This window comes from Burkholderia sp. BCC1977 (assembly GCF_905339595.1).
GTDB lineage: Bacteria > Pseudomonadota > Gammaproteobacteria > Burkholderiales > Burkholderiaceae > Burkholderia.
Map to the genome: position 1 here is coordinate 115,042 of NZ_CAJPGQ010000014.1, position 48,148 is coordinate 163,189.

A 48,148-nucleotide genomic window follows, 5' to 3' on the forward strand; every position below is an offset into this window, starting at 1 on the left:
CGTGCCGGGCACCGACTGGTACGGGCTGGTCCTCCTCGACAAATCGGAAGCGACGGCCGGGATGCGCTCGCTGCTGACTGCTTCGCTGATCACGCTGGTGGTGATCGTCGGCGTCGCGTCGCTGATCGTCGGCGCGATCACCACGACCGCGTTCCGCCGCCTGTCGCAGGTGCGCCAGGCGATGGCGTCGATCGGCTCGGGCACGGGCGACCTCACGCAGCGCCTGCCGGCCGACGGCCGCGACGAGGTGGCCGACATCGCGCGCTCGTTCAACAGCTTCGTCGACAAGCTGAACGACGTGATGCGGCAGATCCGCGACGCGAGCGAATCGGTGCGCACCGCCGCGAACGAAATCGCCGCGGGCAACCAGGACCTGTCGTCGCGCACCGAATCGGCGGCGGCGAGCCTCGAGGAAACGGCCGCGTCGATGGAAGAGATCACCGCCACGGTCGGCCAGTCGGCGGCCGCCGCGGGCCAGGCCGACGAACGCGCGGCCGCGGCGTCGCGGATCGCGTCGCACGGCGGCGTGGTCGTGTCGGACGTCGTGTCGACCATGGAGAAGATCGAGGAAGCATCGGGCCGGATCGGCGACATCATCGGCGTGATCGACGGGATTGCGTTCCAGACCAACATCCTTGCGCTGAACGCGGCCGTGGAAGCGGCCCGTGCCGGCGAGCAGGGCCGTGGCTTCGCGGTCGTCGCGCAGGAAGTGCGCAGCCTCGCGCAACGCAGCGCGCAGGCCGCACGCGAGGTGAAGGTGCTGGTCGAATCGACGGTGGCGAGCGTGTCGGCCGGGTCGGGGCAGGTGCGCCAGGCCGGCGACACGATGCGCGAGATCGTGTCGAACGTCGCCAACGTGACGACGATCATCTCCGAGATCACGCACGCGGCGAACGAGCAGACGCGCGGCATCCAGGAAGTGAACCGCGCGGTCACCCAGCTCGACGAAATGGTGCAGCAGAACGCGGCGCTCGTCGAACAGTCGACCGCGGCCGCGACCGCGCTGCAGACCCAGGCGAACGCGCTCGCAACCACGGTCGGGCAGTTCAAGGTCGCCTGACCTGCAGCGGGCGACGCAGGCCGAGCCGCCGCGTGCGACACGCGCGGCGACGCTCAGGCGCGGCCGCCGTCGCGCATCAGCGCGAGCCGGTTGTAGAGCGTCTTGAGGCTGATGCCGAGCGCCTTCGCGGCTTGCGGCTTGTTGCCGTCGAAGTGCTGCAAGGTCGCCGCGATGAAGCGCTGCTGCGCGTGGTGCAGCGTCGCGCCGAGCGGCAGCGCCATCGCGTCGTCCGACGTGTGGTCGGGCAACATCGCCGACTTCGGCAGCGCGACATCGATGCCGTCGTCCGCGAGGATGTACGCCCGCTCGATCGTGTTGTGCAGTTCGCGCACGTTGCCGGGCCACGAATACGCGCGCAGCGCGGCGATCGCCGCGTCGGTCAGCCGCTTGTGCGAGCGGTGCCGCGCGTTGAGCGCATCGACGAACTCCTGCGCGATCGCCTCGACGTCGCCGCTGCGCTGCCGCAGCGGCGGCACATACAGCGCGAACGCGGCGAGACGGTAGAACAGATCCTCGCGCAGCCGGCCGTCGCGCACGGCCTCGGCCGGATTGTGGCGGGTGGCCGACAGGATGCGCACGTCGAGCGGAATCGACTCGGTGCCGCCGACCCGCACGATCGTGTTCGATTCGAGCGCCCGCAGCAGCTTCACCTGCAGCGACGCGGGCATCTCCGCGATCTCGTCGAGCAGCAGCGTGCCGCCGCATGCAGCTTCGAAGAAGCCTTCACGCTGCGCGATCGCGCCGGTGAAGCTGCCTTTCTCGTGACCGAACAATTGCGCTTCGGCGATGTCGGCCGGAATCGCGCCGCAGTTGACGGGCACGAACGGCCCGTCGCATCGCACGCTGAGGTCGTGCAGCCGGCGCGCGACGATATCCTTGCCGACCCCGCTTTCGCCGGCAATCATCACGCTGGCGCGGGTCGGAGCGATTTTCTCGATACGGCCGAGCAGCGTGCGCATCGCCGCGGAGCGGCCGGACAGCCGGCGTGCATCGGCGCGTTGCTTCGGACGGGTTGCGGATTCAGCCATAGGCGTCGGCGGGCCGTTTTGAAAATCGGCACCGCACATTCCCTTCATTGCAATATCTATCATCGACAGCGAAACCGCACGGAAGGTGCCGCGATTTAGAAATTTCCAATGTCCGGTGCGATGAGCGAAGAAATACGCGATCACTGGGGCACGATGCCGACAGGCGGCAGCCGACACCGCCTGTCGATGCTTTTTTTCAGCCCACGTATGAAAAATCGAACATCGGCAGCCCCCGCGTTCCGTGCGAACGCGGCAGGGTGGCAAGTGACGCGACGCGGCGGCGCGTGCACGCGGGCTGAGCCGCGAAGCCGCCGCGCGCCATGCTGCGGGTACGCGTCTTGCTTGGACGCATAGGCTCGCCCGGCACGCTCGACGGGGCGATGCAGGGGAACGATGAGGACCTTTATCCGTGAAGTGATTCGGCAGGGCGCATGGGTCGTGCTGGCCGTCGGGCTGGCGTCCGCGCTGCAGGCGTGGGCGATTCACGTCGCCGGCGTGCATGCACCGTTTGCGCAGCTGCCTTTCTACGCCGGTGTGGCGGCTGCGGCCTGGCTGACGTCGTTCGGCGGCGGCCTGGCCGCGACCGCCGCGAGCGTGGTCGTGATCGGCGCGTTGGGGTGGCGCGAGGTGCCGCTGCCCGCGCTGCTCGCGCAGGCCGGCGCCTTCGCCGCGATCGGTTTCGTCGAATGCGTGCTCGTGATGGTCGTCAAGCCGCTGCTCGCAAACGATCGGCTGCGCGGGGCCGAGGATGCCGAAGAAAACGGCGCACGCACGCCGCGCCGCGAACCGGCGCCCGCGGCGCGCTCGCTCGACGACATTCTGCTGCGCCGCGTGGTCGACGCATCGCCCGACGCGATCGTCGGCGTCGACGCCGTGCGGCGGATCACGAGCTGGAACCCGGCTGCGCGGTGCCTGTTCGGCTTCGATGCCGCGGCGGTGATCGGGCACGACGTCACGACGCTGATCGCGCCGCGCTGGTTGCGACAGCATCCGGTTCCCGCGTCGTTCGCGAACCTGCGCGTGCCCGCCGGCCCGCTCGACATCCTGTGCCTGCGCCACGACGGCGGCCGCTTTCGCGCCACCTTCGCGGCGGCGCCGATCGTCGACGCGCAAGGCAACTGCACCGGGCTGTCGATGACGCTGCGCGAGGCGCACGAGCGCCGCCGCGACGAGCGGCGCAACCTGCGTTCGTTGCGCGGCGCCCGCGACGCGCGCGTGCAGGCCGACGAGTCGAACCGGCTGAAGGACGAACTGCTGGCGACCGTGTCGCATGAACTGCGCACGCCGCTGAACGTGATCTACGGCTGGGTCGAGGTGCTGCGCAGCGTCGACGGCGAGGGCTTCGAGCGGCAGGCGATCGACGCGATCGATCGCAGCGCACGGTCGCTGGCGCGGATGGTCGGCGACCTGCTCGACGCCTCGTCGCTCGCGACAGGCCGGATGCGGCTCGAGCGCACGCCCGTCGATCTCGTGCGCGTCGTGCACGAGGCGGTGCGCGAACTCGCGACGACCGCGGAGGCGAACGGGCTCGAACTGTCGACCGAGTGCGCGATGTCCAACTGCGTGATTTCCGCGGACGGCGAGCGCGTGCGCCAGGTGCTGTCGAACCTGCTGTCGAACGCGATCAAGTTCACGCCGCCGGGTGGCCGCATCAAGGTGTCGCTGACCCGGGCCGGCGCGCGCGTGCGGCTGTCGGTCGCCGATACGGGCATGGGCATTTCCGCGGAACGCCTGCCGCATCTGTTCGATACGTTCAACCGGCCGGAAGGCGCATCCGCGTCGGCGAAACGCGGCCTCGGGCTCGGCCTGTCGATCGTGCGCAACATCGCGCGGCTGCACGGCGGCGAGGTCGCGGCGGCGAGCGAGGGCGCCGGGCGCGGCACGACCGTGACCGTGATGCTGCCGGTCGGATGGGGCGACGACGCTCCGACCGGCCACCCGGTGCGGCCGAGCGGAGCATCGACGGCGGTCGCGCTCGACGGCCAGCGCGTGCTGGTGGTCGACGACGATGCGACGTCGCGCGCGAGCCTCGCGGCGGCGCTCGAAACGCTGGGCGCCCAGGTGTCGACCGCGCAATCGGGGCACGACGCGCTCGAGGTGGTCGCGCGGCAGCACCCGAGCGTCGTGCTGTCCGATCTCGCGATGCCGGACGGCGACGGCTTCTGGCTGCTCGACCACATTCGCCATTTGCCGAACGGCGGCACGCGCCTGCCCGTCGTCGCGGTGACCGCGCATGCGGGCACGGCGGACCGGAAGCGCGTGATGGCCGCCGGCTTCGATGCGTATTTGTGCAAGCCGGTCGACATGCCGACGCTGGCCGGCGTGATCGTCGACGTGTCGCGCGCCGGCGAGGCGGCCGGAGCGGGGCGGCGTCGCTGACGCGGGGCCGGTCAGCGGCGGCGCGGCAGGGACACGTCCTCGAGCGTATTCGCCAGTTCGTCGCGTGCCGGACCGCCCGCGCGTGTCGCGATGTCGCCCAGCGACACGATGCCGACGATCTGGCGGTTGGCATCGAGCACCGGCATCCGGTGCAACTGCACGTCGGCCATCCGCTGCTGGACGTCGCCGACGCCGTCGTCCTCCACGCACCACTGCACCGGCGCGGATGCGACGACCTTCACCGGGGTATCGGACGCATGCCCGTTCGACAGCGCACGCACCGTGAGGTCGCGGTCCGTCACGATCGCGACGAGCCCGGTGTCGTCGCAGACCGGCAGCACGCCGATGTCGAAGCGCTGCATCAATTCGGCCGCATGGCGAATCGTGTCGGTCGGCGCGACGCACACCACGTCGCGCGACATGATTTCGTTGACGCGATACATGAACGCCTCCTTCGTGAGGGAGACGATGCGGGAGCAGGACGCGTGCCGCGTTCAATCGGCACAGGCGGGGCCTGCGCGGCCGGGCCACGGAGAAATTTGCCAGCCGGCTTGTACATCTTCCACGGCGGCAGCCGCGGCCGGGTCGCGAGCGACGCTCAGTGGCCGACACCCGTCATCACGACGATTGCCAGGACCAGCGCACTCTCGATCGCGGCGAGCGCCGCGATGCCCGCGGCGCCGCTGACTTCGTGCCATGCACGTTCGATGCGTTTCATCTGTTCACTCCGGTTGGGCCGGCCCGGCGCGACGCTGCCGCGCATCGCGGGCCGGGTGCCGCCGTCAGCCGTGATCGCGGGGCGGTGGCGGGGCGTCGGGCGCGCGACGTTCGCGTTCGCCGGACGGCCTGGCGGGGTCGATGCGGGTCGCGCCGCCGACGGCGGGCGGATCGCTGGCCGGGAACGTCTCCTCGAGCCCTTCGTCGATACGTTCCTCCGTCTTGTCGTCGGACGGCTTGCGCGACGTGGCTTGAGAGAGCAGGCCGGCAGCCGGTGACACGGCATCGCGGCGGCCGGGGGCGGAAACGGTCATGATCGAACCTCCTTACGGGTAACGACGAGTGCAAGCGTCGTGCCCGCGCAGCGCGGGACGGCGTGACGCTTGCAGCCGTCGAGCCGGCCGGGCGGGCGCACACTTGGCCCGCCCGCCGCCGGCGTGGACGAGACGACATCGTGATGAATGAACCCAGGGACAGGATACGTTACGACGCGAACGCGTGCGGCGGCGATTTCAGTGATGCGCGCGAGCGTATCGACGTATCGACACATGGCAGCGCGAATCGCGGGTTCATCGGCCCGAGCGGCGCGGGTTCGACGGGAAGGACGAGGTTCGCGAACTGAACCACGCCGTCTGCGCGGGGCCGGAAAGCGCACGGCGGGCGCCGGTCGCGCGATGCGCGCCGTCCGATCCGTTCGCGCTCGCGGCACGGCGCGCCGCCGAAGGGGGCACCCCGTGGCGGGTGTGGCGGCTTGCGACGCCTGACCGTGTGCGCGGTCGCCCCGCCGGGCAGGCACGCTGCTTGCGCACGCTCGCCGTGCCAATCGACACGCGCGAGCCGCCGCGCAGGAGTGACATGAGCACGCGATCCATGCTGCACCGTCCCGAGCCGACGCCCGACGTCGATCCCGACCCGACGCTGCCCGAGCGCGACGATCCCGTCGATCCGCCCGTGCTCCCGGGCCTGCCGCAGGGCGATCCGCCGTCGCGGCCGCTGCCGATGCGGATGCCGGGCGGGTACAGCGAACCCCGGCCGGCCGCGCGATCACTGCAAGGAGGACCATCATGGACATTCACGTGCAATCGCCCGACAAGCGCGCGATCGCCCAGGTGCTCGGCCGCTATTTCGAGTCGCGTTCGTTGCGCTATCACATCGAGGAGTTGCCGGGCGGCGTGCTGCATATCGGCTTTCGCGCGAGCGGCCGCCCGGTCGCCGTCACGGTGTCGTTCGACGACGCCGCCTACGACACCTACACGCACTGGGACGCGAGCCAGAAGCAACTCGCGCTCGGACGTCTCGCGGACGGCTTCTCGCGCATGATGGCGAAGCGCAGCCCGGCCGCGCTCGCGGGCGACTATCACGTCGAGCGTTTCTGATTCCGCAACCCTGCGCCGGTTCGTACCGGAATTCGGCAAAGTGCCCGTGCTCAACGGGCGCTTTGCGGCTTCGCGTGCGTCGCGTAGGATGTTCACAATTCAGCGCACGCTACGTTCGCGCCGTCGGCTGCCTCTCGTTGCAGCCGATCAGGCCGCGACGCGCTTTCCCTCAGGTTCGTTTCGTGCAACCGACGGAGATCGCCTTGATGACCGTTGCCCGCCCGTTGTTGTCGCCCGGCACCCGCCGGTTCGTGTCCGGCCTGTCGGCCTTCGCCGCGCTGGCGGCGGCCGGTGCCCGGGACGCGTCGGCGCAGACCCCTTCGCCGCTCGGCGAATGGCAATACTCGGCGGGCGTCCCGCTGCAGAAACTGTTCAGTCCGACCGTCCCGACGTGGCAGGTCAGCGTCGGCGCGGCGATGACGCTGCAGCCGCGCTACGCGGGTTCCGACCGCTATCGCGTGATGGGCGGCCCGAATTTCGACGTGCGCTATCGCGACCTGTTCTTCCTGTCGACGGGCGAGGGGCTCGGCGCGAACGTGCTGCGCGGGCCCAACTGGCGCGTGAGCCTGTCGGTCGGCTATGACCTCGGACGCCGCTCGGCCGACGATCTCGACCACCAGAACGGGCTCGACAACATCAACGCGGCGCCGGTGATGAAGCTCGCGGCCGACTACGTGATCTCGAAGGATTTCCCGCTCGTGCTGCGTGCGGATGTGCGGCGCAGCATCGGCGGCTCGAACGGCTGGGTCGGCGATTTCTCCGCGTACATGCCGATGCCGGGCAGCAACGAGCAGTTCTTCTGGTTCGCCGGGCCGACCGTGTCGTTCGCCGATTCGCGCTACCTGAACGGCTGGTTCGGCGTGAACCCGGGAGCGGCCGCGCGTTCGGGGCTGCCGGCCTATTCGTCGGGCGCGGGGATGAAGTCGTTCGGCGCCGGCGTGACGATGGTCTGGTTCGTCAACAAGCACTGGTTCGTGACGATGGACGGCGCGATCGAACAGCTCGTCGGCCGCGCAAGGCGCAGCCCGATCACGCAGCAGTCGACGAACGGCGTGTTCGACATGTCGGTGAATTACCAGTTCTGACCGGAACCTGGCCGGTGGGACGGCCGGTTGGCACGGGAGCGTGCGGCATTCGTCGTCACATTTGATATGATTCGGACCTGTACAAACGTACAGTGATCAATCCCCGTGACGCCTGCATCGCCGACGCCCCCGGCGTTTTACTACCTGACCAATTTCGAACGCGCGCTGGCCTGGCTCGGCGAGCGTTACGACGACCTGTTCGACGCGAGCGAACACGCGTTTCTCGCGCATTTCGCGCAACTGCCGAAAGCGTCGCGTGCGTTGCTCGTGCGGATGCTGATGCGCAGCGGCACCGAGTTCCGCGCGAGCAAGCTCGTGTACGACGAAATCGGCTGCACGCTCGACGCGGCCGCGCCGCTCGTCGAACTCGGCTGGGTCGATCCGGCACCCGCGCTCACGCTCGACGAACTGTTCGCGCTGTCGACCAAGGCCGACCTGCTGACGGTGTTCCCGTCACTCGCCGCGCACGCGGGTGAGCGCAAGCCCGAGTGGCTCGAACGGTTGCGCCCCGCGCACGACGTCGCGCAACCGCTCGACGCGTGGTGCGCGCAGGCCGACGATCGCGTGCTGCGCGTGACGGTCGGCGCGTTGTGCGACCGGCTGCGGCTGATGTTCTTCGGCAATCTTCATCACGACTGGAGCGAATTCGTGCTGGCCGATCTCGGCGTGTTCCAGTATGAAAGCGTGCCGTTCGCGCCGTCGTCGCGCGCGTTCCAGCAGCGCGACGACGTCGATACGTATCTCGCGCTGCAGACCTGCCGCGAAGCACTGGATGCGTGGCCCGACGACCTGCCGTTCGACGATCTGCTGCAGGCGATCGACGCGGTCGGCTGCGCGCAGCCGTGGCTCGCGACGCGTCGCGCGAAGCTGCTGTTCACGCTCGGCCAGACCTGCGAACGCCGCGCCGACTGGACCGCCGCGCTCGACGCGTATGCGCGCAGCGCGTGGCCGGGCAGCCGGCACCGGCGCATTCGCGTGCTCGAACGCTGCGGACGCGACGACGATGCGCTCGCGCTGGCGCTCGATGCGCGCGGCGGCTTCGAAAGCGACGAAGAACGCCAGCGCGTCGAGCGGATGCTGCCGCGCCTGCAGCGCCGTCTCGGGCAGCGGGTCGAACGCGCGGGCAGCGCGCCTGACGTGCCGCGCGAAACGCTCGTGCTGGCGCGCCCCGACGCGTTCGTCAGTGTCGAATTTGCGGTGCGCGACCATCTTGCCCGGCCCGATGCGCCGGTTCACTACGTCGAGAACACGCTGATCAATTCGCTGTTCGGGCTGCTGTGCTGGGAGCCCGTGTTCGCGGCCGTGCCCGGCGCGTTCTTTCACCCGTTCCAGCGCGGCCCGGCCGACCTGCACGCACCCGATTTCGCGGTGCGCCGCACCGACGCGTTCGCCGCCTGTTTCGCGCAACTCGATTCGGGCGCGTACCGCGACACGATCCGCCGGCACTACGCGACGAAGATGGGGCTGCAATCGCCGTTCGTGTTCTGGGGCGTGCTGACCGACACACTGCTCGACGAGGCGCTGGCCTGCCTGCCGCCCGAGCACCTGCGGTTGTGGTTCACACGCCTGCTCGCGGATATCCGCGGCAACCGCTCGGGGCTGCCCGATCTCGTCCGTTTCTGGCCCGGCGAGCGGCGCTATGAACTGATCGAGGTGAAGGGCCCCGGCGACCGGCTGCAGGACAACCAGACGCGCTGGCTCGCGTACTGCATCGCGCACGGCATGCCGGTGCGCGTCGTGGATGTCGAGTGGGCCGGCGCCGGTGTCGCGCAGGCCGAAGCGGCGGGGCTGTCCGCATGAGCTATGTCGTCGCGGTGCGGGCGATGTGCGAGTTCACCGCGCGGCGCGGCGATCTCGACCTGCGCTTCACGCCCGCGCCGACCGCGCTCGAAGGCATTGCCGGTCACGGTGCCGTCACGTCGAAGCGCGGCGCGCGCTACGAAACCGAGATCGCGCTGACCGGCACGTGGGACACGCTCACCGTGCGCGGGCGCGCCGACGGTTACGATCCCGTCGCCAACCGGCTCGAGGAGATCAAGACCTATCGCGGCAGCCTCGACGCGATGCCGGCCAATCATCGCGCGCTGCACTGGGCGCAGGCGAAGGTCTATGCGCACCTGATGTGCGACGCGCGCGGCCTCGCGGAAATCGACGTCGCGCTCGTGTATTTCGACATCGTGTCGGAGCGTGAGACCGTGCTGACCGAGACGCTGAGCGCAAGCGCGCTCGCCGCGTTCTTCGCCGAGCAATGCGCGTGCTTCGTCGGCTGGGCCGAGCGCGAGACCGCGCATCGCGCGGCCCGCGATGCGGCGCTGCGTGCGCTGACGTTTCCGCACGGGCAGTTCCGCAGCGGTCAGCGCGAGCTGGCGGTCTCGGTCTATCGCGCGGCGCGCGACGAACGCTGCCTGATGGCGCAAGCGCCGACCGGCATCGGCAAGACGGTCGGCACGGTGTTCCCGCTGCTGAAGGCGTGCGGCGAGGGCGAGCTCGATCACGTGTTCTTCCTGACCGCGAAGACGCCCGGCCGTGCGCTCGCGCTGGAAGCGGCGACGACGCTCGGTGCCGGCACGACCGCGCTGCCGCTGCGCGTGCTGGAACTCGTCGCACGCGACAAGGCGTGCGAGCATCCGGACCGCGCGTGCCATGGCGAATCGTGCCCGCTCGCGAAAGGTTTCTACGACCGGCTGCCGGCCGCGCGCGATACGGCAATCGAGGCCGGTCTGCTCGATCGCGATACCGTGCGCACGGCCGCGCTCGCACACGACGTCTGTCCGTACTACCTGTCGCAGGAACTCGCGCGCTGGTCGGACATGATGATCGGCGACTACAACTACTACTACGACGGCAGCGCGATGCTGCATACGCTCGCGCAGCAGAATCAGTGGCGCGTCGGCGTGCTCGTCGACGAGGCGCACAACCTGCTCGATCGCGCCCGCAAGATGTACAGCGCATCGCTCGACCCGTTCGCGTTCGCGGCCGCGCGCGAGGCGGCGCCTGCGGCATTGCGCAAGGCGTTCGACCGGCTCGGGCGCGCGTGGGGCACGCTCAATCGCGCACAGGCCGAGCGCTATGTGGCGTACCCCGAGATTCCGGGGCCGATCGTGTCGGCGGTGCAGAACCTCGTCGCGGCGATCGGTGAACACCTGACCGATGCGCCGCGCGCGAACGGCGACGCGCTGCTGCGCTTTCATTTCGAGGCGATCCAGTTCGGCGTGCTCGCCGACGCGTTCGACAGCGCGTCGATCTTCGACGCGACGCTGCACGGCGAGCCGCTGCCGCGCCAGTCGGGGCTCGACGGCGTGGCGCCGGCCGGGCGCCGGCGCCGCATGCAGTCGACGCTGTGCGTGCGCAACGTGATCCCGGCCGGCTTTCTCGCGCCGCGCTACGAAGCCGCGCGCGCGACCGTGCTGTTTTCCGGCACGCTGAGCCCGTTTCATTTCTATCGCGACACGCTCGGGTTGCCGGCCGATACCGGCTGGCTCGACGTCGACGGGCCGTTCCGCGCCGAGCAACTGACCGTGCGCGTCGCGAGCCATGTCTCGACGCGCTGGCGCGACCGCGACCGTTCGCTCGAACCGATCGCGGACCTGATCGCCGCGCAGTATGCGGCGCGGCCCGGCAACTACCTCGGTTTTCTCAGCAGCTTCGACTATCTCGGACGCGTCGTCGCGCTGATGCAGGCGCGCCACCCGGACGTGCCCGTGTGGGCCCAGGCGCCCGGCATGGCCGAAAGCGAGCGCGACGCGTTTCTCGCGCGCTTCGACGCGGGCGGGCGCGGGGTCGGCTTCGCGGTGCTGGGCGGTGCGTTCTCGGAAGGCGTGGATCTGGTCGGCGAGCGGCTGATCGGCGCGTTCATCGCGACGCTCGGGCTGCCGCAGGTCAACGACGTCAACGAACAGATGCGGCGCGCGATGGATGCGCGTTTCGGCAACGGGTACGACTACATGTATCTGTACCCGGGTTTGCAGAAGGTCGTGCAGGCGGCCGGGCGCGTGATCCGCACCGAACACGACGAAGGCGTCGTGCATCTGATCGACGATCGTTACCGGCGGCGCGAGGTGCGCGATCTGTTGCCGCGGTGGTGGCGGATCGGGTGAGGACGAGGTCCGTCGGGCGCGTTTCTACAGCACGTTGAGCATCGCCAGCGCGGCTTCCTGCAGATGCGGCAGCACGCGCCGCACGGCCGCGTCGGTCGTCTCCGCGCCGATCGGCATGTTCGTGCTCAGCGCGGCGACGACTTCGCCGTGACGGTTCTTCAGCGGCACCGCGATGCCGCGCACGCCGACCTGCAGTTGCTGCTCGATCACCGCGAAGCCCGCGTCGCGCGCGTGATCGACCTGTTCGAGCAGGCGTGGCTTGTTGGTGATCGTGTGCGGCGTGAACGGCGCGAGTTCGGTGTCGTCGAGCCACGCGCGGACGGCCTCGCGATCCGGATGATGCGCGAGCAGCACGACGCCCGGCGACGTCAGCGGGGCCGGCACGCGCGCGCCGAGCACGAAGCCCGTCGTCATCACGCGGGACACGCCGTTGCGGGCGATGAACACGAGTTCCCAGCCGTCGAGCACGCTCACGTACGCCGATTCGTTCAGCGACGCGCTCAGTTGCTGCAGATACGGCTGGACCGTGCGCGGCAGGCGCGCCGAATCGAAGTACGACCAGCCGACCCGCAGCACGCGCGGCGTGAGGCCGTACAGCTTGCCGTCGGTGTACACGTAGCCGAGCGATTCGAGCGTCAGCAGGTAGCGCCGTGCGGCCGTGCGCGTGAGGCCGGTGCGGGCGGCGGCCTGGGTGGGCGTCATCCGCGCGTGCTGGCTGTCGAATGCCTCGAGGATCATCAGGCCTTTTTCGAGGCCGGCAATCCAGTCGCGTCGGTCGAGGTCGGGCTTTTTCATCGTCGTGGGCACGGGTGGATGCGCGGTATGCGCGCAGGAGTGGGCGATTATCGCGCAGATCGAAAACGGTGCGAAGACGATCGACGGGCGTGCCGTGGGTCACGAGGAGGGGGATGTGCCGGGCGACGACGGTGCGGCCGGCAAGGACCGATGGCGGCTGCCGTCGTGTGCGAGGGTTGACCGGCGGCCTGTCGCAGGCGCCGGGCAAATGCGGGGGAGACGGGATACGGCGGCGCGAACATCATCCGCGCCGCCTCCGGAACGACGTTACTCGCTGCTCGTCCACTCGACGTTCGCGCCGACCGAACGCAGGTTTTCGACGAAATGCGGGTGCGCGCGGCGAATCGGCAGCGCGTTCATGATTTCCGAGCGGCCTTCGATGCTCGCGGCCACCATCAGCAGCGCGATCGCGACGCGGATGATGTACGGGCTCTCGACGCGCGCCGGCGTCAGCGGCAGCCCGCCGAACGTGATCAGGCGATGCGGATCGGACAGCAGCACGTGCGCGCCGAACTTCGACAGTTCGCCGGACCAGCCGAGCGCGCCGTCGTACACCTTGTTCCAGAACATCGCGCTGCCTTCCGCGCGCACGCCGAGCGCGATGAAGATCGGCAGCAGGTCGACCGGCAGGTACGGCCACGGCGCGGCTTCGACCTTGGTCAGGATGTTCTGCGTGAACGGCCGGCGCACCCGCAGCGGGCCGTCGCGTTCGGCGCGGGACCAGCCGTCGCGGTGCGTGACGGTCACGCCGAACTTCGCGAACGTGCGGTCGATCAGCGGGAAATGCTCCGGCGACGAGTTGCGCACCGTGATGTCGCCGCCCGTGATCGCGCCGAGTGCGAGGAACGTCGCGATTTCGTGGAAATCCTCGGCGAAGCGGAATTCGCCGCCGCCGAGCTTGCCGCCGCCCGTCACGCACAGGCGCGACGTGCCGATGCCTTCGATCGCGACGCCGATCATTGCGAGGAACTGGCAGAACTCCTGCACGTGCGGCTCGGACGCCGCATTCATCAGCGTGGACGTGCCGCCGGCTGCCGTCGCGCACAGCGCGAAGTTTTCGGTGGTCGTCACCGATGCGTAGTCGAGCCAGTGATCGTTGGCCGTCAGCGGGCCGTCGGCACGGACGATCAGCGAATCGGGCGTGCGCTGGATGTGCGCGCCGAAGCGCTCGAACACTTCGACGTGCGGATCGATTTCGCGCACGCCGAGCGTGCAGCCCTTCACGTCGTTCTCGAGGCGTGCGACGCCGAAGCGCGCGAGCAACGGCGGAATCAGCATGATCGACGAGCGCATCGCCTCGGGCAGGCGGTGAACGGCCGGGTCGAACGTCGTGTTGCGATGGTGGAGCTCGAGAATGCCTGTCGTGAAGTCGACCGACACGTCGCTGCCGAGCGTGCGGAAGATGTCGAGGATCTTGCGCACGTCGGTGATGTCCGGCACGCCGACGAGGCGCAGCGGCTGATCGGTCAACAGGGTGGCGCACAGGATCGGCAGGACGGCGTTCTTGTTCGCGGACGGCTTGATGTCCCCGCGCAGCGGAGTGCCGCCGTGGACGATGAGATTCGACATGATATGGGGGCGTATCGGTGACTGACGTAGGCCCATATGATGCCATTGGTCGGCGGGTGGCGTGGAATGTTCAGAGGGGAAAAAGGCCTTCTGTGCGCGGGATTGACCGTGTTTGACGTTGGGCGGGGCGGGCCCGCCCGGCTGAAATGGCCGGCGCGTCGCATCACGGCCGGCCATCCGGTCAACCCGTCTCACTCCGTCACTACGCCGCCCGCATCCGCGCGGCGACCACCAGCGAGATCAGGCAGCCCACCGCGAGATAGCCGGCGACGAGGTGCCACGAACCGCCGGCCAGGCTGACCAGCGCCACCGCGATGAACGGCGTGAACCCGCCGCCGACGACGCTCGCGAACTGGTAGCCGACGCCCGCGCCGCTGTAGCGGTATTCCGCACCGAACAACTCGGTGAAGAGCGGCTGCTGGACGCTCACGACCATGTCGTGCGCGGCATTCGCCAGCAGGATCGAGAAGACCACGATCCACGCGATCGAGCGCGACTCCAGCGCGACGAAGAACGGCACGGCCGACGCGAGACCGATCAGCGCGCCGATCAGGTAGATGCGGCGCAGCCCGAAGCGGTCGGCCAGCCACGCGAAGCACGGGATCGTCACGCAGCTCACCGCACCGACCAGCAGGCCGATGTTCAGGAACAGGTCGCGCGACATGCCGAGGTTCGACGTCGAATAGCTGAGCGCGAACGCGGTGACGATATACATCGTGAACAGTTCGGCGAGCCGCAGCGCGACGATCAGCAGGAACGCCTTGGGATGACGCGTCAGCGCCTCCAGCACCGGCAGGCGCAGCTTGCGGTTGCCGTGCTCGACCTTCTCGACGAACTCCTGCGACTCGTCCATGCTCTTGCGGACCCACAGCCCGATCAGCACCAGCACGATGCTGAACACGAACGGCAGGCGCCAGCCCCACGACTTGAACGCGGCCTCGCCGAGCGTATGGCTCAGGATCGACACGATCCCGGTCGCCAGCACGAGCCCGACGCCATAGCCCACCTGCACGCCGCTGCTGTAGAACGCCTTCTTCTGCTTGGGCGCGCTCTCGACGGCCATCAGCGCCGCGCCGCCCCATTCGCCGCCGACCGCGAAGCCCTGGATCGCACGCATCAGCACCAGCAGCACGGGCGCCCACCAGCCGATCGTCGCGAAGCTCGGCAGCAGGCCGATCGCGACGGTCGACAGCCCCATCAGCATCACGGTCAGTACCAGCATCCGCTTGCGGCCGAGCCGGTCGCCGTAATGGCCGAACACGACGCCACCGAGCGGCCGGAACAGGAAGCCGACGCCGAAAGTCGCGAACGCCGCGAGCGTGCCCATGGTCGGGCTGACCTTCGGGAAGAATTCGGAATTGAAGACGAGGGCGGCGACGATCCCGTACAGCAGGAAGTCGTACCAGTCGACGACGGCGCCGACAAAGCTGCCGATCGCGGCCTTGCGGGCCTGGCTGCGCGCGCGGGCGCCGGCGGCGGCGTCGAGGGTGTCGAAGGTTGGGGTCATGGCGAAGTCTCCTGGCACGGCGCATCGTGGAATCGTGGCGGCGCCGCGTCCGATGCTGCATTGAAGTCGATGGGTGAACGGAGGATAGGGCGCGCGCCGCGCGACGGCAATTGGCCGATCGGTCAAAATGCGCGATTATCGTTCAGTTGAGTGCGATTATCGAACGCTTTCCGGGTTTGCACTAGGCGGAGACACCCATATCCCGTTCGGCCAGGGTGTGCCGCCGTGAACGATCTGGTTAAAATCTGGACCATCAAAACCTCGCCCGGATCGGGCGGACGCCCGGCCACCCCATCGGCTGGCCGTGCCGCACGCGCCGGGCGTCATCCCCATCGACCGCATGCCCCCGGAGACTGCAATGCCCGGCAATTCCCACCCCCTGTCCAGCGATACGCCGCCCGTTGCCGATCCGGCCGCCAATCCGCTCGGGATGGCCGGACTCGAGTTCGTCGAGTTCGCGGCGCCGGTGCCGGACGCGCTCGCGCAACGTTTCGAGCAGCTCGGGTTCAAGGCGATCGCGCGCCATGTCAGCAAGAACGTCACGCTCTACCGGCAAGGGCAGATGCAGTTCCTGATCAACGCCGAGCCCGATTCGTTTGCTGCGCGCTATGCAGAGGAATACGGAACGGGCGTCTGCGCGATCGGGCTGCGCGTGGCCAGCGCACGGCGCGCGTTCGAGCGTGCGATCGAGCTTGGCGCGTGGGCGTTCGAGGGCGAGCGGATCGGAGTCGGCGAGCTGAAGATTCCCGCGATCCAGGGGATCGGCGATTCGCACCTCTATTTCGTCGACCGCTGGCGCGGGCGGGACGGCCAGCGCGGCGGCGTCGGCGACATCTCGATCTTCGACATCGATTTCCGGCCGATCGACATCGCGACCGCGCATACCGATCTCGATTGCGTGGGCACGGGCCTGCAGCAGGTCGATCACTTCACGCAGACGGTCGGCGCGGGGCGCATGCGCGAGTGGCTCGACTTCTATCACGACCTGCTGCACTTCCGCGAAATCCACGAAATCGACGCGCACTGGCATGTGTCGGAAGAATCGCGCGTGATGGTGTCGCCGTGCGGCGCGGTGCGGATTCCGGTCTACGAGGAAGGCACGCGGCGCACCGAACTGATGCACGCGTATCTGCCGGACCATCCGGGCGAAGGCGTCCAGCACGTGGCGCTCGCGACCGACGACATCCTGGCGAGCGTCGATGCGCTGCGCGCGAACGGGGTCGAATTCATCGAGCCGCCGGCGCGCTATTACGACGAAGTCGATGCGCGGCTGCCGGGGCACGGCGTCGATCTCGATGCGCTGCGCCGCCGCGCGGTGCTGGTCGACGGCGAGATCGGCAGCGACGGCGTGCCGCGCCTGTTCTTCCAGACCTTCGTCAAGCGCCGGCCCGGCGAGATCTTCTTCGAGATCGTGCAGCGGCAGGGGCACCACGGATTCGGGGAAGGGAACCTCGCGGCGCTGGCCCGCGCCCGCGACGCCGGCTGAGCGGCAAGGGCACGGCCGCGACCGCGGCGAGATCCGGCACGCCCTCACGCGTCCGTCACACGTCCGCGGCCGGCACGCGGTTCGGCGCCGGATCGTTCGGTGCCTTGAGTGCGCACGCGGTACCGCCCGGCGTGTACATCGACACGACGCAGCGGTTGCATGACGTGCAGCCCGACTGCTCGATCCGGCCGTCGCGCAGCCCGTTCACGAAACCCGGCTCGAACACGAGCGCGCGGGCGAGCGCCACCGCGTCGAATCCTTCTCGCATCGCCAGCGCGACGTTCTCGCGCGAGCGCACGCCGCCGAGATAGGCGAGCGGCATCCGGACGGCCGCTCGCACCTGCCGCGAATGCTCGAGGAAATACATCTCCCGGAACGCGCCCATCTTCGGCTCGGTGAGCTTCTGCAGCGCCATCGCGGCGCGCACGATCGCGTTGTCGGCGTTCGCGCGCGCCTCGCCGGGCAGCGGGCTGCCGAACAGCTGCCATACCGACTCGACGTTCATTCCGCCGCTCAGCACGAGCAGGTGCGCGCCCTCGGCCTCGAGCCGCCGCGCGATCTCGCATGCGTCGTCGGCGGTCCCGCCGCCGCGCACGCCTTCGGTCACGCCGATCTTGCAGACCACGGCGAGATCGCGGCCGACCGCATCGAGCACGCGGCGCAGCACCTCGACGGGGAACGTCGCGCGGCGTGCCGCATCGCCGCCGTACGCGTCGCGGCGATGGTTGTACAGCGGCGACAGGAACTGGCTCAGCAGATAGCCGTGCCCCATGTGGATCTCGACCGCATCGAAGCCCGCGTCGCGCGCATGGCGCGCCGCACGCGCGAATTCGTCGGCGATGACGATCATCTGGTCGCGCGTCATCGCCTGCTTCAGGAAGCGGCCGCTCATCACGCCGACCTTGTTGAACCCGCCCGACGCGCTCAACGGCCGTTTCGTCGACAGCGACGGCAGGAACGTGAAGCAGCCGCCGTGCGTGATCTGCGCGGACGCCGCCGCGCCGTGGCGATGCACCGCGTCGGTCAGCGCGCGGAATTGCCGGACCGTCGGCGCATCGAGCCGCGCCTGGTCGACGAACGTGCGGCCGTCGTCGCTGACCGCACAGTACGCGACGGTTGTCAGCGCGGCGCCGCCTGCGGCGATGCGTTCATGCAACCCGACGAGCGCACGCGACGGCACGCCGTTCGGCGTCATCCCTTCGTTGGTCGCGGATTTGATCAGGCGGTTGCGCAGCGTCAGCGGGCCGATCTGCAGCGGGCTGAACGCGGTGTCGAGGGCGGCGGTTTCCATGTCGGGCGGGCGTCGGAAATGAGTACGGCGACCATTGTGCGGAGTCGGCGCGGGGCCGCATCGTCCACGTGGATGACCCGCCGTCGACGGCGTGCCCGCGCCCGCACCGCCTACCCGGTCATGCCCAGCTTGCGCGCCTGGCGGCGCATCCCGTCGAAGATCGCGTCGGCCACGTCCGCCGGGAAATCCGCCGGAATGCGCGACGCGACGTCGGCGATCACCGGTTCGGTGCGTGCCGCCACATCGGCCATCGCCGCGCGCACGTCGTGTTCGGTCAGGCCGACACGCGCGCCTTGCGCGATCCAGTGACGCGGCTGGATGTCGCCGATCACGTAATGGCGATTCTTCCCGCACACGGCCATCGCGAGCCGGGCCCGCCGCGGCGGCAACTGGTTGCGGCGCGTGCCGATGATCGGATGCGCGGACAGCACGTCGTACAACGGCGTGCTGCGATACGTATTGCCCGGCAGGTGCGCGATGCTGAAATTCTTCGCGTGGCCGTCGATGGCCGCGAGCACCCAGAACACGAGTTGCGTGACGAAGAAGTTCTTCCGGTCCCGCGCGGCATCGGCGGAATTCGCGAGGATGCCCATGATCGCCGCGATGCCGGGCCCGCCGTCGGATTCGTATTTGGCGCCCGACGGCGTGCCGGTCGCCTGGCACATGTCCTCCTGCGGCAGCCGCAGGATCCACGTGCCGTCGCGGGACGGGCGGCGGTCGAAGCGCTCGACGATCAGCGCCTTCTGGTCGTCGAACCGGCCGATGTCGCACGCGGCGACGGGCAGGCCGTAGGCCGCGACGATCTTCGCGCACAGCCATTCGTTCTCGACCGAGGTGCGCATGTCGGCCTGCATGTTCCCTACGCGGCCCAGCGGCAGCTTGAAGATATGCGTGGTCGGCGTGCTGCCCGCCGGCAGCAGCCAGCGATTGCCGTCGTGCAGCAGCGCGGTCTTTTCCTGCGCGCCGGCGATCGACAGGCGCAGCTCGCCTTCGGGCTCCGCGTGGCCGGGCAGCGGCGCGGCGGTCGCGTGGCGCAGCACCTCGGCGACGGCCGCATCGTCGAGCGCGGAGCCGTCGATCGATTCGAGGTCGACCGGTGTTTCGTCCAGCGGCAACAACTGCAGCGCCCCGACGCAATCTCGGCCGATCGACGCCAGCAGTTCGAACGGCGCCGTCGACCCGAGCCGGTAGCGCTGCGCGATGCGGCGGCGGATCGGCTGGCTGTCCGGCAGCAGGTTGTCGAAGTAGTCGGCGACGATCGCGCCCTGGTGCGGCTGGTTGCCGGGCGTGAACGGCAATGACAGCGACAGCGGACGCCCTTGCGGATCGTCGACCCACGCCGGCAGGTAGACGAGGCGCTCGACGCCGCGCCGGACTTCCCAGTATCCGACCGGGATGCCGTTCATCCACAGGTCGAGGCGGTCGTGGCGAGGGCGGCGGGCCATCGTCACCAGTCCTCCCGCCCGGTGCCCCGAGGCTTGCCGGGCGTGGCCGCGGCAGGCCGTTTCCGCGCGGTGGCGGATGGGGCCTGCGCGGCGGCCGGCGGGCGGACCGGCAGATCGGACGAAGCGGACGAGCGTCCGCGCGCGGCCGGTGCGCGCTTGGGCGGCGGCGCGGTGTCGTCGGGCGCCGCTGCGTCGTCCGGTGTGCGCGGCTCGAGCGCCAGGCGAACGCCGAGCACGTTCAGCACCTTGAAAAGCCGTTCGATACTGACCGTGGACGGATTGGCTTCGAGCTGCGCGTACGACTGTTGCGTCACGCCGAGGCGGGCGGCGAGCTGCGCCTGCGTGAGCCCCGCCGACTTCCGGAAGCCGACGAGGATCGGGCGCAACTGGCTCAAGGTCTGGACTGGGAATGCCATGGGCTCTCCGCGAAATGACAGGCGATCGCTTGTAATCGAAAAATACAGTCTATGGTATGTATTGTCAAAATACAAACCCAAGGCTGTATTGAATAAAAACAAACGATAGCCTGTCAGGCGGACACCCGTGGGACGGGCAAGGGCGCGCGGCGCGCGCCCGTCAGCCCGGCATCACGCTGCTTTCATCGGGTTCGCATGGGCGGCGCGCGCGCTTTCCGGATCGTCGTCGCCGAGCGGGATGAACGCCATGATTTCCAGGTCGTGCCCCGACAGCGCCGGCAGCCGGAACGGGCTCGACAGCACGTTCAGCCGCCGCACGCCGAGGTCGCGCAGGATCTGCGATCCGATCCCCGTCACGCGACCGTCGCGGCGCGCATGGCCGGCGGGCGTTCGCATCGCGTCGCCGCGCATGTCGCAGTCGAGCAGCACCGCGACCCCGCAACCGGCTGCATCGATCCGCTGCAGCGCCGCGTGCAGCGGCCACGAATGCGCGGACGGCTCCGCGTCGAGCAGGTCGAGCAGCGAATGGCATTCGTGCACGCGCGTCAGCACGGGTGTCGACGGGTCGGGCTCGCCGCGCACCAGTGCGAGATGCGGTGCACCGTGCACGGTGTCGCGATACTCGATCGCGCGGAACCGGCCCCACGGCGTATGCAGCGGCCGTTCGCCGACGCGTTCGACCAGCGATTCGTGCTCGCGGCGGTAATGGATCAGGTCCGCGATCGTGCCGATCTTCAGGCCGTGATGCGCGGCGAACGTCTTCAGCTCGGGCAGTCGCGCCATCGTGCCGTCGTCGTTCATCACCTCGCAGATCACCGATGCGGGCGTGAGCCCGGCGAGCGCCGCGAGATCGCAGCCGGCCTCGGTGTGCCCCGCGCGCACCAGCACGCCGCCCGGGCGCGCGGCGATCGGAAACACGTGGCCGGGCTGCACGAGATCGTCGGGACGTGCGCCCGAGCGGACCGCCGCACGGATCGTCCGCGCGCGATCTGCCGCGGAAATGCCGGTCGTCACGCCTTCGGCCGCCTCGATGCTGACGGTGAACGCGGTGCCGAACGGTGTGCCGTTGCGATCGGCCATCGGCGGCAGACGCAGTTGCTCGCAGCGCTCGGCGGTCAGCGTCAGGCAGATCAGGCCGCGCCCGAAGCGCGCCATGAAGTTGATCGCTTCGGGCGTCACGTGATCGGCCGCGATCACGAGGTCGCCTTCGTTTTCGCGATCCTCTTCGTCGACGAGCAGGACCATCCGTCCCGCACGCAGCTCGGCGACGATTTCCCGCGTACTGGCGAGCGTCATCGTGCCTCCGTCGCGTCGAAGGCGCGGCGCAGCGCGTCGGCGCCGAAGGTCAGTACACGGTCGGCCGCGTCGACCGCCCCGAGCATGCTCGCGAAGCCGTGCAACTGGCCCGGCCAGCGCACGAGCGACACCGGCGTGCCGGCCTGCGCGAGACGCAGTGCGTACGCTTCGGCCTCGTCGCGCAACGGATCGAATTCCGCGCTGACGACGGTGGCCGGCGCCGCGCCCGACAGGTCCGCCACGGCGAGCGGGCTCGCGAGCGGCGATGTGCGGTCGGCGCCGTCGTCGAAATACTGGCGCTTGAACCAGCGCATCGCGTCCGCCGTCAGGAAATAACCTTCGCCGAGCGATTCGTACGACGGATGCTCGGTCGCGCAATCGACGACCGGATACAGCAGCAACTGGTGCGCGATCGCGATGCCCGACCCGCGCAGCTGCAGCGCGGCGACCGCGGCGAGGTTGCCGCCCGCGCTGTCGCCCGCCACGGCGATCGCTCCGGCGCGCACGTCGAGATCGCGCGCACTGGCGGCAGCCCAGCGCACGGCATCGCAGGCGTCCTGCGCGGCCGCCGGGAAGCGCGCTTCGGGCGCAAGCCGGTAATCGACCGACAGCACGAGCGTGCGCGCCCGTCCGGCGAGGCTGCGGCACAGATTCGCGTGCGAATCGATGCCGCATGCGACGAAGCCGCCGCCGTGGAAAAACACGGTCAGCGGCAATGGCCCGTCGGCGTGGGGCCGATACAGTCGTGCGGACAACTGACGGCCCGGTGCCGGGATCTGCCAGTCCTCTTCGGCGGCAATCGCGTCGCCGGGCGCGAACGCGCTGCCTCCGGCGAGGCTCGCGCGGTACGCGGGCACGGTCAGTTGATCGAAATCGATCGCGGGCGCTTGGGCGAGCGCGGCGAGCAGCGCCTGCGCCTGAGGGTCGAGCGGCATTGGAACTCCTGTCTGAATCGGATGCGGTCTGAATCAGGTAAACCCGCGTCGCGGTTTTCCCTGAGCCCGCGCCGGACGCTTGCCGGCACGGCCTGACGGGCATTCCAGCGCAGCGGGCAGGGCGCCACATCATCCGATCGGACGATGGTTCGCGCGTCCGGATGGCCAAAGCTCACCATTCAGTGAATGTCCCGATGACGCCGGAATTAAGACGCGTCTTAATCATGGCGGCGCGGATGAATCGCACCGAACACAGGTTGCATGGAGGATGGAGCGTGCTGATGGAGACGAGATGGGCCCCGCAAGAGAGCCAGTCAACGAGCGAGGAGGCCGACATCGGCGTCGCTGATTTCAGCGAGCTGATGGCGCGCATCTATCAGGGGCCGATGGAAACGCCGCCATGGGCGGGCGCGCTCGAGATGGTTCGCCGGCTGCTGCAGGCCAACTACGTGACGCTGATCCTGCGCGCGGCCGCGAGCGACCGTCGCGCGCCGCTGTCCGTGCATGCATCGGAATTCGGTCCGGTCGTGCCGGGCGACGGCGAGGCGTCGTACAACAACTACTACTATTCGCTCGACCCGTTCGTCGGCCTGCCGGCCGATCGCGTGGTCACGGTCGACGACGTGTTCGGCGACACGGGCTGGCTGTCGAGCGAACTGTACAAGCAGTTCCTGAAGCCGCAGGACGTGCGCTACATCCTGGGCGCGGACCTGCGCACGCCGTCGGGCGTCGAGTGCCGGTTCCGCGTGTGCCGCAACCATGCGTCGAAGCAGTTCTCCGCGCGCGACAAGGCGATCTGCGCGCTGCTGCTGCCGCACCTGAAGCGCGCGGTCGAGCTGCATTCGCGGCTCGACACGGCCGAGGTCGAGCGGTCGATCTACGCGAACGCGATCAACCGGATGCAGATCGGCACGATCACGCTCGACGAGAACGGCACGATCATCGACATGAACGGTGTCGCCGACGAGATCCTGAAACAGAACAACGGTCTGACGATTGCGCGCGGCACGATCGAGGCGACCGATGCGCAGGAGAACCGCACGCTCAAGCGGCTGATCCGCCACGCGGTGATGGGGCACCACGGCACGGCCGCGGCGATCGTCGAGGCGATGCCGATCACGCGCGGTTTCGACAAGCCGCGCCTCGGGCTGCTGGTGCGCACCGTGCTGCTGTCCGACTGGTCGGAGGACAACAAGCGCCGGCCGGCCGTCACGCTGTTCCTGCGCGACCCCGACCGCAAACCGCAGGGCGCGCAGGAAATCATCCGCAAGCTGTTCGACCTGACGCCCGCCGAGACGTCGCTCGCGCTGCTGCTGACGAACGGGCTGACGCTGGAGGAGGCGGCGGAGGAATCGGGGATCAGCAAGAACACGGCACGCACGCACCTGCGCGCGATCTTCTCGAAGACCGGCGTGACGCGCCAGGCGACGCTCGTGCGGATCCTGCTCGGGAGCGTGGTGCCGCTGGGTTGATCGGGGCGGCGCGTCGTACGTTGCCGCATCGATATCGCGCGCGTTCGTCTGCCGATACATCGGCGGCGGTCGACGTGTGCGTTGCGGCGATCGCGGCACCATGAACCGGAGGCTCGCGCGGTGCGAGCCTCGTTTGTTTGGGGCGCGGCCGATGGCGGGTATCGGGCGTCCGGCCCGACCGGGCGCTCGTCGCCTCGTCAGTTATTTCAACAGCGCGAGCAGCTCATCCAGCGATTGGCGGCATGCCGCGGCATCGGGCTTGTCGGCGCGCAGCGCGGCCAGCGCACGGTCGATCGCCTTGTCGATCACATGCCAGTCGGCGGCCGAGCGCGGCTTCAGCGACGGCTCCGCATCGTCCCATTTCGTCTCGAGATCCTTGATGCGCGTTTTCGCGCCGGCGAGATTGCCTGCTTCGACGAGTTTCCGGGTGTCCGTCACGATGCCGCGGAACGCCGACAGGTCGCCCAGCTTCGCGGCGGTTGCCGCGTAGACGGGCGCGACGAGGAGGGTAGAAACGGGGCCTGCGGCGAGTGCCGCGACGAGGGCGGCGAGCATCAGTTTTCGATTACGCATTTCATTTCCTTTGGAGAGTCGGACGGGGGCGTGCAACACGGCAACGCGACGGTCATCGCGTGCTCGCCATCCGGTTGGCGAGCGTCGTGCATGCGACCAGCAGCACGATCGACGTCAGGAACACCGCGCTCGTCGTCGCGGCGCCCAGCCCGATGCCGCCGTATTCGCGGGCCTGGGACAGGAAATCGCCGAGCGACGCGCCGAGCGGGCGCGTGAGGATGTAGGCGAGCCAGAACGCGAGCACGCGATTGGCGCCCAGTCGCATCGAGACGGCCACCAGCGCGATCGCCGCGCCGAACGACACGATGCCGAGCCGGAACCCGAGACCGAGCGCTTCGGTCGCCAGATCGCCGGCGGCCGTGCCGAGCGCGAACGTCAGCAGGATCGCGGCCCAGTAGAACGCTTCGCGACGCGTCGTGACGATGGTCTCGATCGACAACGTCCGCTCGCTCCGGTACCAGGCCGCGAACAAGGCGGCAAGCGCGACGGCGAAGCAGGCGGTGCTCGCGTACAGGCTGACGCCGAGCCCGTCGGTCAGCGCATCGGTGATCTGCGTGCCGACGATGCTGACCAGCACCACGTTGAGCCAGTAAAGACACGGCACGCAGGTTTTTGCGCGGAACTGCAGCACGAGCGCGCCGACGAGCAGCGCGGCCATCAACGCGTCGGTGACCGGCACGCCGAGGCCGGCGCGGACGGCGAGATAGTCGGCGCCGGTTTCACCGACGGTCGTCGACAGGATCTTGATGATCCAGAACACGGCGGTGACGGCGGGCACCTTGTTCAGCAGGGACATCGATACGGCGGGCGGGCGCGGATTCACGGATCGCTCCTTGATGAGGCGCCGTCATCCGGGGCGGCGCGGGTCGGAGCCCTCGGTCGAGGACTGGGCGCCACTATGCGGGCTGGATTCTTAACGGATGCTTATCGTGTGGGGCGATTTGACGGCTACGGGATGGCGAATGCTGACCGGGAGGGGCGCTTTCGGGATTTGTGCCGCAGCCGGAACGATGAGACGCAAGACGCCGGCGGGACAGCGAGGCTGCGAGCCACATTCGGAAATAACGAGGCCCGCCCGAAGAATCTCGACATTATAGAAATAATGTCAAATCACAAAAGTTTAACGATTGGATATTTGCCGGTTTACGTTATATTATTTACGAAATTTCCGACGCAAACCGCCATGTCCGACCTCGTAGCCGACGAATCCCGCCTGATCGCCGAAATCGACCGCCTGAAGGCCGATTTCCCGAAAACTCGCGAGCTGTATCGCGAGGTCTGCGCATTGATGTTCTTCCGTTTCGGCATCACGCCCACCGCGAACCGCCTGTACCAGCTCGTGCGCAAGGGCAGCATGAGCACGCCGACGGCGGTGCTCGGCGAGTTCTGGGCCGAGTTGCGGGAGAAGAGCCGGGTGCGCATCGAGCATCCGGACTTGCCGGCCGATCTGCAGGCGGCGGCGGGCGAACTCGTCGCCGCGTTGTGGAGCCGCTCGAGCACCGATGCCGCCGCGGCACTCGATGCCCTGCGTGCCGAAGTCGAAGCCGAGCGGGCGGCGGCGAAAGCGGAGGTCGCCGCATTGCAGGCCGACCTGTCCCGCACCGAAACCGCGCTGGAGCATCGCACGAGCGCGCTGCTGGCCGCCCAGGTGCGCATCCAGGAGCTGGAGCAGGCGAGGGCGGCCGACGCAGCATCGCGACGCGCGCTGCAAGCGGATATCGAGCGGCTGAAGTCCGACAACGCGGATGCCGATCGTGCGCTGGCGCAGGCGCGCGCCGATTTCACGTTGCAGCTCGACCGGTTGCGCGACGACGCGGGCCGCGCCGAGGAACGCTTGCGTGCCGCGGAGAAACGGGCGCTTCATGAGATCGATCGCGAGCGGCTCGCGGCGGCACGATTGCAAAAGGAACTCGATGCAACCGCATCGCGCACGGAACAACGCGATGCGCAACACCGGAAGGACATCGCCGACCTGCAGGCGCAACTCGGCGATGCGCTGCATCGATGCGGCGTGCTTCAGGGGCAGCTCGACGGCGCGCAGGCGACCGATGCGGCGCGGAGCAAGGAACTCGACGCGTTGCGGCGCGAGATGACGGTACTCGCCCGCCGGGCGCCGCTGCGCGGCGTCAAGACGGCACCGGCCGCGCAGCGGGAAGAGCGGCAGGCCCGCACGAGAAGGCGCGCCGACGAAGCGCCGCGCTGACGATGAAACCGCCGGCGTGCGCCGACCGATAGCGCCGCACACCCCAATGCGCGCCCGCCCGCTTCAACTCAACTCGTCACATACCGCGACGGCAGCGGCGGCGCATCCGCCGGAATCGTCACGAGCGACGTATTCAGCCAGCCCTGCGGCGTGCCGTTCGACTGCGCATAGGCGCCGACGTACGGCATCATCCGCGTCGTCTGGTAGATCTGCGGCGTCCAGCCGGCCGGCGCGAGGAAGATCGACGTCGCGCGCTTCTCGCTGTACGCGGATGCGCCGTACGTCGAGATGTTCCACAGCGTCTGCTGATACGTCGCGTAGTCGGCGTTGTGACGCGAGCCGCCGGCCTGCCATCCTTCGAGCTGGATGAACGTGTTGTACGTGCCGGCGCCCGCGAGCAGGTTGTTCACCGTGCGCCCGTACAGGAACGACAGGATCAGCCCGCAGTTCGCCGGCGCGAAATCGCTACTGACGCTCAGGTAGTAGCGGCCCGTCGTGTTCAGAACCGACGCGTAATGCGAGTTGCCGATATCCGTCGACGTGGTCAGCCCACTCGCGCCCATGAAGCTGTCGAACGCCTGCATCGTGACGCCCGCCGGCAGGTCGCTCGCGGCGCTGATGGCGACGAGGTGCGAACCGGCCGCCAGCAGCGTCAGGAACGCGGACAACGTAGCCGCAACCCAGTTGCCTTGCGCGTCGACGAACGGAAACGCGCGATAGCCCGTCAGCGCGAAGACCGCCGGGTCCGTACCGGCCTGCCACGCGATCTGCGGCACCCACATCGTCAGCGGGCCGGCGTTCGATGCGCTCGACACGTATTGCTTCAGCGCATCGATCAGCTGCGCATCGGCGCCGGGCAGCACGGTGTACGACGCACCGTTCTGCCAGCGCTGCACCCATTGCGCGACGAAGCCCGCGAGCTGGCCGCCGGTGAAATCGGCGGGCGGCACATAGCCGAGCGACCCGGTGCCCTGGTACGCGGACTGGATGGCCGCGGCCGTGCGCACGTTGCCGCCGAACATGCTGTTCGCGAAATCCTGGCAGTTGTTGGCCGGCGGCGTCGCGAGCTGCGCGAGCGGGACGACCCATGCGCCGTTCGCGGTCGCGACACCGCGATACAGGTTGAGATTCGCGACCGAGTCGTGGCCGGGAAACGTCGCGGCGTCGGCGCCCGCCACATAGCCGGCCGACGGCGTGACGCTGACGGTGGTCGGCTGCGAGCCGAACGGATGCGTGTAGGCGATCGCGAACGATGCGTCGCCGCCGGCGAGGCTGAACGATCCCGTGCAATCGCCCCAGCTGTTCGATGCGCTGACGGCCGTCGATTGCCCGGTTGCCACCAGCGCTTGGGATGCCTGCGGCGTCGAGCCGCTCTGGCTCGCTGCATCGCCGAACGCGAGCGATGCCGACGGGATCGCATTGGTGACGTTGATCGTGATCGAGCGATCCGCGACGCCGTAGCTGCGCGCGGACGGTTGCGCGGCGCCGGTCGCGGCAAACGACGACGCGGATGTCGTATTGCCGTCGCCGCCGCAAGCGGCCAGCGTGCCGACGAGCGGCGACAGGGTCAGCGCGGCGCCGCGCTGGATGAAGCGCCGGCGGTTCGGTGCGGGCGGGCGAGCGGGTTTCGATGCGGTCATGGAGCGTTCCTGGTCACGGGGTCGAGAGGAGGCAACGACGGTCCGGCGCATTGCACACGTGTGCAATGCCGGCTGCTCGTTCGCGACCGCCGGCACATGCGCCGCGCGTATTTAAACGGGTGATCGATGAAACGCCTGCGACGAAACCGAGTCGCTCGTGTGACGCCGGGCGCGCGGGGGTGCGGGGGTGCGGGGGAATGCGGGCCGGGCATTGGGCGCGCGGCGGGGATCGGGTAAAGTGCCGCTCAACATGCCGGTTCGACGTTACTAGACGACCGGTCTAATCGTTGCTACCATACGCCATCATGAATGCATCTTCAGGCGCGGAAGTCCGCCAGCACATCCTGAATATCGCGAAGCCGATCATGCTCCACAAGGGGTTTTCGGCGGTCGGTCTGAACGAGATTCTCGCCGCTGCGGGCATCCCGAAGGGCTCGTTCTACCATTACTTCGGCTCGAAAGAGGCATTCGGCGAAGCGCTGCTCGAATCGTATTTCGAAGGCTATCTCGCGCATCTCGACAACCTGCTCAAGCATCAGGCCGGCACCGGCGCCGAGCGCCTGATGACGTACTGGGGCAACTGGCTGCACACGCAATGCGCGGACGATCCGGAAGGCAAGTGCCTCGCGGTGAAGCTCGGCGCGGAAGTCTCCGACCTGTCGGAAGCGATGCGCGCGGTGCTTCGACGCGGCACGAGCCAGATCATCGAGCGGCTCGCGGGCGGCATCGAGGCCGGGTTGGCCGACGGCTCGCTGCGCGCGGTCGACGATCCGCCGCACACGGCCGCGATCCTGTACGAGTTGTGGCTGGGCGCGACGCTGCTGGAAAAGATTCACCGCAACCGCCAGCCGCTCGAAAGAGCAATGGCCGAAACGCGGCGCATGCTGAACCTGCCGCCGGACGCGCAGGGCGGTGCGCAGCCGTAAGCCGGGCGCGCTTCGGCGCGCCTTGATTTTGTCCTGATTCTAGACGACTGGTCTACTCAAGCACGCATGACGAACGTTTCGCTCCGCGTTACGCTGTCCCGATTGTTCCAACCGCACGTGTGCGACCGCGATGGCCCGAACGCCGGCGCGGCCGCGGGCGTGCCTCTTCTGCTGGTCCATCCCTGATCCGCCCGTGCCTGCGAAGCACGTTTCTGCACGTTTATTTCCGTTGACGGAGGCTCACATGCCGCAAAGCAAGACCGCAAACCGCCAGATCATCCTGACTTCGCGCCCGGTCGGCGCACCGACGCCGGGCAACTTCCGCGCGGAAACCGGTGACGTGCCGACGCCCGGCGCCGGCCAGGTGCTGCTGCGCACGGTCTGGCTGTCGCTCGACCCGTACATGCGCGGCCGGATGAGCGATGCGCCGTCCTATGCGCCGCCGGCCGAACTCGGCCAGCCGATGGTCGGCGGCACGGTCAGCCGCGTCGTGGCGTCGAACCTGCCGGCATTCCGCGCAGGCGATCTCGTCGTCGCGGGCGCCGGCTGGCAGGACTATGCGCTGTCCGACGGCCGTGACCTGATTCCGCTCGGCCGCGACTTCGCGCATCCGTCCTACGCGCTCGGGGTGCTCGGCATGCCGGGCTTCACCGCGTACACGGGGCTACTGAAAATCGGCGAGCCGAAGGCCGGCGAAACCGTGGTCGTCGCGGCGGCGAGCGGCGCGGTCGGCGCGGTGGTCGGCCAGATCGCGAAGCTGAAGGGCTGCCGTGTGGTCGGCATCGCAGGCGGCGCCGACAAGTGCGCGTACGTGACCGACTCGCTCGGCTTCGACGCATGCGTCGACCATCGCGATCCGGCATTCGCCACGAAGCTGAAGGAAGCGTGCCCGAACGGCATCGACGTCTATTTCGAGAACGTCGGCGGCGCCGTGTTCGACGCGGTGTGGCCGTTGCTCAACGAGCAGGCGCGCGTGCCCGTCTGCGGCGTCATCGCGCATTACAACGACACCGAACTGCCGGCCGGCCCCGACCGCGTGCCGCTGCTGATGTCGACCATCCTGCGCAAGCGCATCCGCGTGCAGGGCTTCATCATCCTCGACCACTACGCCACCGGCTATGCACCGTTCCTGAAGGACATGAGCGAGTGGGTCGCGCAGGGCAAGGTGAAGACGCTCGAGGATGTCGTCCCCGAGCTCGCCGATGCACCGAATGCACTGATCGGCTTGCTCGCCGGCAAGAATTTCGGCAAGGTCGTCGTGCGCGTGGGCCCGGACGAACTGGCCTGATGCCGCGACAAGGCACCTCATGGTCGTTGCACGCCGGCGTCGCGCGACGCCGGCTTGTGGCATGCTCGATTCCATTTCGAAAGGAGTGACAAGATGGCGCTTCACGTAATTGCTTCCCTGTTCCTGAAACCCGAACATGCGCAGGCCGCCGAGGCCGAGCTGCGCAGCATGGTCGCGAAGACGCGCACCGAACCGGGCAACCGGCGCTACGACCTGTTCCGCGAACAGGACGGCTCGCCGAACCTGCACCTGTACGAGATCTATGACGACCAGGCCGCGTTCGACGCGCACCTCGCGAGCCCGTATTTCGGCGAATTCCGTACGAAGTCGGCCGACTGGTTCACGGCGCCGCCCGTCATCAAGGTGCTGTCGGGCATCGACGTGGCCGAGTAACACCCGCTTCACCGCCGCGGCTCGTCCCCACCCGGGCCGCGCGGCATTGGTCACGCACGACGCAACGGACATGACGACAACACGGCGCAGCGCATCGCTCGCGCCGCTTCCCCAATACACCGGCCCCGGAGGCTGAATGGTCACCCTCAACATCAACGGCGAGAACCGCACGGTCGACGCGCCCGACGACATGCCCTTGCTCTGGGTGCTGCGCGACGTCGTCGGCCTCACCGGCACCAAGTTCGGCTGCGGGATCGCGCAATGCGGCGCGTGCACCGTGCATCTCGACGGCGTCGCCGCGCGCTCGTGCGTGTTGCCGGTCGCGGCCGTCGCGGGCCGCAGGATCACGACGATCGAAGCCGTCGGCGCGACGCCGGCCGGCCACAAGGTCCAGCAGGCGTGGCGCGAGCTCGACGTCGTCCAGTGCGGCTACTGCCAGTCGGGGCAAGTGATGGCCGCCACCGCGCTGATCGCGTCGAACCCGAACCCGAGCGACGCCGACATCGACGCGGCAATGGCCGGCAACATCTGCCGCTGCGGCACGTACCACCGGATTCGCGCGGCCGTCAAGCAAGCCGTGAAGGGAGCATGACATGTCACGCGGACTGATCGAAGCAGGTCGGGCCGGCGCGGGCGTGTCGCGCCGGTCGTTTCTGAAATTCGGCATGTCGCTCGGCGCGGCGGCCGGCGGCGGCTTGCTGCTCGGCTTCAGCCTGCCGGCGGCGGGCGAAGACGCGCGGCGCTCGGTGATCGGCGGCGATGCGGCCGAACCCGCGCGGCCGGGCGTGTTCGCGCCGAACGCGTTCGTGCAGATCGACCGCGCCGGCAAGGTCACGCTGGTGATGCCGAAGGTCGAGATGGGGCAGGGTGTCTATACGTCGCTGCCGATGCTGATCGCCGAGGAACTCGAAGTGCCGCTGTCGAGCGTGACGCTCGATCATGCGCCGCCGAACGAGAAGCTGTTCCTCGATCCGCTGCTCGGCGGCCAGTTGACCGGCGGCTCGACGTCGGTGCGCTATGCGTGGGAACCGATGCGCCGTGCGGGCGCCACGGCGCGCACGCTGCTGGTCGCGGCGGCCGCGAAGCAATGGAACGTCGATCCGGCCAGTTGCCGCGCGGCGAACGGCGAAGTGCGGCATCCGCCGAGCGGCCGGCGCGCGTCGTACGGCCAGCTGGCCGACGCCGCGGCGAAGCTGCCGGTGCCGAAGGACGTCGCGCTGAAGAAGCCGGAAGATTTCAAGCTGATCGGCACGCCCGCGAAGCGCCTCGATTCGCCGGAGAAGGTCGACGGCACCGCGCAGTTCGGGCTCGACGTGCGCGTGCCCGGCATGCTGTACGCGGTGATCGTGAACAGCCCGGTGTTCGGCGGCACGGTCGCGAGCATCGATGACACGGCGGCGAAGAAGCTTCCCGGCGTGCGCCAGGTGGTGCGCGTCGACAATGCGGTCGCGGTGGTCGGCGATCACACGTGGGCCGCGAAACGCGGCGCATCGGCGCTCGTCGTGAAGTGGAACGAAGGCGCGGGCGCAAAGGTGTCGACGAAGGATCTTTTCGCGGATCTCGCGCAGGCGGCGGCGAACGGCAAGGGCGCGGTCGCGCGCAAGGAAGGCGACGTCGGCAAGGCCTTCGCGAATGCGAAGACGCGCGTCGACGCCGTCTACGAACAGCCGTTGCTCGCGCACGCGACGATGGAACCCGTGAACTGCACGGTGCACGTGCGTAGCGACGGCTGCGAGATCTGGGTCGGCACGCAGGTGCCGACGCGGGCGCGCGATACCGTGCAGCAGCTGACGAGCTTTCCGCCGGACAAGATCGTCGTGCACAACCATCTGCTCGGTGGCGGCTTCGGCCGGCGGCTCGAAACCGACATGATCGGCCAGGCCGTGAAGGTCGCCAAGCAGGTCAACGCGCCGGTGAAGGTGATCTGGACGCGCGAGGAAGACGTTCAGCACGACATGTACCGGCCGTGCTACTACGACCGGATTTCGGCCGGCCTCGACGCGAACGGCAAGCCGGTCGCGTGGCAGCACCGGATCGTCGGCTCGTCGATCATTGCGCGCTTCGCGCCGCCCGCGTTCCAGAACGGTGTCGATCCCGATGCGGTGGAGGTCGCGGCCGAGCTGCCTTACGACCTGCCGAACCAGCTCGTCGACTACGTGCGCCAGGAGCCGCGCCACGTGCCGACCGCGTTCTGGCGCGGCGTCGGCCCGACGCGCGGCACGTTCGTCGTCGAGAGCTTCATCGACGAACTGGCCGCGCAGGCCAAGACCGACCCCGTGCAGTACCGCCGCGCGCTGCTCGACAAGACGCCGCGTGCGCGCAACGTGCTCGACGTCGCGGCGAAGGCGGCCGGGTGGGGCACGCCGCTGCCGAAGGGGCAAGGGCGCGGTGTATCGGTGATGCACGCATTCGGCAGCTTCTTCTCGATCGTCATCGACGTCGCGGTGGAAGAGGGCGAAGTGCAGGTCAAGCGTGCCGTGTGCGCGGTCGACTGCGGGATGTTCGTGAATCCGAACACGATCGAGGCGCAGGTGCAGGGCGGCATCATCTTCGGGATCACGGGCGCGCTGTATGGCGAGATCACGATCGAGGACGGCCGCGTGACGCAAAGCAACTTCACCGACTACCGGATGATGCGGATCAACGAGACGCCGCCGATCGAGGTTCATCTCGTGAAGAGCAGCGAGGCGCCGGGCGGAATCGGCGAGCCGGGCACGGCGGCGACCGCGGCGGCGCTGTCGAACGCGATCTTCGCGGCGACCGGCACGCGGCTGCGCAAGCTGCCGGTCGGCAACCAGCTGAAGACGGCTTGAGGGGGAACGAACCATGCGAAACCTCACACCGAATCGTCTGAAACGCCAGAATCGCGCCGCTTACACGCTCCGCGCCTCGCTGCTCGCGCTGTCCGCGCTGTCCGTGCTGATGGCCGGCACGGCCGCCCATGCCGCGCAGACGGCGCCGGCCGACAGCGCGCTGGTCGCACGCGGCGCCTATCTGGCGAAGGCGGGCGACTGCGTGGCCTGCCACACCGCGCCGCGCGGCACGCCGTTCGCGGGCGGCCTGAAGATGGTCACGCCGATGGGCGCGATCTACACGACCAACATCACGCCCGATCCGGAGACGGGCATCGGCGGCTATACCGAAGCCGAGTTCGCCGGCGCGCTGCGCAAGGGCGTCGCGAAGGACGGTCACAACCTGTATCCGGCGATGCCGTATCCGTCATACACCAAGCTGCGCGACGACGACGTGAAGGCGCTGTACGCGTACTTCATGCACGGCGTCGAGCCGGTGAAGCAGGCGAACCGTGCGTCCGACATTCCGTGGCCGCTCAACATGCGCTGGCCGCTGGCGCTGTGGAACGCGGTGTTCCTCGATACGACACCGTATACCGACAAGCCGTCGCAGGACGCGATGTGGAACCGCGGCGCGTATCTCGTGCAGGGGCTCGGGCATTGCGGGTCGTGCCATACGCCGCGCGGTGTCGGCTTCCAGGAGAAGGCGCTGGACGAAGGCGGTTCGGCGTTCCTGTCGGGCGCACCGATCGACGGCTGGTTCGCGTCGAACCTGACCGGCGAGCACAATACGGGGCTCGGCCGCTGGAGCGACGCGGATGTCGCGCAGTTCCTGAAGACCGGCGCGAACCGGCATGCGACCGCGTTCGGCTCGATGGTCAGCGTGATCAACCACAGCACGCAGGCGCTGACCGACGACGATCTGGCGGCGATGTCCCGCTACCTGAAATCGCTGCCGGCGGCGGGCGGCACGGGCGCGCCGCCTTACCGCTATGATCCGAAGGCGACGCAGGTCGTGCTGGGCCGGCCGGCGAACGATCCGGGCGCAAAGGTGTATAACGCTTACTGCCTGCATTGCCATGGCGTGGACGGCCGCGGCTACGCGCCGCTGCTCGCGCCGCTCGCCGGCAACCCGAACGTGCTCGAGGCCGATGCATCGTCGCTGATCAACGTGACGTTGAACGGCAGCGAATCGCTCGTGATCGGCGGCGTGCCGTCCGCGTACCCGATGCCGGCGTTCGCGAACCAGTTGAACGACCGGCAGATCGCCGACGTGCTGACGTTCATGCGCGCGGGCTGGAACAACGGCGCGCCGGCCGTGCAGGCGGCGGACGTCGCGAAACTCCGCAAGGCGACGGCGGCCGCGCGCTGAGCGCGGCCGACCGTGGCGGATGACGACGGGCATGCGTGCCGCGTGCCTGTCGTCGACGGTTGCCGGGTGCAGGGCGCCCGGCAACACGGCTCTTTCTGTCAACCGGCGTGCGGCCGTTCGCGGCAGCGCGCGTTTTATCGACGCAAAACTGGGGTGTCTGGATGGCTAACGTGACTTATACGGATACGCAACTGCTGATCGACGGCGAGTGGGTCGACGCCGCAAGCGGCAAGACGATCGACGTCGTGAACCCGGCGACGGGCAAGGCGATCGGCAAGGTGGCCCACGCGGGCATCGCCGATCTCGATCGCGCGCTGGCCGCGGCGCAGCGCGGCTTCGAAGCATGGCGCAAGGTGCCCGCGCACGAGCGCGCGGCGACGATGCGCAAGGCGGCCGCACTGGTGCGCGAGCGTGCCGACACGATCGCGCAGCTGATGACGCAGGAGCAGGGCAAGCCGCTGACGGAAGCGCGTGTCGAAGTGCTGTCGGCAGCCGACATCATCGAATGGTTCGCGGACGAAGGCCGCCGCGTGTACGGCCGGATCGTGCCGCCGCGCAATCTCGGCGCGCAGCAGACCGTCGTGAAGGAGCCGGTCGGTCCGGTCGCGGCGTTCACGCCGTGGAATTTCCCGGTCAACCAGGTCGTGCGCAAGCTCAGCGCCGCACTCGCGACCGGCTGCTCGTTCCTCGTGAAGGCGCCGGAGGAAACCCCCGCGTCGCCGGCCGCGCTGCTGCGCGCGTTCGTCGATGCAGGCGTGCCGGCCGGTGTGGTCGGTCTCGTGTACGGCGATCCGGCGGAAATCTCGTCGTACCTGATTCCGCACCCGGTGATCCGCAAGGTGACGTTCACCGGCTCGACGCCGGTCGGCAAGCAGCTCGCGGCACTCGCGGGCCAGCACATGAAGCGCGCGACGATGGAGCTGGGCGGCCACGCGCCGGTGATCGTCGCCGAGGACGCGGACGTCGCGCTGGCGGTGAAGGCCGCCGGTGGCGCGAAGTTCCGCAACGCCGGCCAGGTGTGCATTTCGCCGACGCGTTTCCTCGTGCACAACAGCATCCGCGACGAATTCACGCGCGCGCTGGTCGCGCATGCGCAGGGGCTGAAGATCGGCAACGGCCTCGAGGAAGGCACGACGCTCGGCGCGCTGGCGAACCCGCGCCGGCTGACCGCGATGGCGTCGGTCGTCGAGAACGCGCGCAAGGTCGGCGCGAGCATCGAGACCGGCGGCGAACGGATCGGCTCGGAAGGCAACTTCTTCGCGCCGACCGTGATCGCGAACGTGCCGCTCGAAGCGGACGTGTTCAACAACGAGCCGTTCGGCCCGGTCGCGGCGATCCGCGGTTTCGACAAGCTCGAGGACGCGATCGCCGAAGCCAATCGTCTGCCGTTCGGGCTGGCCGGCTACGCGTTCACGCGTTCGTTCGCGAACGTGCACCTGCTGACGCAGCGCCTCGAAGTCGGGATGCTGTGGATCAACCAGCCGGCCACGCCGTGGCCGGAAATGCCGTTCGGCGGCGTGAAGGATTCGGGCTACGGCTCGGAAGGCGGGCCGGAAGCGCTGGAGCCGTATCTCGTCACGAAGTCGGTGACGGTGATGGCGGTCTGACGATCGTTCGATCGCGTGCGTGCTGCCTCGAGTGCGGCGCGCACGGTGCGGTGCTGCAGGCCGGGCGTTCTTGCCCGGCCTTGTTTTTTTCTTCGTTCGGTAGCGGATGGCCGCGTATGCAGCGTGCGCTGTCATGGCGCTTCGTCGCGGATTCCGGACAAGTGCGAAACAAGGTCGAACGCCGCACGATCCGGTGATGCCCGCGTCGATCGCATCGGCAACGACCGGGAATGACGGTCGTTCCACGCGAGTATGGGACACGCTGCGCCCGCCGCTCAGCCGCTCAACGCCGGCTGCTGCCGCGATAGCTCTCCACCTCCGCGTCGTACGCCGCAAGAAACGCCTTGCCGAACACCGACGCGAAATCATCCTCGATCGCGAACACCGTGTCGCGATGGGTCGCCGCGTAGCGATCCCACATCCTCGCCTTGTACAGCGCGGGCACGCGCTTCTCGTACCAGCGCATCGCGTCGTCGCGCTCGCGCAGCCGTTGCGGCGAAAAGCGCGTCAGCAGGTCCATCAGCGCGGCACGCATGCCGGCGACCATGCCGATCTGGTGCGCGTGCAGATCCTGGAACGCGTCGCTGACCGCGCTCTGCGGCGACATGAAGCCCGGCAGCGGCAGCCCGAACATCTGGCGCAGCACGGCACCGCCGTCCGGCAGCAGCTTCAGCGGATTGTTCTCGCGATCGAGCAGCATCGTCATGTGCGCCTTCACCTCCCGCTTCAGGATGCTGCGCGACGACAGCAGCTCGACCGTGCCGTTCGCGAACAGCGCCAGCAACTGTCCCGCGATGTACAACTGTTCGGCCGACCACTGATGCGATTCGGCGGCGGCGTCGAGTCCCGCGCCTTCGAAGAACGCATCGAGCAGTTCATCGGGCGTCGGCACGCGGTTCGTCGGCGGCGCAGGCTCGTCGGCCTGCCGTGGCTCGGTGTGCGCCGCCGCAGGTTGCACGCGCACGTGCTGCGTCCACTCGGGTGCGTGGTCGGCCTGGGTCGCGGACGACGCGCCGCGATCCGCATTGCCGCGTTCGGTCGGCGATGCCGAACCCGATCCGCCGATACCGGGCGATGACTGCGCGAACAGGTCGAGCGGATCGATCGACAGCTGATTCAGGTCGCGCTGCGATGGCGCCGATGGCACCGATGATGCGGTGCGACTTGCCGGCTGCGCCGTATCCTTGCGGGCCGCGCCGGAGTTCGTGCCGGCATCCGTCGCCTTGCCGCGCGGGACGAGGCGATCCTGCAGCAGGCCCCACAACCGGTTGCCGGCGCCTTTCGTCTCGCCATGTGCACGAGCCGCAGTCGCCGGCGCGCCTCGCGGGGCAGCGCTTGTGTTGGGAGCGGAGGGCATGTCGACGACTGGCGCCTCATGTCCGTCGTCGCGTTCGGCACGCAGGACGTAGGGCCCGATGCGAATGATGTCGCCGGTATTGAGCGGGCGCGCCTGCGCATAACCGACCGGCTCGCGATTCACCTCGATCGTCGACACGCTGCTCAGGTTCTTCAGCAGGCACGCATCGTCGCCGACCTGCAGCAGGGCCTGCAGCCGGGAAATTTGCCGGGTGTCGTCGCGCAGCACGAGATGATTGTCGGTCGCCCGGCCGATGGTGCCACCGGGCGGGTGGAACACGACGGTGTCGTAGGAATCGCTTTCGACCGGCTCGCCGGCATGTTCGATCACGGTCAGTTGCATGTCATACGTCGCTCGGTGATGAAGCGCTCGCGGGGGAAACCGGTTCGGTCAGGATGACGACGCATGTCTGCGGCGCGCGAATTCGAATGCGGGCCCCCAGATCGGATGTCCCTTCTCGGCGGGAGACAAGTCGAAGCGCGGGTTGAGGTCGAGAAGCTTCGAGAACTCGGCGCGGCATTGCGCGATGCGGTTCGTCACGCAATAGCTGAACGCGAGCAGCTTGTGCGCGGCGACCTGCGTGTCGGCATCGGCCCCGTCGATCTCCTTCGCTCGGCTCAGGATCGCGATCGTGCGTCCGTAGTCACCGGCGCCATAGGCCGCGCGCGCGCTGTCGACCGCGGCGCGCGCCGCCGACTGCGTGGGGGAGGTGCTGCACCCGCCGATTCCCAGCAACAAGGCGCCGAGAACAATCACGATCGATGAGCGGCCTTTCATCCTGAAATGAAATATTTGCGTAATTGGAAGGTGGCGCACAAGCGCTGTTGGATTCTAGTGCCAATCATGCCGGTTGATGTCGTCGTTACGTTTTGTTTCATTTTGAAAATTCGAGTTCGAGTTACCGCTCAAATCGATTCCGGTTTTTCGACTTGTTAATCCATAAAATCGATTCTATAGTTCGCTGTGCTTTTGGGATTCGTCAGTTGTTTGCCAGACGCCCGTCAATGGTCGAGAAAACGGGCCGTCCGTTCGGGCAATGCAAACAGCCCGGCACGACCCACGGGGCGTGATCACCCACCGCCGATGGCCGTCAGGCTTGGGTTCTGCGTCCATACAGCAAGCGTCCATGCAATAGAACCGGGCCGCCGCGGCGAACCGGTCGGAATAACACGTCTTCTCAAAATGACCGAAATCAATTCAATCCACCGCCATCTCTCCAATTTCGATCCCGGTCCGCAATTGGCGATTTGACCCGGCTTTTCGCGAGAATAAATTGCCGCATGAAATTTGAATGGAAGGATATGCAAGAAACATAATTACCGGTCAATTAATTGTCCCCTTTTAATCCGGATCTCCGATTTCGAAAATCGAAATCGACGGGGGAATTATTGCGCTGCGAGGGTCGAATATGCGATGGCGGTCGAGCGGGTTCATCGTATTGGGATGTGCATTGCTGTTGCCCGGATGCGGCGCCACCGAGCGTGCCGCCGCGGTGCCGTATGCGATCACGGTCGACGTCGCGCCCGACGTCAATCCTGACCTCAACCGCAAGCCGTCGCCGATCGTGTTGAAGGTGTTCCAGCTGCGCGCGGCGTCGGCGTTCGATGGCGCCGACTTCTTCTCGCTCCAGGACAAGCCCGGGGACATCCTCGGCGCGGACCTGTTCGGCACCGACCGCGTGATCCTGCGGCCGGGCGAGTCGCGCACGCTGCACTACCGCGGCAATGTCGAGGCCGGCGCGATCGGCGTGATCGCCGAGTACCGGATGCTCGACAAGAACCGCTGGCGCCTGACGGTGCCGCTGCCGCGCGCCAGGCAGCTCAACGTCTACAAGTTCTGGCAGACGTCGCCCGGCGAGCTGAAGCTGTCGATCGCGGTCCGGAACGGCGGCCTGGCGTTGAACGACACGCGGGGGCGCCCATGACGGAACCGACGATGTCCGCCACGCCAGTCGCCGCACTGCGCCGGCGGGTGGTGTGGACCGAAGGGATGTTCCTGCGTCCGCAGCATTTTCAGCAGCTCGAACGGCACTGGGAACGCTACGTCGCGCTGCGCTGCCTGCCGCTGCAGGGGTTCTACTGGGGCTTCGACACGCTCGAGATCGACCGCGAGCAGCTCGCGCTCGGCAAGGTCGCGCTCCGTGCGGCGGCTGGCGTGATGCGCGACGGCACGCCGTTCGACCTGTCGCATCCCGATGATCTGCCCGAACCGCTCGACGTGCCGGCCGATGCGAAGGACCAGCTCGTCGTGCTCGCGCTGCCGCTGTGGCGCGGCGGCGGCGAGGAGGTGTCGTTCGGTGTCGGCACGGGCGGCAGCGGCAACGCGGACGTCGCACGCTACGTCGTGCGGGAATACGAAGTGGCCGATGCGAACGCGGTCGCGCTCGGCCCGGCGCTGCTGCAGACGGGGCGCCTGAACGTCCGGTTGATGCTCGACACCGAGCTGACCGGCGACTGGCATGCGCTCGGCGTCGTGCGGATCGTCGAGCGGCGCACCGACGCGCGGCTGCTGGTCGACGACGGCTATATTCCGCCGCGCCTGGTCGCGCAGCGCGATGCGGTGTTGCTCGCGTACACGCGCGAACTGCACGGACTGCTCACGCAGCGCAGCGACGCGCTGGCCGAGCGCCTGTCGGAACCGGGGCGCGGCGGCGTGTCGGAAGTCGCGGACTTCCTGCTGCTGCAACTCGTGAACCGCTATCTGGCGCTGACCTGGCACGCGCAGCAGGACGTCGCGACGCATCCGGAGGCGCTGTTCCGCGACTGGCTGAAGCTCGCGTGCGACCTCAGCACGTTCACGGCGGCCGGCCGGCGCCCGCAGTCGCTTGCGATCTACGTGCACGACGACCTGCGCACGAGCTTTGCCGAACTGATGACGGAGCTGCGCCGGTCGCTGTCGACGGTGCTGGAGCAAAACGCGATCCAGATCGAGTTGCGCGACGCGGGCAACGGCATCCGGGTCGCGACGCTCGCCGATCCCGCGCTGCGCGACACGGCCGGTTTCGTGCTCGCGGTGCGCGCGGACCTGCCGGCCGATAGCCTGCGCGCGCGGTTTCCCGCGCAGGCGAAACTCGGTCCGGTCGAGCGGATCCGCGACCTGGTGCAGTTGCAGCTGCCGGGCATCACGATGCGCCAGCTGCCGGTTGCGCCGCGGCAGATCCCGTATCACGCGGGGCACACGTACTTCGAGATCGACAAGGGCAGCGACCTGTGGAAGCAGCTGGCGCGCTCCGGCGGTCTCGCATTTCATTTCGCCGGCGAATTCCCGGGACTCTCGATGGAGTTCTGGGCGATACGCGGGTGAGGGCGGGACAGTGCGATGAATTCCTCCTCCGATTCGATCTCCGCCGGCACCGGCGGATTCGTGCCGCCGAATCCGGGCGGCATGCATCCGGCCGCCGGGTCCGGTGCGGCCGGTGCGTCCGGGCCGACGGCCACGCAGCCGCGCCCGGGCCGCTGGGCCGCGAGCGGCACGAACCCGCTCGTCGCGGCCGCGAACCCGCTGCTCAATCTCGTGCCGCAGATCCGGTCGACCGTTCATCATCCGAATCCGGCGTGGCTGCGCGAGCATCTCGTCGTCGAGATCCGCCAGTTCGAGGCGCGCGCGCAGGCAGCCGGCGTGCCGTCGGAGGCGATCATCGGCGCGCGCTACTGCCTGTGCACGGCGCTCGACGAAGCGGCCGCGCTGACGCCTTGGGGCGGCAGCGTGTGGTCGTCGCACAGCCTGCTCGTGTCGTTCCACAACGAAACCTGGGGCGGCGAGAAGTTCTTCCACCTGCTCGAACGGCTGTCCCAGCAGCCGCGCCAGCACCTCGACCTGCTGGAGCTGCTGTATTTCTGTCTCGCGCTCGGGTTCGAGGGTCGCTATCGGGTGCTCGACAACGGCCATGCGGAGCTCGACGCGCTGCGCTGGCAGCTGGCGCACACGATCCGTTCGGTGCGCGGCGAATTCGATCTCGCACTGTCGCCGCACTGGCGCGACGCCGTCACGCGCGACGTGTCGCGCCGCTTCGTCGTGCCGCTGTGGGTGTGCGTGGCGCTCGCGCTGCTGACCGGCTTCGGCGTGTTCGTCGGGCTGCGCCTCGCGCTGGCCGGACATTCGGACCGGCTGTTCGCGTCGATCGACGCGCTGCACGTGCCGAAGCTGCAGCCCGCGCAGGCCCCGCCGCGCCCGGCGCCGGCGCCGCGGGTCGCGAGATTCCTGGCGCCCGAGATCGCGGCCGGCCTCGTGTCGGTGCGCGACGACGCCGATCGCAGCGTGATCGTGCTGCGCGGCGACGGGCTGTTCAAGTCCGGCTCGACGTCGGTGATCGACCGTTACGCGCCGGTGCTCGCGCGGGTCGCGGATGCGCTGAACCAGGTGCCCGGCAACGTGCGCGTGACCGGCTATACCGACGACACGCCGGTGCACACGGCACGTTTCGCGTCGAACTGGGATCTGTCGCGCGAACGTGCCGAGGCCGTGCGCAGCATGATCGCCGCGCGCCTCGACCGTCCGGAGCGGCTCGCGGCCGAAGGGCGCGGCACGCTCGATCCGGTCGCGCCGAACGACACGCCCGCGAACCGCGCGCTGAACCGGCGCGTCGAGATCACGCTGCTGCCGGCGCCCGGCAGCGCCGCCGTCGGCGCGACGCAGGGAGCGCACTGACATGAACCAGGCTGTCGCGCGTTTCGTCCGGCCGTTGCCGTCACGGGAGATCTGGACCTTCGCCGGCCTGATCGTGCTCGCGTGCTTCGTGTGGCTCGCCGGGCCGTTGTTCGCGTTCGCCGAAGTCCGGCCGCTCGAAAGCGGCTGGGCGCGCGCGGCGACGATCGCGGTGCTGTTCGTCGCGTGGGGCGCACGCGTGGCGTGGCGAAGCTGGCACGCGAGCCGCCTGAATGCGCAGTTGCTGAACCAGCTGCGCGAAGCCGCGCCCGGGCCGGCCGCCGCCGACGATCCGGCCAGGGCCCAGCTCGACGAGCTGCGCAGCCGCTTCGACGAGGCCGCGACGCTGCTGAAGAAAGTGCGCTTCGGGCAGGCCGATACCGCGCGCAAGGGGCTCGCACGCTGGTTCGACCGGATGTCGCGCCAGTATCTGTACCAGCTGCCGTGGTACGTGTTCATCGGCGCGCCGGGCTCGGGCAAGACGACCGCGCTCGTCAATTCGGGGCTCAGTTTTCCGCTCGCCGAGCAGTTCGGCCGCGCGGCGATTCGCGGCGTGGGCGGCACCCGGCACTGCGACTGGTGGTTCACGAACGACGCGGTGCTGATCGACACGGCCGGCCGCTACACGACGCACGAGGGCAACCGCGCACTCGACGAAGCCGAGTGGAAGGGTTTCGTGGCGTTGCTGAAGAAGTACCGCACGCGCCAGCCGCTGAACGGTGCGATGCTGACGATCAGCGTGGCCGACCTGGTCGGCGCGTCGGAAGCCGAGCGCACGCAGCACGCGATGGTGCTGCGCAAGCGGCTGCTCGAACTGCGCGCGCAGCTCGGCATCCGGTTTCCCGTCTACCTGCTCGTGACGAAGGCCGACCTGCTGGCCGGCTTCGCCGAGTATTTCGGCACCTTCGGCCGCGCGGAATGCGCGCAGGTGTGGGGCTTCACGTTTCCGCTCGCGCAGAGCGAGGCGCCGGGCTTCGACCTGCGCGCCGCGTTCGACCGCGAATACCGTCTGCTGCACCAGCGGCTGAACGACGGGCTGCCCGAGCTGCTCGCGGCGCAGACCGATGCGCGCCAGCGCGAGATGGCGTACCTGCTCCCGCAGCAGGTCGCCGACCTGCAGGACATGCTCGGCCAGTTCGTCGCCGAGGTGTTTTCCGTATCGAGCTTCGAGCCGATGCCGATGCTGCGCGGCGTGTACCTGACGAGCGGCACGCAGGAAGGCACCGCGTTCGACCGCGTGATGAGCGGCATCAAGCGCTTCCTGAAGATCGAGGGCGTGCCGCCGGTTGCCCAGGTCGGCTCGACCGGACGCAGCTTCTTCCTGAAGTCGCTGCTGCAGGAACACATCTTCCGCGAGGCCGCGCTCGCCGGCAGCGACCTGCGCTGGCATCAGAAGCGGCGCGTGCTGCAGATCGCCGGCTACGCGCTGCTCGCGATCGTGAGCGTGGTCGTGCTGGCCGCGTGGCTGCGCAGCTACGCGAACAATCGCGCGTATCTCGACCGGATCGCCGGGCGCGTGCCCGCCGTCGATGCGCAGATCGCCGGCGCGAAGTTCTCGGATGCGGCCGACATCGCGCGGCTGCTGCCGGTGCTCGACGCGCTCGGCGGGCTCGCGAATGCCGGCGGCGTCGACCGGCCGCATCCGCCGCTCGCGTACCGCTGGGGGCTCTTTCAGGGCGAGAAGATCGACGAGGCCGTCGACGCCGTGTACCGGCGCGCGCTCGACGACGTGCTGCTGCCGCTCGCCGCGCGCCGGATGGAGGCCGCGCTGAGCGATGCACGGCCGGACGAAACCGACTATGCGTATGCGGCGCTGAAGGCATACCTGATGCTGTACGACAGCGCGCACTACGATCCCGCGTTCGTGCAGGCCGTCGTCGACCTGGAAATGGAGCGCTCGCTGCCGCCTGATTTCTCGCCGGCCGAACGCTCGGCGCTGCGCGCGCATCTCGCCGCGCTGTTCGGCAACCGCGTGGCGGTATCGCCGTATCCGATGAACGAGCGGCTCGTGGCCGACGTGCGCGACCGGCTGCGGCAGGTGCCGTTCTCGCAGCGGCTGTATCGCCAGCTCACGCGCACGCTGCGGCCGGCGACTTCCGCGCTCGATTTCAGCGTCGCGCGTGCGGTGGGGCCGGATGCATCGCTGGTGTTCCGCCGCCAGGGCGGCAAGCCGCTATCGGAGGGCGTGCCGGGCCTGTATACGCGCAACGGCTATCGCAACGTGTTCGCGCCGCGCCTGGCCGGCGAGGTCGACGCGTATGGGCGCGAGGAGGTGTGGGTGCTGAACCTCGGGCTGTCCGAGATCCCCGGGCCGAACGACGCCGGCGCGTGGGCGCGCGACATCCGCCAGCTGTACCTGAACGACTACCTGAAGATCTGGGACGACTATCTCGCCGACCTCAAGCTGCAGCGCACGGCGACGCTCGCGCAGAGCATCCAGGTCGCGCGTGCGCTGTCGTCGGCGGATTCGCCGCTCAGCCGGCTGATGATCGCGCTGGCGCGCGACACGGCGCTCGGCGATGCGCCGGGCGGCGCGCGCAATCTCGCGGCGCGCGCGCAGGACAAGGTCGACGAGGCGCGCAGCTCGCTGTCGCAGATCTTCGCGGGGCAGGGCGCGAGCGACGCGAACCCGTCCGCGGCGGCGCCCGCGAGCCCGGAGCAGGTGGTCGACAGCCACTTCGCCGGGCTGCGCGCGTTCGCGCCGGGCAGCGGCGACCAGGCCCAGGCATTCGATGCGGTGCTGAAGTCGATCGACGCGCTCTATACGTACCTGACGGCCACCGACGACGCGCTGCGCAGCGGCGCGCAGCCGCCGCCGTCCGACGCGCCCGCGCGGCTGCGTGCGCAGGCCGGGCGGCTGCCCACGCCGTTTCGCGAGGTGCTCGACGACCTGTCGAACGTCGCGAACGGCAGCGTCGCGACCGTCGAGCAGCGCAGCGTCGCCCAGCGGGCCGGCGCGAACGTCGGCGATTTCTGCCGGCAGGCGATCGCGGGCCGCTATCCGTTCGCGCGCGGATCGTCGCGCGACGTCGCGCCGGCGGATTTCGCACAGATGTTCGCGCCGGGCGGCCTGATGGACGATTTCTTCCAGAAGAACCTGCAGTCGATCGTCGATACGACGTCGCACCCGTGGCGTTTCGCGAACCGCAACGCCGACGCCGATCCGGCAGCCACGGCGATGCTTGCGTCGTTCGAGAAGGCCGCGGTGATCCGCGAGGTCTATTTCGGCGGCGGCGCGCGCACCGCGCTACTGAAGGTGCGGGTCCAGCCGCTCGAGATGGATCCGTCGATCACGGAGATGGTGCTCGACGTCGACGGCCAGATCGTCCGCTATGCGCACGGCCCGCTGGTGCAGAGCGCGGTGGACTGGCCGGGCCCGCGCGGCAGCAGCCAGGTGCGGCTGCAGGTGTCGGGGCAGGCCGGCGCGACCGACGGCTTCACGACCGACGGGCCGTGGGCGCTGCACCGGCTGTTCGACCGCGCGGCCGTGTCGGCCGGGCGCGGTTCGGACCAGATGGTCGCCCGCTTCACCGTCGACGGCAAACCGCTCGTGCTGCAGGTGAATGCGGGCAGTGTCCGCAACCCGTTCAGGCTGCCTCAGATGGAGTCCTTTACATGCCCTCCGAAGCAATGAGCCGCATCCCGCCGGTCGCGCGCGCCGAGGGCGACGCCCCGGCCTGGTACGGAAAGATTCCCGGCGCCGGCGACTTCGTGAACAGCCGGCTGCCGCACGCGCTCGCGCTGTGGTGGGAACGCTGGCTTCAGCAGGGGATGGCCGCGATGCGCCAGCGCGGCCCGGACGAGATCGCGCGCCACTACACGGTCGCGCCGGTCTGGAATTTCCTGGTGCCGGCGGGCGCCGGCACGGCATGCGTGCAGGCGGGCTGCCTCGCGCCGAGCTGCGACCGGGTCGGGCGTTACTACCCGGTGATCGTCACGCTGCCGATGCCGGCGGCCGACTACTGGAACGGGCTGCCGGACGCCGCCGACGCGTTCTACTGGCAGATCGGCCATGCGCTGCTCGACGCGATCCGGCATGCGCGCGCGCCGGTCGATCTCGAGCGGACGCTCGAGCGCGTGCGGCTCCCACCGGACGCCGCGCTGCTGGCGGAAGTCGTCGACGGGCGGCCGGCGCTCGCCGCATGGCCCGGGCTGTCCGGCTATTTCGATCCGCACGGCGGGACGAGCTTCTGGTGGACCAATCGCGCCGACGGCTCGCCGCTGCGCACGCATGCGCATACGGGCGTCCCTGACAACGCGCTGTTCCTGACGCTGTTCGGCGGCGGCTAGCGGCCGGCGGTCGCCCGGCGGCGGCGGGCAACGCGGGCAATGCGGGCAACACGGATGCGGTATCGAGAGGCAGACATGAAGGACCCTTCATCGAGAGACAACGAGCACGACACGGCAACCCGCGGCGACGCGCCCGAATTCACGGTGCGGCCGCTGCCGCTCGGTCATCGCCTGGGCGAGCTGCAGCTCGACGAGGTGCTGGGCATCGGCGGCTTCGGCATCGTCTATCGCGCGTTCGACCGCACGTTGCGGCGCGCGGTCGCGATCAAGGAATACATGCCGTCGATGCTCGCGACGCGCGGCGGCGACTACACGGTGTCGCTGCGCGCCGTGCGGTTCGCGCAGGCGTTCGACGCGGGACGCGGCGCGTTCCTCAACGAGGCGCGCCTGCTCGCGCAATTCGACCACCCGGGGCTCGTCAAGGTGCTGCATTTCTGGGAGAGCCACGGCACCGCGTACATGGTGATGCCGTTCTACGAAGGGCGCACGCTCAAGCAGCTGCTCGACGGCGGCATGCGCATGAGCGAGCCGCAATTGCGCGACATCGTCGCTGCGCTGCTCGGCGCGCTCGACACGCTGCATCGCGCGCAGTGCTTCCATCGCGACGTCGCGCTCGACAACGTGCTGATCCGCCCGAACGGCAGCGCGATCCTGCTCGACTTCGGCGCGGCGCGCAAACGGATCGGCGATCTCGTCGACGACGGCGCGATGATGATCAAGCCCGGCTACGCGCCGATCGAGCAGTACACCGACGATCCCGCGTTCAGCCAGGGGCCGTGGACGGATCTCTATGCGCTCGGCGCGGTGATGCACGCGATGATCACCGGCGAATTGCCGCCCGCGGCCGTCGTGCGCAGCATCCAGGACACCTACCGGCCGCTCGCGTCGCGCGAGTTGCCGGCCGGCGAGGTATACAGCCCGGCGTTCCTCGCGGCGATCGATCACGCGCTGCAGTTGCGGATTCCGGATCGGCCGGAGTCGGTCGCGGTGTTCGCGGCGGAGCTGGGGTTGCGGGATGTCGATCGGGCCAGCGGCGGGTATGGTGCGGTCGTTGCACCGCCGGCGGTCGATGCGGGGGGAGGCGGGGAAAGGAGCAGGGTTTCTGGTGT

The 48,148-nt window shown here is 69.0% G+C and carries 38 protein-coding genes (1 of these 38 cut by a window edge); 22 read left to right on the forward strand and 16 right to left on the reverse strand.

Going from position 1 to position 48,148, the window contains the following annotated elements:
- Window positions 1–1,060, forward strand: the 3' portion of a protein-coding gene (locus U5771_RS14575; protein ID WP_322024630.1) for a methyl-accepting chemotaxis protein. Its footprint begins 740 nt before the window's first position; 1,060 of the gene's 1,800 nt are visible here — the last part of the coding sequence; the start codon falls outside the window, past its left edge; it ends in the stop codon at window positions 1,058–1,060.
- A 53-nt stretch (window positions 1,061–1,113) separates the two neighbouring features.
- Here the strand turns inward: U5771_RS14575 and U5771_RS14580 are convergent, their stop codons facing one another.
- Window positions 1,114–2,151, reverse strand: a complete 1,038-nt coding sequence (locus U5771_RS14580) for a sigma-54 dependent transcriptional regulator (protein WP_322024631.1) — start codon at window positions 2,149–2,151, stop codon at window positions 1,114–1,116.
- Window positions 2,152–2,481: 330 nt separating this feature from the next.
- Between U5771_RS14580 and U5771_RS14585 the strand changes: the two genes are divergently transcribed.
- Window positions 2,482–4,467, forward strand: coding sequence for an ATP-binding protein (locus U5771_RS14585; protein WP_322024632.1), 1,986 nt, complete (start codon window positions 2,482–2,484; stop codon window positions 4,465–4,467).
- Between the two features lie 11 nt (window positions 4,468–4,478).
- Here U5771_RS14585 and U5771_RS14590 read toward each other — a convergent pair whose 3' ends face one another.
- Window positions 4,479–4,910, reverse strand: a complete 432-nt coding sequence (locus tag U5771_RS14590; RefSeq protein WP_322024633.1) for a CBS domain-containing protein — start codon at window positions 4,908–4,910, stop codon at window positions 4,479–4,481.
- Between the two features lie 339 nt (window positions 4,911–5,249).
- Window positions 5,250–5,498, reverse strand: a complete 249-nt coding sequence (locus U5771_RS14595) for a hypothetical protein (protein WP_322024634.1) — start codon at window positions 5,496–5,498, stop codon at window positions 5,250–5,252.
- A gap of 750 nt (window positions 5,499–6,248) precedes the next feature.
- On the opposite strand from U5771_RS14595, the gene U5771_RS14605 reads away from it, so the two are divergent.
- The 4 genes from U5771_RS14605 (at window position 6,249) to U5771_RS14620 (ending at window position 11,742) form a co-directional block, all read left to right on the forward strand.
- Complete coding sequence (locus U5771_RS14605) at window positions 6,249–6,560, forward strand: hypothetical protein (protein WP_322024635.1); 312 nt, start codon at window positions 6,249–6,251, stop codon at window positions 6,558–6,560.
- Window positions 6,561–6,766: 206 nt separating this feature from the next.
- Window positions 6,767–7,645, forward strand: coding sequence for a MipA/OmpV family protein (locus U5771_RS14610; RefSeq protein ID WP_322024636.1), 879 nt, complete (start codon window positions 6,767–6,769; stop codon window positions 7,643–7,645).
- 105 nt (window positions 7,646–7,750) lie between these two features.
- The gene (locus U5771_RS14615; RefSeq protein ID WP_322024637.1) at window positions 7,751–9,445 is read left to right on the forward strand and encodes a VRR-NUC domain-containing protein; all 1,695 of its coding nucleotides are present in this window, start codon (window positions 7,751–7,753) and stop codon (window positions 9,443–9,445) included.
- On the forward strand, window positions 9,442–11,742 hold the full coding sequence (locus tag U5771_RS14620) for an ATP-dependent DNA helicase (protein WP_322024638.1): 2,301 nt from the start codon (window positions 9,442–9,444) through the stop codon (window positions 11,740–11,742). The genes U5771_RS14615 and U5771_RS14620 overlap by 4 nt, the downstream gene beginning before the upstream one ends.
- Window positions 11,743–11,766: 24 nt before the next feature.
- Here the strand turns inward: U5771_RS14620 and U5771_RS14625 are convergent, their stop codons facing one another.
- The 3 genes from U5771_RS14625 to shiA form a co-directional block, all read right to left on the reverse strand.
- Entirely contained in the window at window positions 11,767–12,537 is a 771-nt protein-coding gene (locus tag U5771_RS14625) for an IclR family transcriptional regulator domain-containing protein (RefSeq protein WP_322024639.1), read from the reverse strand.
- A 267-nt stretch (window positions 12,538–12,804) separates the two neighbouring features.
- Window positions 12,805–14,106: a UDP-N-acetylglucosamine 1-carboxyvinyltransferase gene (locus tag U5771_RS14630; RefSeq protein WP_322024640.1), complete on the reverse strand. Its 1,302-nt coding sequence runs from the start codon at window positions 14,104–14,106 to the stop codon at window positions 12,805–12,807.
- A 202-nt stretch (window positions 14,107–14,308) separates the two neighbouring features.
- Window positions 14,309–15,613 (reverse strand): shikimate transporter, encoded by a 1,305-nt coding sequence (gene shiA / locus U5771_RS14635; RefSeq protein ID WP_322024641.1) that lies wholly within the window; start codon window positions 15,611–15,613, stop codon window positions 14,309–14,311.
- Window positions 15,614–15,971: 358 nt separating this feature from the next.
- On the opposite strand from shiA, the gene U5771_RS14640 reads away from it, so the two are divergent.
- Window positions 15,972–17,099, forward strand: coding sequence for a 4-hydroxyphenylpyruvate dioxygenase family protein (locus U5771_RS14640; protein WP_322024642.1), 1,128 nt, complete (start codon window positions 15,972–15,974; stop codon window positions 17,097–17,099).
- 55 nt (window positions 17,100–17,154) lie between these two features.
- Here the strand turns inward: U5771_RS14640 and U5771_RS14645 are convergent, their stop codons facing one another.
- From U5771_RS14645 to U5771_RS14665, 5 genes are all read right to left on the reverse strand, one after another.
- Complete coding sequence (locus U5771_RS14645; RefSeq protein ID WP_322024643.1) at window positions 17,155–18,390, reverse strand: NADH:flavin oxidoreductase; 1,236 nt, start codon at window positions 18,388–18,390, stop codon at window positions 17,155–17,157.
- A 110-nt stretch (window positions 18,391–18,500) separates the two neighbouring features.
- A complete protein-coding gene (locus tag U5771_RS14650; protein ID WP_322024644.1) occupies window positions 18,501–19,835 on the reverse strand; it encodes a type II toxin-antitoxin system HipA family toxin in 1,335 nt (444 codons plus the stop codon).
- Window positions 19,836–19,837: 2 nt separating this feature from the next.
- Complete coding sequence (locus U5771_RS14655) at window positions 19,838–20,251, reverse strand: helix-turn-helix transcriptional regulator (protein ID WP_322024645.1); 414 nt, start codon at window positions 20,249–20,251, stop codon at window positions 19,838–19,840.
- A 171-nt stretch (window positions 20,252–20,422) separates the two neighbouring features.
- Window positions 20,423–21,547, reverse strand: coding sequence for a bifunctional 3,4-dihydroxy-2-butanone-4-phosphate synthase/GTP cyclohydrolase II (ribBA, locus tag U5771_RS14660; RefSeq protein ID WP_322024646.1), 1,125 nt, complete (start codon window positions 21,545–21,547; stop codon window positions 20,423–20,425).
- A complete protein-coding gene (locus U5771_RS14665; protein WP_322024647.1) occupies window positions 21,544–22,482 on the reverse strand; it encodes an alpha/beta hydrolase in 939 nt (312 codons plus the stop codon). Before U5771_RS14665 ends, ribBA begins: the two co-directional genes overlap by 4 nt.
- A 281-nt stretch (window positions 22,483–22,763) precedes the next feature.
- Here U5771_RS14665 and U5771_RS14670 point away from each other — a divergent pair, with 281 nt between their 5' ends.
- Window positions 22,764–23,954 (forward strand): helix-turn-helix transcriptional regulator, encoded by a 1,191-nt coding sequence (locus U5771_RS14670; RefSeq protein WP_124660230.1) that lies wholly within the window; start codon window positions 22,764–22,766, stop codon window positions 23,952–23,954.
- 201 nt (window positions 23,955–24,155) lie between these two features.
- On the opposite strand, the gene U5771_RS14675 is transcribed toward U5771_RS14670, so the two are convergent.
- Window positions 24,156–24,527, reverse strand: coding sequence for a histidine kinase (locus U5771_RS14675; RefSeq protein ID WP_322024648.1), 372 nt, complete (start codon window positions 24,525–24,527; stop codon window positions 24,156–24,158).
- A 52-nt stretch (window positions 24,528–24,579) separates the two neighbouring features.
- Window positions 24,580–25,317 carry a hypothetical protein gene (locus U5771_RS14680; protein ID WP_322024665.1) on the reverse strand — a complete coding sequence of 246 codons (738 nt, stop codon included), beginning with the start codon at window positions 25,315–25,317 and terminating at the stop codon, window positions 24,580–24,582.
- 393 nt (window positions 25,318–25,710) lie between these two features.
- Here U5771_RS14680 and U5771_RS14685 point away from each other — a divergent pair, with 393 nt between their 5' ends.
- On the forward strand, window positions 25,711–26,730 hold the full coding sequence (locus tag U5771_RS14685; RefSeq protein ID WP_322024666.1) for a DNA-binding protein: 1,020 nt from the start codon (window positions 25,711–25,713) through the stop codon (window positions 26,728–26,730).
- Between the two features lie 68 nt (window positions 26,731–26,798).
- On the opposite strand, the gene U5771_RS14690 is transcribed toward U5771_RS14685, so the two are convergent.
- Window positions 26,799–28,370: a hypothetical protein gene (locus U5771_RS14690; RefSeq protein WP_322024649.1), complete on the reverse strand. Its 1,572-nt coding sequence runs from the start codon at window positions 28,368–28,370 to the stop codon at window positions 26,799–26,801.
- A gap of 305 nt (window positions 28,371–28,675) precedes the next feature.
- Between U5771_RS14690 and U5771_RS14695 the strand changes: the two genes are divergently transcribed.
- The 7 genes from U5771_RS14695 (at window position 28,676) to U5771_RS14725 (ending at window position 36,748) form a co-directional block, all read left to right on the forward strand.
- On the forward strand, window positions 28,676–29,296 hold the full coding sequence (locus tag U5771_RS14695) for a TetR/AcrR family transcriptional regulator (protein WP_322024650.1): 621 nt from the start codon (window positions 28,676–28,678) through the stop codon (window positions 29,294–29,296).
- A 244-nt stretch (window positions 29,297–29,540) separates the two neighbouring features.
- A complete protein-coding gene (locus U5771_RS14700) occupies window positions 29,541–30,584 on the forward strand; it encodes an NADP-dependent oxidoreductase (protein ID WP_322024651.1) in 1,044 nt (347 codons plus the stop codon).
- Window positions 30,585–30,677: 93 nt separating this feature from the next.
- Window positions 30,678–30,977 carry a putative quinol monooxygenase gene (locus U5771_RS14705; RefSeq protein ID WP_006482784.1) on the forward strand — a complete coding sequence of 100 codons (300 nt, stop codon included), beginning with the start codon at window positions 30,678–30,680 and terminating at the stop codon, window positions 30,975–30,977.
- Between the two features lie 136 nt (window positions 30,978–31,113).
- Window positions 31,114–31,569 carry a (2Fe-2S)-binding protein gene (locus U5771_RS14710; protein WP_322024652.1) on the forward strand — a complete coding sequence of 152 codons (456 nt, stop codon included), beginning with the start codon at window positions 31,114–31,116 and terminating at the stop codon, window positions 31,567–31,569.
- 1 nt (window position 31,570) lies between these two features.
- The gene (locus U5771_RS14715) at window positions 31,571–33,790 is read left to right on the forward strand and encodes a xanthine dehydrogenase family protein molybdopterin-binding subunit (protein WP_322024653.1); all 2,220 of its coding nucleotides are present in this window, start codon (window positions 31,571–31,573) and stop codon (window positions 33,788–33,790) included.
- Between the two features lie 13 nt (window positions 33,791–33,803).
- A complete protein-coding gene (locus tag U5771_RS14720) occupies window positions 33,804–35,141 on the forward strand; it encodes a cytochrome c (RefSeq protein WP_322024654.1) in 1,338 nt (445 codons plus the stop codon).
- Window positions 35,142–35,302: 161 nt separating this feature from the next.
- Window positions 35,303–36,748 (forward strand): NAD-dependent succinate-semialdehyde dehydrogenase, encoded by a 1,446-nt coding sequence (locus tag U5771_RS14725; RefSeq protein ID WP_322024655.1) that lies wholly within the window; start codon window positions 35,303–35,305, stop codon window positions 36,746–36,748.
- 283 nt (window positions 36,749–37,031) lie between these two features.
- Here the strand turns inward: U5771_RS14725 and tagH are convergent, their stop codons facing one another.
- Both tagH and U5771_RS14735 read right to left on the reverse strand, forming a co-directional pair.
- The gene (tagH, locus tag U5771_RS14730; RefSeq protein WP_322024656.1) at window positions 37,032–38,447 is read right to left on the reverse strand and encodes a type VI secretion system-associated FHA domain protein TagH; all 1,416 of its coding nucleotides are present in this window, start codon (window positions 38,445–38,447) and stop codon (window positions 37,032–37,034) included.
- Window positions 38,448–38,495: 48 nt separating this feature from the next.
- A complete protein-coding gene (locus tag U5771_RS14735) occupies window positions 38,496–38,882 on the reverse strand; it encodes a TssQ family T6SS-associated lipoprotein (protein WP_322024667.1) in 387 nt (128 codons plus the stop codon).
- Between the two features lie 631 nt (window positions 38,883–39,513).
- Here U5771_RS14735 and tssJ point away from each other — a divergent pair.
- The 6 genes from tssJ to U5771_RS14765 form a co-directional block, all read left to right on the forward strand.
- A complete protein-coding gene (gene tssJ / locus U5771_RS14740; protein ID WP_322024657.1) occupies window positions 39,514–40,029 on the forward strand; it encodes a type VI secretion system lipoprotein TssJ in 516 nt (171 codons plus the stop codon).
- Window positions 40,026–41,408: a type VI secretion system baseplate subunit TssK gene (tssK, locus tag U5771_RS14745; RefSeq protein WP_322024658.1), complete on the forward strand. Its 1,383-nt coding sequence runs from the start codon at window positions 40,026–40,028 to the stop codon at window positions 41,406–41,408. Before tssJ ends, tssK begins: the two co-directional genes overlap by 4 nt.
- A gap of 15 nt (window positions 41,409–41,423) precedes the next feature.
- Window positions 41,424–42,752, forward strand: a complete 1,329-nt coding sequence (locus tag U5771_RS14750; protein ID WP_322024659.1) for a DotU family type VI secretion system protein — start codon at window positions 41,424–41,426, stop codon at window positions 42,750–42,752.
- Window position 42,753: 1 nt separating this feature from the next.
- Complete coding sequence (gene tssM, locus U5771_RS14755) at window positions 42,754–46,383, forward strand: type VI secretion system membrane subunit TssM (protein WP_322024660.1); 3,630 nt, start codon at window positions 42,754–42,756, stop codon at window positions 46,381–46,383.
- A complete protein-coding gene (tagF, locus tag U5771_RS14760; protein WP_322024661.1) occupies window positions 46,365–47,039 on the forward strand; it encodes a type VI secretion system-associated protein TagF in 675 nt (224 codons plus the stop codon). Before tssM ends, tagF begins: the two co-directional genes overlap by 19 nt.
- Window positions 47,040–47,114: 75 nt before the next feature.
- A partial coding sequence (locus U5771_RS14765) for a serine/threonine-protein kinase (protein WP_322024662.1) occupies window positions 47,115–48,148 on the forward strand: 1,034 nt, incomplete at its 3' end.

What these genes read in the sequence shown, in the direction of transcription:
- U5771_RS14580 (WP_322024631.1), bottom strand. Translation starts at nt 2,151, where the DNA reads ATGATAGATATTGCAATGAAGGGAATGTGCGGTGCCGATTTTCAAAAC.
- U5771_RS14585 (WP_322024632.1), top strand. Translation starts at nt 2,482, where the DNA reads ATGAGGACCTTTATCCGTGAAGTGATTCGGCAGGGCGCATGGGTCGTG.
- U5771_RS14590 (WP_322024633.1), bottom strand. Translation starts at nt 4,910, where the DNA reads ATGTATCGCGTCAACGAAATCATGTCGCGCGACGTGGTGTGCGTCGCG.
- U5771_RS14595 (WP_322024634.1), bottom strand. Translation starts at nt 5,498, where the DNA reads ATGACCGTTTCCGCCCCCGGCCGCCGCGATGCCGTGTCACCGGCTGCC.
- U5771_RS14605 (WP_322024635.1), top strand. Translation starts at nt 6,249, where the DNA reads ATGGACATTCACGTGCAATCGCCCGACAAGCGCGCGATCGCCCAGGTG.
- U5771_RS14610 (WP_322024636.1), top strand. Translation starts at nt 6,767, where the DNA reads ATGACCGTTGCCCGCCCGTTGTTGTCGCCCGGCACCCGCCGGTTCGTG.
- U5771_RS14620 (WP_322024638.1), top strand. Translation starts at nt 9,442, where the DNA reads ATGAGCTATGTCGTCGCGGTGCGGGCGATGTGCGAGTTCACCGCGCGG.
- U5771_RS14625 (WP_322024639.1), bottom strand. Translation starts at nt 12,537, where the DNA reads ATGAAAAAGCCCGACCTCGACCGACGCGACTGGATTGCCGGCCTCGAA.
- U5771_RS14630 (WP_322024640.1), bottom strand. Translation starts at nt 14,106, where the DNA reads ATGTCGAATCTCATCGTCCACGGCGGCACTCCGCTGCGCGGGGACATC.
- shiA (WP_322024641.1), bottom strand. Translation starts at nt 15,613, where the DNA reads ATGACCCCAACCTTCGACACCCTCGACGCCGCCGCCGGCGCCCGCGCG.
- U5771_RS14640 (WP_322024642.1), top strand. Translation starts at nt 15,972, where the DNA reads ATGCCCGGCAATTCCCACCCCCTGTCCAGCGATACGCCGCCCGTTGCC.
- U5771_RS14645 (WP_322024643.1), bottom strand. Translation starts at nt 18,390, where the DNA reads ATGGAAACCGCCGCCCTCGACACCGCGTTCAGCCCGCTGCAGATCGGC.
- U5771_RS14650 (WP_322024644.1), bottom strand. Translation starts at nt 19,835, where the DNA reads ATGGCCCGCCGCCCTCGCCACGACCGCCTCGACCTGTGGATGAACGGC.
- U5771_RS14655 (WP_322024645.1), bottom strand. Translation starts at nt 20,251, where the DNA reads ATGGCATTCCCAGTCCAGACCTTGAGCCAGTTGCGCCCGATCCTCGTC.
- ribBA (WP_322024646.1), bottom strand. Translation starts at nt 21,547, where the DNA reads ATGACGCTCGCCAGTACGCGGGAAATCGTCGCCGAGCTGCGTGCGGGA.
- U5771_RS14665 (WP_322024647.1), bottom strand. Translation starts at nt 22,482, where the DNA reads ATGCCGCTCGACCCTCAGGCGCAGGCGCTGCTCGCCGCGCTCGCCCAA.
- U5771_RS14670 (WP_124660230.1), top strand. Translation starts at nt 22,764, where the DNA reads ATGGAGACGAGATGGGCCCCGCAAGAGAGCCAGTCAACGAGCGAGGAG.
- U5771_RS14675 (WP_322024648.1), bottom strand. Translation starts at nt 24,527, where the DNA reads ATGCGTAATCGAAAACTGATGCTCGCCGCCCTCGTCGCGGCACTCGCC.
- U5771_RS14685 (WP_322024666.1), top strand. Translation starts at nt 25,711, where the DNA reads ATGTCCGACCTCGTAGCCGACGAATCCCGCCTGATCGCCGAAATCGAC.
- U5771_RS14690 (WP_322024649.1), bottom strand. Translation starts at nt 28,370, where the DNA reads ATGACCGCATCGAAACCCGCTCGCCCGCCCGCACCGAACCGCCGGCGC.
- U5771_RS14695 (WP_322024650.1), top strand. Translation starts at nt 28,676, where the DNA reads ATGAATGCATCTTCAGGCGCGGAAGTCCGCCAGCACATCCTGAATATC.
- U5771_RS14700 (WP_322024651.1), top strand. Translation starts at nt 29,541, where the DNA reads ATGCCGCAAAGCAAGACCGCAAACCGCCAGATCATCCTGACTTCGCGC.
- U5771_RS14705 (WP_006482784.1), top strand. Translation starts at nt 30,678, where the DNA reads ATGGCGCTTCACGTAATTGCTTCCCTGTTCCTGAAACCCGAACATGCG.
- U5771_RS14710 (WP_322024652.1), top strand. Translation starts at nt 31,114, where the DNA reads ATGGTCACCCTCAACATCAACGGCGAGAACCGCACGGTCGACGCGCCC.
- U5771_RS14715 (WP_322024653.1), top strand. Translation starts at nt 31,571, where the DNA reads ATGTCACGCGGACTGATCGAAGCAGGTCGGGCCGGCGCGGGCGTGTCG.
- U5771_RS14720 (WP_322024654.1), top strand. Translation starts at nt 33,804, where the DNA reads ATGCGAAACCTCACACCGAATCGTCTGAAACGCCAGAATCGCGCCGCT.
- U5771_RS14725 (WP_322024655.1), top strand. Translation starts at nt 35,303, where the DNA reads ATGGCTAACGTGACTTATACGGATACGCAACTGCTGATCGACGGCGAG.
- tagH (WP_322024656.1), bottom strand. Translation starts at nt 38,447, where the DNA reads ATGCAACTGACCGTGATCGAACATGCCGGCGAGCCGGTCGAAAGCGAT.
- U5771_RS14735 (WP_322024667.1), bottom strand. Translation starts at nt 38,882, where the DNA reads ATGAAAGGCCGCTCATCGATCGTGATTGTTCTCGGCGCCTTGTTGCTG.
- tssJ (WP_322024657.1), top strand. Translation starts at nt 39,514, where the DNA reads ATGCGATGGCGGTCGAGCGGGTTCATCGTATTGGGATGTGCATTGCTG.
- tssK (WP_322024658.1), top strand. Translation starts at nt 40,026, where the DNA reads ATGACGGAACCGACGATGTCCGCCACGCCAGTCGCCGCACTGCGCCGG.
- U5771_RS14750 (WP_322024659.1), top strand. Translation starts at nt 41,424, where the DNA reads ATGAATTCCTCCTCCGATTCGATCTCCGCCGGCACCGGCGGATTCGTG.
- tssM (WP_322024660.1), top strand. Translation starts at nt 42,754, where the DNA reads ATGAACCAGGCTGTCGCGCGTTTCGTCCGGCCGTTGCCGTCACGGGAG.
- tagF (WP_322024661.1), top strand. Translation starts at nt 46,365, where the DNA reads ATGCCCTCCGAAGCAATGAGCCGCATCCCGCCGGTCGCGCGCGCCGAG.